This is a genomic window from Photobacterium damselae (assembly GCF_003026815.1).
Taxonomy (GTDB): Bacteria; Pseudomonadota; Gammaproteobacteria; order Enterobacterales; family Vibrionaceae; genus Photobacterium; species Photobacterium damselae.
The window spans coordinates 115344-170122 of record NZ_PYOG01000008.1 but is presented as its reverse complement, the minus strand read 5'-3'; the positions used below and the strand labels follow the sequence as shown (position 1 = coordinate 170122).

At 42.9% G+C, this 54779-nt stretch carries 54 protein-coding genes (1 of these 54 only partly in view); 33 read left to right on the top strand and 21 right to left on the bottom strand.

The features are described 5' to 3' along the window. Positions 1–304: 304 nt before the first annotated feature. From potE to CTN07_RS10200, 4 genes are all read right to left on the bottom strand, one after another. On the bottom strand, positions 305–1630 hold the full coding sequence (gene potE / locus CTN07_RS10215) for a putrescine-ornithine antiporter (RefSeq protein ID WP_036764653.1): 1326 nt from the start codon (positions 1628–1630) through the stop codon (positions 305–307). 659 nt (positions 1631–2289) lie between these two features. Beyond that, complete coding sequence (locus tag CTN07_RS10210) at positions 2290–3750, bottom strand: coniferyl aldehyde dehydrogenase (protein ID WP_005302404.1); 1461 nt, start codon at positions 3748–3750, stop codon at positions 2290–2292. 112 nt (positions 3751–3862) lie between these two features. Next, the gene (locus tag CTN07_RS10205) at positions 3863–4444 is read right to left on the bottom strand and encodes a tRNA-uridine aminocarboxypropyltransferase (RefSeq protein WP_005302409.1); all 582 of its coding nucleotides are present in this window, start codon (positions 4442–4444) and stop codon (positions 3863–3865) included. Between the two features lie 59 nt (positions 4445–4503). Then, entirely contained in the window at positions 4504–4950 is a 447-nt protein-coding gene (locus tag CTN07_RS10200; protein ID WP_050787779.1) for a COG3650 family protein, read from the bottom strand. 75 nt (positions 4951–5025) lie between these two features. On the opposite strand from CTN07_RS10200, the gene CTN07_RS10195 reads away from it, so the two are divergent. Further along, entirely contained in the window at positions 5026–5484 is a 459-nt protein-coding gene (locus CTN07_RS10195; RefSeq protein WP_036764655.1) for an EVE domain-containing protein, read from the top strand. Positions 5485–5551: 67 nt separating this feature from the next. On the opposite strand, the gene CTN07_RS10190 is transcribed toward CTN07_RS10195, so the two are convergent. Then, complete coding sequence (locus tag CTN07_RS10190; protein ID WP_036764658.1) at positions 5552–6349, bottom strand: Cof-type HAD-IIB family hydrolase; 798 nt, start codon at positions 6347–6349, stop codon at positions 5552–5554. Positions 6350–6500: 151 nt separating this feature from the next. Further along, complete coding sequence (locus tag CTN07_RS10185) at positions 6501–7493, bottom strand: alpha/beta fold hydrolase (protein ID WP_005302414.1); 993 nt, start codon at positions 7491–7493, stop codon at positions 6501–6503. Positions 7494–7652: 159 nt separating this feature from the next. Between CTN07_RS10185 and rhtB the strand changes: the two genes are divergently transcribed. Continuing rightward, positions 7653–8270, top strand: coding sequence for a homoserine/homoserine lactone efflux protein (gene rhtB / locus CTN07_RS10180; RefSeq protein ID WP_005302417.1), 618 nt, complete (start codon positions 7653–7655; stop codon positions 8268–8270). A 252-nt stretch (positions 8271–8522) separates the two neighbouring features. Here rhtB and CTN07_RS10175 read toward each other — a convergent pair whose 3' ends face one another. The 4 genes from CTN07_RS10175 to CTN07_RS10160 form a co-directional block, all read right to left on the bottom strand. Beyond that, positions 8523–8999, bottom strand: coding sequence for a Dps family protein (locus CTN07_RS10175; RefSeq protein WP_005302421.1), 477 nt, complete (start codon positions 8997–8999; stop codon positions 8523–8525). A 136-nt stretch (positions 9000–9135) separates the two neighbouring features. Then, the gene (locus CTN07_RS10170) at positions 9136–10029 is read right to left on the bottom strand and encodes a patatin-like phospholipase family protein (protein ID WP_036764660.1); all 894 of its coding nucleotides are present in this window, start codon (positions 10027–10029) and stop codon (positions 9136–9138) included. A 95-nt stretch (positions 10030–10124) separates the two neighbouring features. Then, positions 10125–10973 carry a LysR family transcriptional regulator gene (locus CTN07_RS10165; protein ID WP_005302427.1) on the bottom strand — a complete coding sequence of 283 codons (849 nt, stop codon included), beginning with the start codon at positions 10971–10973 and terminating at the stop codon, positions 10125–10127. A 112-nt stretch (positions 10974–11085) separates the two neighbouring features. Next, positions 11086–12687: an AbgT family transporter gene (locus CTN07_RS10160; RefSeq protein WP_005302430.1), complete on the bottom strand. Its 1602-nt coding sequence runs from the start codon at positions 12685–12687 to the stop codon at positions 11086–11088. 473 nt (positions 12688–13160) lie between these two features. Here CTN07_RS10160 and CTN07_RS10155 point away from each other — a divergent pair, with 473 nt between their 5' ends. Next, complete coding sequence (locus CTN07_RS10155) at positions 13161–13883, top strand: SDR family oxidoreductase (RefSeq protein ID WP_005302433.1); 723 nt, start codon at positions 13161–13163, stop codon at positions 13881–13883. A gap of 99 nt (positions 13884–13982) precedes the next feature. Then, the gene (locus tag CTN07_RS10150; RefSeq protein ID WP_005302436.1) at positions 13983–14996 is read left to right on the top strand and encodes an acyltransferase; all 1014 of its coding nucleotides are present in this window, start codon (positions 13983–13985) and stop codon (positions 14994–14996) included. 9 nt (positions 14997–15005) lie between these two features. On the opposite strand, the gene CTN07_RS10145 is transcribed toward CTN07_RS10150, so the two are convergent. After that, positions 15006–15338, bottom strand: coding sequence for a DUF2500 domain-containing protein (locus CTN07_RS10145; RefSeq protein ID WP_036764663.1), 333 nt, complete (start codon positions 15336–15338; stop codon positions 15006–15008). 334 nt (positions 15339–15672) lie between these two features. Here CTN07_RS10145 and CTN07_RS10140 point away from each other — a divergent pair, with 334 nt between their 5' ends. Together CTN07_RS10140 and CTN07_RS10130 are read left to right on the top strand one after the other, a co-directional pair. Next, positions 15673–16038, top strand: a complete 366-nt coding sequence (locus tag CTN07_RS10140; protein WP_036764665.1) for a hypothetical protein — start codon at positions 15673–15675, stop codon at positions 16036–16038. 973 nt (positions 16039–17011) lie between these two features. Next, positions 17012–17254 carry a YecH family metal-binding protein gene (locus tag CTN07_RS10130; RefSeq protein WP_036764666.1) on the top strand — a complete coding sequence of 81 codons (243 nt, stop codon included), beginning with the start codon at positions 17012–17014 and terminating at the stop codon, positions 17252–17254. Between the two features lie 72 nt (positions 17255–17326). On the opposite strand, the gene CTN07_RS10125 is transcribed toward CTN07_RS10130, so the two are convergent. Beyond that, positions 17327–17593, bottom strand: coding sequence for a DUF1145 domain-containing protein (locus CTN07_RS10125; protein WP_036764667.1), 267 nt, complete (start codon positions 17591–17593; stop codon positions 17327–17329). Beyond that, positions 17590–18198, bottom strand: a complete 609-nt coding sequence (gene rsmD / locus CTN07_RS10120; protein ID WP_005302441.1) for a 16S rRNA (guanine(966)-N(2))-methyltransferase RsmD — start codon at positions 18196–18198, stop codon at positions 17590–17592. The genes CTN07_RS10125 and rsmD overlap by 4 nt, the downstream gene beginning before the upstream one ends. Before the next feature lie 84 nt (positions 18199–18282). Between rsmD and ftsY the strand changes: the two genes are divergently transcribed. From ftsY to glpD, 9 genes are all read left to right on the top strand, one after another. Further along, on the top strand, positions 18283–19671 hold the full coding sequence (gene ftsY, locus CTN07_RS10115) for a signal recognition particle-docking protein FtsY (RefSeq protein ID WP_005302443.1): 1389 nt from the start codon (positions 18283–18285) through the stop codon (positions 19669–19671). Positions 19672–19674: 3 nt separating this feature from the next. Beyond that, positions 19675–20346, top strand: a complete 672-nt coding sequence (gene ftsE / locus CTN07_RS10110) for a cell division ATP-binding protein FtsE (RefSeq protein ID WP_005302446.1) — start codon at positions 19675–19677, stop codon at positions 20344–20346. Then, entirely contained in the window at positions 20333–21259 is a 927-nt protein-coding gene (gene ftsX / locus CTN07_RS10105) for a permease-like cell division protein FtsX (protein ID WP_036764668.1), read from the top strand. Before ftsE ends, ftsX begins: the two co-directional genes overlap by 14 nt. A 145-nt stretch (positions 21260–21404) precedes the next feature. Beyond that, entirely contained in the window at positions 21405–22268 is an 864-nt protein-coding gene (gene rpoH, locus CTN07_RS10100; protein ID WP_005302451.1) for an RNA polymerase sigma factor RpoH, read from the top strand. 573 nt (positions 22269–22841) lie between these two features. Next, entirely contained in the window at positions 22842–23171 is a 330-nt protein-coding gene (gene glpE / locus CTN07_RS10095) for a thiosulfate sulfurtransferase GlpE (RefSeq protein WP_036764669.1), read from the top strand. A gap of 31 nt (positions 23172–23202) precedes the next feature. Then, complete coding sequence (glpG, locus tag CTN07_RS10090; protein ID WP_005302457.1) at positions 23203–24048, top strand: rhomboid family intramembrane serine protease GlpG; 846 nt, start codon at positions 23203–23205, stop codon at positions 24046–24048. A gap of 328 nt (positions 24049–24376) precedes the next feature. Next, positions 24377–25741 (top strand): glycerol-3-phosphate transporter, encoded by a 1365-nt coding sequence (gene glpT / locus CTN07_RS10085; protein WP_036764670.1) that lies wholly within the window; start codon positions 24377–24379, stop codon positions 25739–25741. A gap of 136 nt (positions 25742–25877) precedes the next feature. After that, on the top strand, positions 25878–26639 hold the full coding sequence (locus tag CTN07_RS10080) for a DeoR/GlpR family transcriptional regulator (protein ID WP_036764671.1): 762 nt from the start codon (positions 25878–25880) through the stop codon (positions 26637–26639). A 216-nt stretch (positions 26640–26855) separates the two neighbouring features. Continuing rightward, positions 26856–28373, top strand: coding sequence for a glycerol-3-phosphate dehydrogenase (glpD, locus tag CTN07_RS10075; protein WP_036765217.1), 1518 nt, complete (start codon positions 26856–26858; stop codon positions 28371–28373). A gap of 77 nt (positions 28374–28450) precedes the next feature. On the opposite strand, the gene CTN07_RS10070 is transcribed toward glpD, so the two are convergent. Continuing rightward, entirely contained in the window at positions 28451–28873 is a 423-nt protein-coding gene (locus tag CTN07_RS10070; protein ID WP_036764672.1) for a flagellar basal body-associated protein FliL, read from the bottom strand. Between the two features lie 168 nt (positions 28874–29041). On the opposite strand from CTN07_RS10070, the gene CTN07_RS10065 reads away from it, so the two are divergent. Both CTN07_RS10065 and ubiA read left to right on the top strand, forming a co-directional pair. Continuing rightward, positions 29042–29584: a chorismate--pyruvate lyase family protein gene (locus tag CTN07_RS10065; protein WP_005302467.1), complete on the top strand. Its 543-nt coding sequence runs from the start codon at positions 29042–29044 to the stop codon at positions 29582–29584. Beyond that, on the top strand, positions 29578–30441 hold the full coding sequence (gene ubiA / locus CTN07_RS10060) for a 4-hydroxybenzoate octaprenyltransferase (RefSeq protein ID WP_005302470.1): 864 nt from the start codon (positions 29578–29580) through the stop codon (positions 30439–30441). The genes CTN07_RS10065 and ubiA overlap by 7 nt, the downstream gene beginning before the upstream one ends. Before the next feature lie 92 nt (positions 30442–30533). Here the strand turns inward: ubiA and plsB are convergent, their stop codons facing one another. Beyond that, complete coding sequence (plsB, locus tag CTN07_RS10055; RefSeq protein ID WP_005302472.1) at positions 30534–32984, bottom strand: glycerol-3-phosphate 1-O-acyltransferase PlsB; 2451 nt, start codon at positions 32982–32984, stop codon at positions 30534–30536. Between the two features lie 368 nt (positions 32985–33352). On the opposite strand from plsB, the gene lexA reads away from it, so the two are divergent. From lexA to CTN07_RS10025, 6 genes are all read left to right on the top strand, one after another. Then, entirely contained in the window at positions 33353–33979 is a 627-nt protein-coding gene (lexA, locus tag CTN07_RS10050; RefSeq protein ID WP_005302475.1) for a transcriptional repressor LexA, read from the top strand. A 150-nt stretch (positions 33980–34129) separates the two neighbouring features. Further along, positions 34130–34927, top strand: coding sequence for a class I SAM-dependent methyltransferase (locus CTN07_RS10045; protein ID WP_005302478.1), 798 nt, complete (start codon positions 34130–34132; stop codon positions 34925–34927). A 242-nt stretch (positions 34928–35169) separates the two neighbouring features. Further along, on the top strand, positions 35170–36315 hold the full coding sequence (gene coxB, locus CTN07_RS10040) for a cytochrome c oxidase subunit II (protein WP_005302480.1): 1146 nt from the start codon (positions 35170–35172) through the stop codon (positions 36313–36315). 10 nt (positions 36316–36325) lie between these two features. Next, positions 36326–37942, top strand: coding sequence for a cytochrome c oxidase subunit I (gene ctaD, locus CTN07_RS10035; protein ID WP_005302481.1), 1617 nt, complete (start codon positions 36326–36328; stop codon positions 37940–37942). Between the two features lie 9 nt (positions 37943–37951). After that, the gene (locus CTN07_RS10030; RefSeq protein WP_005302483.1) at positions 37952–38548 is read left to right on the top strand and encodes a cytochrome c oxidase assembly protein; all 597 of its coding nucleotides are present in this window, start codon (positions 37952–37954) and stop codon (positions 38546–38548) included. A 9-nt stretch (positions 38549–38557) separates the two neighbouring features. Continuing rightward, on the top strand, positions 38558–39433 hold the full coding sequence (locus tag CTN07_RS10025) for a cytochrome c oxidase subunit 3 (RefSeq protein WP_005302486.1): 876 nt from the start codon (positions 38558–38560) through the stop codon (positions 39431–39433). A 3-nt stretch (positions 39434–39436) separates the two neighbouring features. Here the strand turns inward: CTN07_RS10025 and CTN07_RS10020 are convergent, their stop codons facing one another. Beyond that, positions 39437–39643: a DUF2909 domain-containing protein gene (locus CTN07_RS10020; RefSeq protein ID WP_036764675.1), complete on the bottom strand. Its 207-nt coding sequence runs from the start codon at positions 39641–39643 to the stop codon at positions 39437–39439. 66 nt (positions 39644–39709) lie between these two features. Here CTN07_RS10020 and CTN07_RS10015 point away from each other — a divergent pair, with 66 nt between their 5' ends. The 6 genes from CTN07_RS10015 (at position 39710) to CTN07_RS09990 (ending at position 44921) form a co-directional block, all read left to right on the top strand. Continuing rightward, positions 39710–40432 (top strand): SURF1 family protein, encoded by a 723-nt coding sequence (locus CTN07_RS10015; protein ID WP_005302488.1) that lies wholly within the window; start codon positions 39710–39712, stop codon positions 40430–40432. Continuing rightward, positions 40416–41006, top strand: coding sequence for a redox-active disulfide-containing membrane protein (locus CTN07_RS10010; RefSeq protein ID WP_005302489.1), 591 nt, complete (start codon positions 40416–40418; stop codon positions 41004–41006). Before CTN07_RS10015 ends, CTN07_RS10010 begins: the two co-directional genes overlap by 17 nt. Positions 41007–41015: 9 nt before the next feature. Continuing rightward, a complete protein-coding gene (locus CTN07_RS10005) occupies positions 41016–42065 on the top strand; it encodes a COX15/CtaA family protein (RefSeq protein WP_005302491.1) in 1050 nt (349 codons plus the stop codon). Beyond that, positions 42058–42963 (top strand): heme o synthase, encoded by a 906-nt coding sequence (gene cyoE / locus CTN07_RS10000; protein ID WP_005302493.1) that lies wholly within the window; start codon positions 42058–42060, stop codon positions 42961–42963. The genes CTN07_RS10005 and cyoE overlap by 8 nt, the downstream gene beginning before the upstream one ends. Before the next feature lie 120 nt (positions 42964–43083). Next, positions 43084–44421, top strand: a complete 1338-nt coding sequence (dinF, locus tag CTN07_RS09995; protein WP_036765223.1) for an MATE family efflux transporter DinF — start codon at positions 43084–43086, stop codon at positions 44419–44421. Positions 44422–44537: 116 nt separating this feature from the next. Further along, positions 44538–44921, top strand: coding sequence for a 3D domain-containing protein (locus CTN07_RS09990; protein WP_036765226.1), 384 nt, complete (start codon positions 44538–44540; stop codon positions 44919–44921). An 85-nt stretch (positions 44922–45006) separates the two neighbouring features. On the opposite strand, the gene nfuA is transcribed toward CTN07_RS09990, so the two are convergent. Both nfuA and CTN07_RS09980 read right to left on the bottom strand, forming a co-directional pair. Further along, positions 45007–45585: a Fe-S biogenesis protein NfuA gene (gene nfuA / locus CTN07_RS09985; RefSeq protein ID WP_005302497.1), complete on the bottom strand. Its 579-nt coding sequence runs from the start codon at positions 45583–45585 to the stop codon at positions 45007–45009. A gap of 86 nt (positions 45586–45671) precedes the next feature. Continuing rightward, positions 45672–46421, bottom strand: coding sequence for a ComF family protein (locus tag CTN07_RS09980; protein WP_068945345.1), 750 nt, complete (start codon positions 46419–46421; stop codon positions 45672–45674). Positions 46422–46454: 33 nt separating this feature from the next. On the opposite strand from CTN07_RS09980, the gene bioH reads away from it, so the two are divergent. After that, a complete protein-coding gene (gene bioH / locus CTN07_RS09975; RefSeq protein ID WP_005302500.1) occupies positions 46455–47225 on the top strand; it encodes a pimeloyl-ACP methyl ester esterase BioH in 771 nt (256 codons plus the stop codon). Positions 47226–47424: 199 nt separating this feature from the next. After that, complete coding sequence (locus tag CTN07_RS09970) at positions 47425–47790, top strand: ATP-dependent Lon protease (protein WP_229519503.1); 366 nt, start codon at positions 47425–47427, stop codon at positions 47788–47790. 148 nt (positions 47791–47938) lie between these two features. On the opposite strand, the gene CTN07_RS09965 is transcribed toward CTN07_RS09970, so the two are convergent. Together CTN07_RS09965 and greB are read right to left on the bottom strand one after the other, a co-directional pair. After that, a complete protein-coding gene (locus CTN07_RS09965) occupies positions 47939–50269 on the bottom strand; it encodes a Tex family protein (RefSeq protein ID WP_005302502.1) in 2331 nt (776 codons plus the stop codon). 169 nt (positions 50270–50438) lie between these two features. Then, positions 50439–50915: a transcription elongation factor GreB gene (gene greB, locus CTN07_RS09960; RefSeq protein WP_036764679.1), complete on the bottom strand. Its 477-nt coding sequence runs from the start codon at positions 50913–50915 to the stop codon at positions 50439–50441. Between the two features lie 422 nt (positions 50916–51337). Here greB and ompR point away from each other — a divergent pair, with 422 nt between their 5' ends. Then, the gene (gene ompR, locus CTN07_RS09955) at positions 51338–52057 is read left to right on the top strand and encodes an osmolarity response regulator transcription factor OmpR (RefSeq protein ID WP_005302504.1); all 720 of its coding nucleotides are present in this window, start codon (positions 51338–51340) and stop codon (positions 52055–52057) included. Between the two features lie 2 nt (positions 52058–52059). Next, on the top strand, positions 52060–53412 hold the full coding sequence (envZ, locus tag CTN07_RS09950; RefSeq protein WP_005302506.1) for a two-component system sensor histidine kinase EnvZ: 1353 nt from the start codon (positions 52060–52062) through the stop codon (positions 53410–53412). A gap of 121 nt (positions 53413–53533) precedes the next feature. On the opposite strand, the gene CTN07_RS09945 is transcribed toward envZ, so the two are convergent. After that, positions 53534–54779: the 3' portion of a uracil-xanthine permease family protein gene (locus CTN07_RS09945; protein WP_005302508.1), read on the bottom strand. The gene runs 161 nt beyond the window's last position; 1246 of the gene's 1407 nt are visible here — the last part of the coding sequence; its start codon lies beyond the right edge, outside the window; the stop codon is at positions 53534–53536.

Genomic DNA, 54779 nt, shown 5'->3' with positions numbered 1-54779 from the left:
TGAGCGATCTTTTAATTCTTGAGCTAGAGACTGAGTAGTACGGTCTGCGTAGCTGTTCGCTTCAATATTTTGGTGCTCTACGATAAGAGCGCGCATTACATTTATATTGCTCATAAATATATACCTGATTTTTTCGCGCTTCGATAAACCCAAATTAAATAGATGTGAAAAGGTATTTAAATTGGATTTAACTTAAATATTGTTTATTTAAATAGGAGAGTAAGGAAATAAATAACCATGGTTTGAAATTGAATAATTAAGTTTTTAATTAATTTAATTTCGATTATTTATTTCCTTCGCTTAATTAGTTTGCTTTAACACCTGGGTTAACATCACGAGCTGCAATGAAGCCGTAGAAGATGTAACCGAATAGAGTCAAGATAGTACCGCCGAATACTGCTTCCATACCACAAGCATATACGCCGTAGATACTGTAGATAACTGCTAGAGTACCCACTACCGCACCAAGACGGTATTGCTTTGGAGAAACCATGTTCTTGCGTAGCATTACTTCCAGACCTGTCATAGATAGGATGTAAGGTACCATGTTGATAAATACTGCTAGGTTTAGTAGCGAGTTGAACTGGTTAATCAAGTCAGGAGAAATAGTCATTACCGCTAGGATTAACTCGCCAGCTAACATGATTAGCATACCTGCGATAGGTGCACCTGCGCTGTTAGTTTTAGCGAAGATTTTAGGGAATAGACCTTCATCTGCCGCTGCTTTTGATACTTGAGCGTTAGTGAACTGCCAACCTAGTAGAGAACCGATACATGCGATTACAGCTGCTAGAGTTACGATGTTACCAACCATTGGGTTGAACATGTGGCTGAATACTAGACCAAATGGTGCTGTTGACGCTGCAAGCTCTGCGTTAGGAATAATACCTTGGATAACACCAGTAGATAGAATGTAAACGATAGCGGCAAAGCTGGTACCAAATAGTACTGCTAGCGGTACGTTACGCTCTGGGTTTTCAACTGCGTCAGAGTTAGCACCTGCAGATTCAATACCTAGGAATGCCCATAGAGTTAGCGCGATACCTGAAGATACTGAGTGCATTGTTGTGTCGTGGTGTGGGTTCCATGCATTCATGAAAGTTTGTGGATCGAACCACCACCAACCGATAATTGATAGGCCAAATACTGGAATGATGATACCCCATACTGTGAAAGATGAGATTTGACCAGTAATTTTAGCGCCACCGAAGTTGGCCACCATAGTTAGGATAAGCACCGCACACACACCAAAGAAGGTATGTACTGGAGTATCTAACCAAGGCATAAACGGTTTGATGTAACCAACTGCTGATACGGCAATTGCTACACAGCTAATTACCAAACACACATAGTATGTATAAGAAGAGATAAAGAAAGAGGATTTACCGTGTGCTTCTTCAGAATAAGCTGACATACCGCCAGAACGCTTACATAGAGCACCACATTTAGCGAAAGTGTATGCAATACACATTGCACCTAGTGCAGTAACAACCCAAGAAAGCATTGAGATTGCACCGACTTGTGCCAAACTCGCTGGCAACATAATAATACCAGAGCCCATCATATTAACAGCCACAAGAACTGTTAATCCAACGACCCCCATTTTTTTATTACTTGATTCAGTCGACATAATTTTGCCTATTAGTAATGATGAGGAAATTAATATTTAACTCAACCCAATCCTTGGGGAATAATTAACTAATTCACTTTTTCATTATCTGATTAATTAATTACTTTTCGGCATTGAAGTGTTTATTACAATTTACAATGTCGTTAATCCGTAGATTAATTTCGGATTAACGGGGTAATTAATATGCTTGGCATAAATTATCCCGCCTCTGAAGTTGTGACTATTGTCACGCTAAAACTGATAAAGAAAAACCCCAAAAATGGAATGAGTTTTTGCAATTTCAGCCACAAAGTAAGAAAAAGTAATTTATATTCTGTTTTGCATAAATCGCGTTAAAATTTCTCAAATAGGGTTTTAAAGTATGATGAACTTTAAAAACTTATTAGTTTTTTAATAACTTATGTGGGGTTTGTCACACAAAATCACCTTGGCAAAACATAATTTGTAAGACAAAAACGATTTTGGATGAATATAGTTATGCATAAATAAAGCAAGATAAAGCAGAAACTTTTTTTCATTATTGGTCAGAACTTTTTATAACGTTTCTGTTATTCGCTCAAATTGATCGGAAATTAACTAATGAGCTGATTGTTTTATCATCAGTGATGTGTGATGGGAATATTGCCAGCGCGGTGAAAGAGTCGTCACTGGCAACAAAATTAACGCAAAAAGATGCTTAAAATAAGTCGTTGTAACCATCGACCGTAAGGCGGGAAGATGAATTTTCCGCTACTAAATTTGCCTTTGGTGAGCACGGTTTTGGCTTTAGAGAAAGTTAAGAACCCTTCATGACCGTGATAATGTCCCATTCCTGAAGGACCGATTCCGCCAAAAGGTGCGTCATCTGCCGCCACATGGAACACGGTATCGTTAATGGCAATACCGCCTGAATGGGTGTGATAAATAAAGGTTTGTTGCCAAGAAGGATCGAAACTCATCACGTATAAAGCTAATGGACGAGGTCTTTGATTTATAAACTCAATGGCTTGCTGTTGGCTCTGGTAAGGAATAAGCGGTAGCAGTGGGCCAAAGATTTCCTGCTCCATCACAGCCATTTGATCAGAAACATTGGTAATTAAATGAGGCGCTAAACGACGGCCTTCAAAATCGATAGCTGGCTCATGGCATGGATGGATCCTTGCTCCTTGTGCCTCTGCATCTTGAAGTAAATGGTATAAGCGATCAAATTGGCGCTGATTAATAATTGATGCAAAGTCTTGTCCGGTTATGCCATGTGGATAAAGGGTGCGATATTTCTGTTTAAATAGGGAAATAAATTCCTCTATTTTCTCTTGTGGTAGCAAAACATAATCAGGCGCGACACAGATTTGCCCTGCATTTAGACACTTACCAAAAATAAGTCTTTCAACGGCTAATTCTAGTGGAACATCTGGTGCGATAACCACAGGCGATTTACCCCCAAGTTCCAATGTTACTGGGGTTAAATTATCAGCAGCAGCATGCATCACATGATGGCCAACGGCGGTCGAACCGGTAAAGAGTATATGATGGAAAGGCAGTTGACTGAAGGCTTGAGCAATATCGGCTTCTCCTTCGACAACGGCAACATAATCTGGGGTAAAGACTTTAGCTAGTAACTCTCGTAAAACTTGATTGGTCTGTGGTGTAAATTCGCTCAATTTGAGCATAGCCCGATTACCTGCTGCAATTGCGGCGATTAAAGGACCAATACTTAGCATTACGGGAAAGTTCCACGGCACAATAATGCCGACAACACCAAGAGGTTGATAGTGTACTTGCAGTTTGGCTGGCATCAGCAGTAGCCCTGCATGGCGTTTACTTGGCTTGAGCCAACGCTTGAGATGCTTGATGGTGTAGTTGATGTTTTGTACGCAAGGTAAAATATCAGAGAGTAACGTATCGTACTGGCTGCGATTGCCATAATCTTGGTGCAATGCTTGGCACAATGGCTTTTTATAAGCAAGGAGTTGGTGTTTTAACTGCTTTAATAAAGCCAAGCGTTGAGTTAATTCTAGATACGGTTCACTGGCATAGGCTTGCTGTTGGGCCGTAAATAGTTGGTTTAGATCCAATCGCTCATCGTTTTCTTTGGTCTTTTGAGTGGGATCTGAGGTTTGGGTAGATTGTACCGCGGTCATAACAGCCTCCTTGGTTATGACGAACAAACTGAGTCTATGTTCATTATGACAGCGGAAATCGGGATTTGCTTACAATTTCATTCTCAAACAGTTGAGATGGTGATTGAAGTGGTTATTGAGAAATATGATGGCCACTTCTATCGGCATGGAATACATCAATAAAGCCAGTAAAGTACTGTTGAAGTTGCTGGGCTTGCTCAGGGTTCTGTAACAGTTTGAGTAGCTCAATGCCCGCTTCACAGGTACATAAATTTCCCGGCTGTTGATTGCGGCGTAGCTGATAGTGAGATGGGTGCTCTGTATTAAGTTGTAAGCGGGGCAATGACTGTAAATATGGGCTTTTACGTACCATCTTGCGGGCTTCTTGCCAGGTTGCATCTAAAATAATAAATAGTGGGGTTTTACTCATATCCGGTTGCCAATGTGTTGCTGGAGTTTGCTCATCGGCAGGGAATAGCAGCCAAGGTTGATACTGATCTGAGTTTAACTGTGCTATTAGCGTTGTGTCCGGCTCGGTACGATGCCAAGCGATTAATTGGCAGTGAGGCAGAGTGCGTGTCATTAACACCCCGGTATTGGTCTCTTTATTAAGTTCTTTTGGATGAGTCAGTAGCACAAAATGGGCAGAGCAAGACAATGTCGGTTCAAGATGACAAATGCAATTGTGAACAAATCCACACCGTGGGCAAGCCATAACACTCTCTAATTTATTGGAATAAAAAAGAGAGTGTGACACAGATGCTGTTGCAGATGTTACTGCTTACTCAGTACCAGTCCATTCTCTCCTAAGCTATAACTCTGACCATTAACCGTCTCTTGGGTTGCAATTAGCTGGTTGGTTTTAGGATCGAATTGATAAATACGTTGGCTATCAAGCGGATGGCCTTGATGAGTGGTCATCGTAACTTCCAGTTGCTGGCTATTAAGTACACGCCAGTGACCTGTTTCGATCAGATCAGGATCGCCATTAGTATAGGAGTAGATAGTCTTGGCACTATTATCTTGGTTTAGCTCCAAGGTGGTGATCAGCCCCATTTGCTCTTGGCTTTGATAAGTGCCCTGCCAAGTTGATTGGTCTGTTTCACTGGATGTCCAGCTATCGGGTAATAACTGACTTGGTTGCCAACTTGCACAACCAGAAAGGGATAGCGTGATAAGAGCAAGTAAGGTGGCGCTACGGTGGTGATGAGCAATTTTCATGGTCATGTCTCTATAGTCGGTTAGGGATATGTTAGGCTAAGAGTTGGCTCAACATAGTATGATTCGAGATCACAAATGGCAAAATGGTTATTTAAAACTGAACCCGATACCTTTTCGATAGACACATTAAAACAGCAAAAAGTTTCTTGTTGGGAAGGGGTTCGTAACTATCAAGCACGTAATATGATGCGCGATGAGATCAAATTAGGGGATGAGGTTTTCATCTACCACTCATCTTGTAAAGATGTTGGGGTGGTGGGTATTGCAACCGTCGTTAAAGAGGCTTATCCCGACCATTTTCAATTTGACTCAAGCAGCCCTTATTTTGATCCTAAGTCTGATCCGGAAAACCCACGTTGGATTATGGTCGATATTGCTTACCAACGACATTTACGCTTGGTGAGTTTAAAAAGATTAAAAGCCAATCCAGCTCTTACTGATATGGCATTGGTTAAGAAAGGTAGTCGTTTGAGCATTATGCCAGTTACCGATGCGCAATGGGATGAAATTCTACAGATGACAGGACAGTTCTAGTTTGATGTAAACCTTGCCCTTAATATCGAATAAATGCTGTATTAAGGGCGAGGATTTAAGTCAAAGGTTATAGCAGATTATCGATCAGATAATGTGCTACGGCTTCATCGGCACAAGAGCCAATGACTTCATTATTCGGTAGCGCTTGTTTCACTTTCTCATGCGCGGTTCCCATGATCAGTCCTTTACCTGCCATTGCCAGCATTTCTGCATCATTCATACCATCACCAAAGGCAATACAGTCAGCTAAAGTTAGCCCTTGCTGTTTTGCTACGGCCTCTAATGCATGGCCTTTTGATACACCTGCTGCCATTACTTCTAAGCACCATGGGGTTGAAAAGGCAATATTAGCTTTATCACCAAAGGCTTGGTTTAGGCGCTCTTCCCACACCATCATTTTTTCGTGGCTGTGATCGTTACGGGTAAAGAATACTTTAGCAACGTGCTCTGTTGGTGGGTTGTTAACATCAAATACGATGTAGCTAAAGCTCTCATGGAATTCACGTAGCGTGTCATCTTCACAGTTAAGGAGCCAGTCATTACCACGATACATGTGGATCAGCACTTCTGGATCGTCTTTAACAATATCGATAACGCCTTTAATTACTTCAGGGCTTAAGTCTTGGCTAAAGATCTCTTCACCATCACCATTATGAACTCGCGCACCATTTGACGTAATCATGTATGCCGGAATACCTATTTTCTCTCGCATTTCTGCCACATCAATATGATGGCGGCCAGTTGCAAAGACAAAGGTTTTTCCTTGTTGATGGAGGCGTTTTAGCGTTTCTTGAGTGAATGGAGCCAATTTATGGTCGGGGGTCAGTAACGTACCGTCTAGATCAGATGCAACAATTTTATACATGAATATTCTCGGTCTGTGGTGCCAGAGCCACTCACGAGGAATAGCTCAACTTGATAGAAATTCTATCTTAGATTTAAACAGAAAAAGGAGGCTAATATTAGGGCCTACTTTTTCCGCTTTTAGGCTAAATTGACTAAGAATGCCAGAGTTTCTATTGAGATACTGTGCTCTGGTTAGCGAAATGGGATAGAATGGCATTAAGTGATTGATTACGATAGATATCGCTTTCAAATAATAACTCGTGGTTTGCCCCGTCTATCGTTATTAATTGACCTTTACCTGACTGCATTGCGGCAAGAAATTGTTGCTGTTTGTCATTATCAACAATGCGATCATTCCCAGCTTGGATAATCAATAATGGTGCTTGAATATTAGTGGCTTGTTCGATGCAGTGCTGGCTTGCTCGCATACCTTGCCATACCCAGCGTGAACTTGGCCCTCCGATTTGGAGCTCTGGTTTGTGTTGGTATAGATCGCGGAACCATTGATAACGCACTTCGCTGTGTGTGTATGGGTTATCAATAAACGGCTTTGCCACATAGCCTTTTTGAGTAAAAGTATATTGTGGTTGAGTTTGTAGGCTATCAATAAGACGCAGTAATGGGTAAGAGATTTTCTTCATTACAGGGTTATCAAGATAGATACCATGCATTGGAGCTGTCATTGCTGCGCGATCGATAATATTTGGAAAACGCGAGAGAAATAGAGAACTGATGGTGCCGCCCATGGAATGACCCAGCATAAAATGTTGCTGGTAACCGCGAGGGGTGATGATCTGATCAAATAAGGTCTTTAGATCGGTAACATAATCATCAAATTCTGCGATATGCCCTAAGTCATGGATAGTAGTGAGGCGATCGGATACGCCTTGACCGCGATGATCAAGAGAGAAAACATCATAGCCTTGTTGAAATAGGTCATAGATGGTTTCTTGGTATTTCCAATAGCTTTCAATGCGACCATTAACCACCACAATCACTTTGTCATTTTTCGTATGAGTCATGGCCATCCAACCAATACGTAGCCCATCCACGCCATGGAAAATACCTTCTTGGCGATGTTGCCACAGTTCTGCCACAGGACCTTGCATAGTTTGGCTAAATTGCGCTTCCTGTGAGAGTGGATAAGACGAAGTGTCGGTCATGAGTCGGCTCGATTGTTAATGGTTAAATGAAGTACAGCGTTTTATTAAGTATATCTTAATTTTGTTAACAACATCATAAGTTGCTGATTGCTTTATCGGCAGTTGTTACGGTATATAAGCGCATATTCTGGTCTATCTCACATTAATGGCGATAAAAATATGAGTATTGAAGTTTGGCTCGCGTATTTAGCCACCGCAATTGTCTTTAGTTTTGCTCCAGGCTCGGGCACGGTGAACTCTATCAGCAATGGTATGGTCCATGGTTTTCGTAAATCATTAGCGTCCATTGCGGGTCTGCAACTGGGGATGAGCGTGCATATTTTATTGGTTGGAGTTGGTCTTGGTGCGATCGTTGCCCAATCCGCTGCCTTATTTACCGCTATTAAATGGGTCGGTGCGGCATATTTAGTATGGCTTGGTATTCAAAAGTGGCGTGAACATTCAGCAATAGATATTTCTACCAGTAATAAAGCAGTGAGTGCTCAAACGTTATTTCGCCAAGCCGTACTGGTAAATTTAACTAATCCTAAAACGATTGTTTTTTTAGTGGCACTGTTTCCTCAATTTTTATCACCTACTGAGCCTCAACTGCCACAAATAGCGATCTTAGGTATCACTACTTTAGTCGTTGATGGCTGTGTGATGTTGTTTTACGTGACGCTAGCAGCAAAGCTCAGTCGCTATATTCGTTCTGCGCGAGTAATGAATCGTTTGAATCGGGTATTTGGCTCAATGTTTATCGGCTGCGGTGCTTTGCTTGCATCAGCTCAGGCTTAACCGATAAAAAAAAGGGGGTATAGCAGTACCCCCAAACAAAGAACCATAAGTGTTTTGCAATTTGCAGTCAGAGAGATAGAGATCCCTTGCGGGACATCAGATCTTAAATGTAGGGACATAACATCTAAGATTTAGCCAACTTTAAACGACTAACTTTAAAGCTGGTATCAGACCTAAATAAGTAGCACGAATCCTAGTGTTAATCATTTAGGCTTGGTGATGAGAGACTTAACTCATCACCTCTGATTCTTATTATTGAAGGTATGCGTTTAACATCCACATCAATTTTTCTTGCTCGCGGATATAATCACTCATTAGTGCAGTTGTACCTTCATCATCGGCATCACCTGCTTGAGCTAAAATTTCACGCTCTTTTACCAGTAGTTTGCTAAAGCCTTCAACTAAGCCTTTCACACACTCTTTACCGTTTGTAATATCGCGGTATTCTTTTATTCCGCTTTGCTCTAAGTAACGGCTAAAGCTGTGATCAGGGGTAAAACCAAGAGTTAGAATTCGTTCTGCAAGCTCATCAATCTTGGTTTGAAGATCGGTATAAATCTCTTCAAATTTAAGGTGTAATTCAAAGAATTCTTGGCCCTTTACATTCCAGTGATAACCACGAGTATTCATGTAAAGAACTTGATAATGAGCCAGTAGCTGGTTGAGGTGTACAGCCAGTGCTTTTGCCTTGTCACTATCAAGACCGATCAAGTTAATTTGTTGGGTCATGGTACTTCTCCTCAGTATAAATTGGGTGAAACGCCTCTCTCGTTTCGATGTAGTTATACTAAGAAAAATACGTTCATAGGTATAATCGTTGCTTTTTATTGATTCAATCGCCTATACCTATGATAAGGGTAGGGATTTAAGCCGCTCGCTCTAGTCGTTCTGATTGATAGCAATTGTCGCCATAACATGGAATTAAGCCACATAAACGGTAACCCGCTTCTCGACCCATTTGATAGCCTTGCTCAAGCTTCTCTAAATTGCGAGTTAAACGACCGACTTGGAAACTCTCTTTCGGTGCAATAACGGTTAACTTGCAGTCTGCTGGTGGATTGGCAATAAAATCTAAGGCAGCGTTATAGCGTTCTGCTCGGGAAAGTACCGCTTCAGCAAACTTAGGGTGATCATGAAACATAGATTTAATCAGCCAAGGTAGTTTAGTTTCGCTTTTATGAAAACCTAAAGGCTTAGATAAGATAACGGTTATTTCTCGGGCGCCACGGTTATACGCTTCAATCACTGGAATAGAGTCGGCAATTCCACCATCACTCATCGCTACACCACTTACCGTTGGATTATGACGATAAGCAACCGGTAAAGCGCAGGTTGCTTCCATGGCTTCGGTAATATTTTCACGGCTTACAGCAATGTATTCCGCTTGACCTGTTTCTAAATTAGTTGTTGTTGCATAGAGTGGAATATTGCGCTGCTCGTATTTGAACAGATTCAGAGGCAAATTACGTGTCGTGGTACGCCATAGCCAGTCAATATCTGTTAAATGGCCACCTTGGGTAAAGCGAGCAAAATTAATAAAGTCATGGCGGCGAGAGTAGTCGGTAATAATAGTATGGCTACGACCGTGTTGTCCACAAAGGTAGCCGATCAGATTGGTTGAACCTGCCGATACTCCAATCGCAAAATCAAAAGGCATATAATTATTTTCTAAGAAGGCATCGAGTACGCCACTGGCAAAAATACCGCGCATAGCACCGCCTTCAACAATAAGGGCTCTTGATGAGTTGCGAGAGTTCATAACCGACCGTTTTAGCAAAGATGACAAGATACGAACTAGAATAAATCTTGCTTATATGAATCGACAGTCGATTTTTCTTATTGCTGTGATAGGTATTATTTAACCTTATGTTGGTTGTATTGACTCAATACTTTGACTGCAGCAGAAAGGGCTGGATTTAAGGTTTTATTGGCCGGATAACACAAGCCTAAACGGCGAAACATCCGCGGACCATCAAGTGGAACGGTTACAAGTTGTTTTGCTGTTTCTAATACTCCTGTCGGTAAAAAAGAGATCCCTAATCCAGCTTGAACTAAATGCATAACTTGGGTTTTGTGTTCTGCCTTGGCCACTAGGTTAACGGCCAGGCCATCGCATGCTAATAGGCCAATGGTTTGCTGGTGCGCTTCACAGGGTGGACATTCAATAAAATCGTGTAGATGTAACTCTGCTGGGGTGACTTTTTCTAATTGTGCTAATGGATGATCCGGTAGCATACATAGCACATAGTCTTCATCCCACAGAGGAAGAAATATTTCATCTTCAGCCTTGAACATATCTAATGTTAGGCGCGCATCGGCAGGAGCATTATGATCAACCAACTCTAATAATAAGTTAGGGATCTGTTGATTGAGCAGAGCAAAGCAATTGGCTAATTCGGTTTGGCTCAAATCGGGAAAGTTTGCCAAGGTGAGGGGTAAACATTCGGTGCGTTGCTGAAACAGTTGGGGCAAGCGATTAACATCATTGAGCAGGCGAATGGCTAATGGATATAAGTAATGTGCCTCATCTGTTAGGTTGACTCCTTTTTTATGGCGAATAAAGAGGGTGGTTTCTAACTCCTGTTCCAGCTGTTTAATGGCACTAGAGATGGACGGTTGGGATACAAAGCAGCGCTCTGCAGCTAAAGTAATATTTTTCTCTTCATATACCGCAGTAAAGAAGCGCAGTAGTCGTAAATCCATCCAAATTCTCTTGGTTTAGTGAGCCATAACGTAAACTTATCATAACAAAAAAAGCCGAATCGGGTGGATTCGGCTTTGATCTAAGTTGTTTGATAAGAGTTAAAGGACAGAATTAACCGGCAACATTGTAGTAGGTTGCAGCACCTGGACCGACAGGAATACCGAGTACAAAGACCCACACATAGAACATGATGCTCCAGCCAATAACAAATACGATAGAGTATGGCAGCATGGTTGAGATTAATGTACCTAGACCTAAGTTCTTCTGGTAGCGGGTCGCAACAGCTAAAATCATGCCAAAGTAGCTCATCATTGGCGTAATGATATTAGTCACTGAGTCACCAATTCGGTATGCCGCCTGAATGGTTTCTGGTGCATAACCGACCAACATCAACATTGGAATAAAGATCGGTGCGGTAACAGCCCATTGTGCAGAAGCCGAACCAATCATTAAGTTAATAAAGCCACACATTAAAATGAAAGCAAAGAACAGCGCAGGGCCTGTTAAACCAATGGACTGAAGGAAATCTGCTCCACCAACTGCGAATACTTGACCGAAGTTAGTCCACTTAAAGAAAGCGACAAACTGAGCGGCGAAAAAGACCAGAACAATGTACATACCCATTGAAGACATGGACTTAGCCATCGCATTAATCACATCACGATCATTGTTCATCGTGCCGACTACTTTGCCGTAAACAAAGCCAGGAATGGCAAAGAAGACAAAGATGAAGGCCACAATACCTTTGAGAAACGGTGATCCAGCAACTAAACCTGTGGTTGGATTTCGTAACACACCATCACTTGGCACTATGGTTAATGCCAGCAACGCCGCCACAACTAGCGCAGCAAGACCCGCCATTTTTAGACCTTTTTTCTCAATATCGGTCAGCTTGCCCATTTTATCGTGGCTAAGATCTTCACTTGCTTCTTCATCATGATATTTGCCCAGCTTTGGCTCAACGATTTTCTCGGTAACAAAGGCACCCATAATGGTAATGGCGAAGGTAGATGCAAACATAAAGTACCAGTTCACTTCTGGACCAACGAGATAGTTCGGATCGATCATTTGGGCTGCGGTTTGAGTGATACCTGATAATAGAGGGTCAACAGTACCCAACAGTAGGTTTGCACTATAACCACCTGAAACCCCGGCAAAAGCTGCGGCAAGACCTGCAAGAGGGTGGCGACCTAATGAGTGGAATAGCATGGCTGCAAGAGGGATCAGAACCACATAACCAAGCTCTGATGCGGTGTTAGAAATGATACCAGCAAACACAACTACTAGAGTAACCATGCGGCGAGAGGCTCCCATAACCAAACCGCGCATAGCCGAAGAAAGTAGGCCTGAGTGTTCAGCAATAGCAACACCTAACATGGCAACCAATACCGTACCTAGAGGCGCAAATCCGGTAAAGTTTTTCACTAAGTTAGCCACAATCAGCTGTAAGCCTTCGGCATTAAGTAGGCTGACAACATGAATCATTCCATCTGCAGCTCGTCCAGGCGCACCTTCTGGACGGGGGTCAATCACAGACAAACCAAAGTAGCCAGCAATGCCCGAAGCGAGCAGGATAGCAACACAGAAAATAGCAAATAGGGTTATCGGGTGAGGCAGTAAATTACCTAACCACTCAACGGTATCTAAAAAGCGGGTAAAGAGATTTTTTTTACTCGGTTGAGGTGATTGTTGTTGCGAAGTCGATGGATACATCCTTCCTCCATTATCGATTACTTCCCGTCACTGGGAGCTTCAAAACTGGTGCAAGGTTACGATATTGTTAAATGTAAATGCAAGGTTAAAATGTGTCTAAATGTTTCTTTGGTTGGTTTTTTGTATTTTTAATGTTGCTTTTTATGGTGGTAAATCAAGTGGGAAAGGCTTTTTCCCTTCTATATATTCTGTATTAAATGCAATTTGTTGATTGTGATTCGGGGTTAAGTTATTGATTGAAGATCGAGACAGGCCTGTTTTGTGATTATGTTAGCAATCTGTAGTCTGACATATGGCGGTAACTAAGAATGGCTTCGAGGATAAGAGTGATGGCTATCCATAGTTTTTTTTTATGATAAACAGAGGAAATCGGTATTTTTCAGCCGAGATAGCGCTTTGTATAGTAGTAACCAAGGTCGCAGCGTGAGTATGCGCCATACTTAAATTATTCTAACAAAGAAAAGGTCTCCATTATGTCTAAACCTCTTATCGTCATTACAGGTGCAAGTTCTGGTATTGGTGAAGCAACGGCGCGTAAATTAGCTGGTGAAGGTTATCCCTTACTGCTTCTTGCTCGTCGTTTGGATCGCTTAGAGGCACTTGCCCTACCTAATACTCTATGTCGTCAAGTTGATGTGACCGATCTTCAAGCGCTACAAAATGCTATTGCTGAAGCTGAAGAGAAGTTCGGCCCTGTTGATTGTCTTATCAATAATGCTGGTATGATGCTGTTAGGCCTTGCTGATGAGCAGGATCCACAAGAGTGGAAAACCATGTTTGATGTTAATGTGATGGGGATGCTAAACGGTATTCATCTTGTTCTTAAAGGGATGAAAGCGCGCAAGCACGGCACAGTTATCAACGTTAGCTCTATTGCAGGTCGTAAAACATTCCCAAATCATGCCGCTTACTGTGGTACTAAATTTGCGGTTCATGCCATTACTGAAAATATTCGTGAAGAAGTTGCCGATGATAATGTTCGTTTCATTACTATTGCCCCTGGCGCAGTTGAAACGGAACTACTAAGCCATACCACGAGTGATGCAATTAAATCTGGCTACGAAGAGTGGAAAGAAGGTATGGGCGGTGTTATTGCACCAAGTGATATTGCTAACGCTATCAGTTATGCCTACAACCAGCCACAAAATCTGTGTATCCGTGAGATTGTGCTAGCGGCGACTCGCCAACAACCATAATTACCACTGACCATCATTTTCCTTTTGGTCAGGTTTAAGAAAGGTGCCATCATTGATTATGTCAATGATGGCATTTTTATTGGGTAAAAAGGTGAATGTATGGCAGCCAAAAAAATTTGGTTCTTTGATTTATTGCGTTGTGTTGCTGCCATTGCTGTTGTGATTATTCATGTACTTGGGCCTTATCGAGAGCAATTAGGGCAGATACCGCAGTTTGATTGGATTACCGCCATCACTTTTAATAGTTTTAGTCGCTGGGCAGTTCCTGTTTTTATCTTAATCTCTGGAGCGCTATTACTTAGTAACCCTAAACCGATTGAAGCCAACTATTTTATTACTCGGCGAGTGAGCAAGGTATTAATTCCGTTTGTGGCTTGGTCTCTATTCTATGCTGGACTTGCCGGAGTTTCGTTATCGGGTTTTGATGGGGCTGTGAGTATCAATCTGTTAAAACACGCATTTACTCATGAAACGTATTACCATTTAGGTTTCTTTTATTACTTTATTCCTCTTTATTTACTCGTTCCTCTATTTCATTTCTTTGTTCATCGTGCAGAACCGAGTCAAGTTCGAGCGGTTATCGGCGTGTGGCTTATTTTTACCTTGTTATTCTTATTAAGAGTCGATGGGCCATGGAGTAATCAGTATGTTTTATATAGTGGGTACTTACTTCTTGGCTATGGGCTTTACCAATATCAACGGCCAAAACTGGTTTGGCTACTGCCATTGGGTGTAGTGGCACTGCTATTAACGGATTGGATGGTAGTACATTTAAGTCTGGTTGTGGGTGAGTATACGGTAGGTCGTTGGCTCTCTTATAAAACATTAAATACCGTACTCATTGCCAGTTTGGTGTTTGTTGGTTGTCGCTGGTGGGCTGAGCACTGTGAGTGGTCCGTAACGGCTAAACAGGGGATCAGTTTTATTAGTCGTTATAGTTTAGGGGTGTATTTATTACATCCACTATTTTTATGGCCGGTAATTCATCTTAATTGGTATTTTGCTCCGCCGCTGATCACCATTCCATTTTGGACTCTGGTGTGCGGCGGATTGGCTCTATTGAGCAGTTGGCTATTGAGCAAAAGTCGCTACAGTGCTTGGCTTGTTCCTTAGCGTAACGAGCTAGCTGCGATTAAGAGCAAAATGCATAAATTGGCGGCCTTTATAGGTCATCATGCCGCTATCACCCGGATTTAGAGCGTGATAGTAGTGAATACCGACCATAAATTCACGCTTTGGGCCGCCTTTTACTGGTTGAACATAGATCCAATATTCTTCGTCATCTTCTCCCGGTTGAGCTCCAAAAATAGGATTGCTCTGTTTATCGAGAATCATGACTTCAATGTGTTTCTCTGGAGCATGAGTTCCAAGAGTATGACGACGATAGGTGTAGATAAAATAGCTAATGGCAACGACAAGTAGTGTTACTAAAGCCAATAGTAGCATGGTTGGCATGGTAAAAATCCTGTTATTGTTCTATCCGATTATATCCATTGATACCCAATTATTACGGTATAAGTGACTTGGGCTCAGTCGTTTAAGTTCGAGACTAAAGTCATTGGTTTCATATTATTCATGACTTTATTCTTGGCTCTAGCATTACGCGATAAAATCGTGATCTGACGGAATCTTTTTCGCTTAACTCGAAGTTTGACTATGATTTAATGGAGTATGTGCGTGCGGTTTAGACAAGATTCATCCCTTCGCAAAATAGAGGGATAGTTCTTGCTTTCTAGTGACGGGTTAGTAAGGTAAGAAAAGAACATAGGATGTTGAAGAGAAAGTGATTATGTCTAATATTGCGAGCGTCATTAAACGCACCCGTCGTATCGAGTATTTACTGCGTTCTCATTATCACGCACAGGGTAGTAATTTGACGGAACTGATTGAGTTCTGTGATGAGCGTTTGCCGCAAAACTTAATTGAAGAGTTACAACATATCGCTCAAATTCGAGAGCAGTCTATTCAACAAGATCATTTTCGCTTAACAAATGAGGATGAGTTTATTGCCATGTGTAAGCGCTGCGAGAAAGGGCTTACACCACGTAGTAATCGAGTGGTATGGGGTGTAGCTCTATTGTTGGTCTTTGGTTTTACCGCGCTAGCTATTTGGTTTTACTCTCTTCATTGGCATCGTATCTCTCTTCTTCCCTAATGGTTATACGATAGGGTTTTTATCCTATTACCCACCACAATATTGTTCAAAAACGAAAAAAGGCGCTATAAGCGCCTTTTTTGATATTTGTTCGTTATCTTAGTAGATAACAGGTAGTGTCATTAGACCTAGGATAACCGCAATCATCATAAGTCCTTGTTTTTGAGATGTTGTAAACATGATTTGGCTCTCCTATAACCGTTATCTTTAACTTGATAAAAAGAATAGCATGATTTTTGATCGCTTATCAAGCTAGATCTTAGTTTAGTGGCTTATTTTGCAAAAATATGACGTGTTTAAGTGGTTTTTTATCTAAGTAAACAGTGTTTTTCTCTCTGTTTGGTTTTTGAGCTCATTGTTTTCTATAAAAGTGGTGTTGTTTTAACTTGATGATTTTATTGGTGTGTTTTGATTTTTTGTTGTCGTTGTTATTGTTAATGGAATATGTAGTTTGCAAAAATGGAAGTAACTTCTTTCTGCTGTATTATATGCCAAGTAATTTTAATTTATCTTTTATTGCTACCACAAAAAATTTTAATGAGATCACAGTAAGTGAATGTAACCGTTTGGTTTTTAATCTATTTTTTATTTTTCAATTCACTTAACTTTCTCATGATTTAAGAATTGTGATTTGGACTTATAGATGAATGTTTCTCTATTTTTTTTACAGGATGAGATAATAAATCAAAAGGTTAGTTTAGATGGAGATATTGTTTTTGAACATGATTAGCAGATAAATGCTTACCTTTAATAATAAGAAATAGCGTGTTTAGATAAAAAAACGAAGGTAAACGATTGGCTGAAAGATTATCTTAAAAGATTTAAACATATATTCAATATGCAATATAATTGAGTTAGGTCAACGCGGTAATCAACGTAGTGATCTATTGTTATATCTCCAAGTCATTCTCACTGAACCGTGCATCTTGAAATAACTTGGGTATATATGTTTTAGATTGGAAGAGAGAGAACAATGACAGAATCTGTTCATGGTCATGAAGTGCTTCATAAATTATTAGATGAAAATAAGCACTACACACCTGCAAGTTTAACGGCAGAAATTGAAGCTGAGTATGGAGCGGATGTTCGTTTTCATACTTGCAGCCAACAAGATTTGACCTTACAACAACTTCTCGATTTCTTACTTGCGAAGGGTAAGATTATGCTGGTGGGTGAAGAGCTAACGGCCAACCCGGCTCGTATGTGTCACCACTAAGAGTTATAAAACTCAGAGATATAAAAAAGCGAGCCAAATATCGGACTCGCTTTTTTATTGGAATTGAGAGTGTTACATCATGTGTTTACGGCGAATATCAAGCAAGGCGAAAATACCAAAAATAAGAATCGACCATTTCTCCCAACCAGACATCGTAATCTTATCGCCAAAAGCACCAATAAAGATCAACATTTGTAGGCCATGCATCATAAATAAAAATGCAGTCATGATGTAAAGCGCCATTGCCGCCGCCCCTGGAAATGGGTGGACAATATTAACTAACAACACCAACCAGACAAACGCAATCGCGGCCTTAGCTAATAAGATTAAGGTTTTCATTCTTCTTCCTCTCGAATAAATAAACGATAGCACACCTGTCCTGCGGTTTTTTCGCGATATAGATGCCAACTTGGCGGTACATCAATGCTACCGAGCTCTTTTTCTGCTTCAATATAAATCAACGCATTAGGACTTAACCAATGATTAGCTTCAAGCGCAGCAATAACTTGTTGAATAAGGTCCTTACGAAATGGTGGATCAATAAAGACCAAATCGTGAGGAGTACCTGCTTGATTGAGGAAATTTACACTATTGGTGTTGTGTAAGGTTGCGTTAGTAGCCCCAATTGCGGTTAAATTTTGTTTTAGTTGCGCGGCAGCTTTTTGGTCCAGTTCAATCATGGTCAGACTTTCTGCACCACGGGATAAGGCCTCAAAGCTCAGGCTACCACTACCGGCGAAGAGATCTAAGCATTTTGCTTGATAAATATCTTGCGCTAACCAGTTGAAAAGTGTTTCTTTTACACGGTCAGTGGTAGGTCGAAGTCCTTCGACGTCATGGACGGGCAGTTTGCGACCACGCCATTGTCCGCTGATGATTCTGACGAACCCGCTCTGGCGATTATTTTGTGGTTTTTTACCTGTTTGTTGTCTACGTTTCGTCATAGATTTTTTTGACCGCTTAGAAAATGTTAGTATACATCAGTTTTTAGGCTGCAAATTGTACCAATCAATCTCTAGGATTTGCCAATGGCAGAAAAGAAGAAACGCGGATTATTCTCGTGGCTGGGTTTTGGCTCAGAAGAAAAGAGCGAACACAGCGAACAAACTACCGAAATTAACTCGGTAATCGAGGGGCAGGATGAAAGCCCTAAATCACAAACCTCTGACGCCAAGGATGCTGAAATTGCGCATAATGATGATGCAAAAAATGATGCAGCCGACAGTGCTAAGGATACCGTAACCGAGCCAGTTGCTAAAGCAGAACCCGAGGCAGAGGCTTCGATTTCTCAGTTAGAAGCGGTTGAGGAACAAGTTGAGCTAGCGAGTATCAATGCTGATGCTGCTAGTGATGATGCTCAGATTGAAGCTGAAATTGTGAGTGAGCAATTACAAGCAAAAGAGAGCGCTGAACATCTTCGTAATGAAGAGACAGAAAATAACGCCGAGCTTGAGTCTCCAGTTATTGCGATTGCAGAGCAGGAAAAACCAAAATCAGAAGGTTTCTTTGCCCGTCTAATGCGTGGTTTACGTAAGACTAAGGAGAATTTCGGTTCGAGCTTCTTCAGTCTATTTAAAGGCAAAAAAATTGATGATGAGCTGTTTGAAGAGCTTGAAGAGCAATTACTGATTGCTGATGTGGGAATGGATACTACGGTTAAGATCATTGAAAACTTAACCGAGAAAGCCTCTCGCAAGGAACTTAAAGATGGTGAAGCACTCTACGGTTTATTGAAAGATGAATTGGCAGAGATGCTCGCAAAAGTCGAACAGCCATTTGAGATCGATACCAGCAAAAAGCCATATGTTATTTTGATGGTGGGTGTTAATGGCGTAGGTAAAACTACGACTATTGGTAAGCTGGCGAAGAAATTCCAAAGTGAAGGAAAATCTGTGATGTTGGCGGCTGGTGATACATTCCGTGCCGCTGCTGTTGAACAGCTTCAAGTTTGGGGTGAACGTAACCAAGTTCCTGTTATTGCCCAACATACGGGTGCAGACAGTGCTTCTGTTATCTTCGATGCGATTGAATCGGCAAAAGCAAAAAATATTGATGTGATCATTGCAGATACTGCGGGTCGCTTACAAAACAAAGCTAACTTAATGGAAGAGTTACGTAAGATTGTGCGTGTGATGAAGAAAATTGATCCTGATGCGCCGCATGAAATTATGTTGACTCTCGATGCAGGTACCGGCCAAAACGCAATTAGCCAAGCAAAGCTATTTAGTGAGGTTGCTCCAGTATCAGGTATTACGCTAACGAAACTTGATGGTACAGCAAAAGGCGGGGTGATCTTTGCGATTGCCGATCAGTTCCATATCCCAATCCGTTATATTGGTATTGGTGAAGGCATTGATGATTTGCGTCCATTTGCTGCCGACGAGTTTATCGAAGCGCTATTTACAGACGAGGAATAAACAGTGATTCAGTTTCAGCAGGTAAGTAAAGCCTATCGAGGAGGTAGGCAAGCACTTCAGCGAGTAAACTTCCATCTTGGTCGTGGTGAAATGTCTTTTCTGACTGGCCACTCAGGAGCAGGTAAAAGTACCCTGCTGAAACTGATTTGTGCCATTGAACGCCCAAGTGACGGCAAAATTTTGTTCAATGACCATGATATTAGCCGTATTCCTAATAAGCAGATCCCGTTTTTACGTCGTAATATCGGGATCATCTTCCAAGACCATAAGCTGTTGATGGATCGTAGCGTGTATGAAAACGTTGCTTTGCCATTACGAGTGGAATTGGCATCAGAGCATGAAATTAAACGTCGAGTATCTGCCGCGTTAGATAAAGTGGGTTTACTGGATAAAGCAAAGTGTACGCCGATTCAGTTATCGGGCGGTGAACAGCAGCGCGTGGGTATTGCTCGTGCCGTGGTGAATAAACCTATGTTGTTACTAGCCGATGAACCGACTGGTAACCTAGATGCCGATTTATCTCAGCAAGTGATGCGTTTATTTGAAGAATTTAATCGAGTAGGCGTGAGTGTGTTAATGGCAACTCACGATACTTCACTGTTAGCCAGTCACGATTATCGTCGATTGGATCTTCTACAGGGACATTTAAGGGAGATCGTTCGTGGCGCAGAATAAACAAGGCTTCTTTGCCATTCATAAACAACAAGGTGGCGGGGCATTGAAAGATATGTTTCGTCGCCCATTAGGCAATATTTTAACACTGTTGGTACTTGCGTTTGCCTTAACTCTACCAGCAACCTTCTACCTGCTGGCAAAAAACGTCACAATCGTTGCTCAATCATGGCAGAACCCAACTCAGCTAACGTTGTATTTGCAAAATTCGGTTCCTGAAGCGCAAGCAAAAACCTTTGCTGATGAGCTTAAAGGATGGCCAGAGGTTGAAACCGTTGAGTTCATCTCACCACAACAAGGTTTAGAAGAGTTTCGTCAAAATGCAGGATTTGCAAAAGCTATTGCACTGTTAGATTCTAACCCGTTGCCTTCTGTGGTGATTATTAAACCTAAGCCTCAGTGGCAAAGTAACGAACAAGCACAAGTGTTAGCGACAAAGTTACGAGACCAGCAACAAGTTAGTGAAGTGCGTCTAGATAGCGATTGGTTACAACGCCTAGCTGCCATTAAAGATTTGGCTGTGACTCTGGCCTTGGTCATGTCGGGCTTGATGCTGTTTGCGGTATTCTTGATTGTAGGTAACACCTTACGTTTGCAAGTGCTTAGCCATAAAGATGAAATCCAAGTAATGAAAATGGTTGGCGCAACCAATAGCTATATCCTTCGACCTTATCTGTATGTTGGGGTTTGGTATGGCCTAATCGCCTCTTTGATTGCTATTGGGTTAACTTTTGCAATTACCTTATTACTTGATCAAGCCGTGGCTACCTTAGCCAATCTGTATGCTAGCCATTATCGTTTAATTGGTCTTGGCTGGGATGAAATGCTGATTCTTATTATGTCAGCAGCTTTCCTTGGTTTATTGGCAGCTCGCTTATCTGCTGGACGCCATTTACGCGAAATTGAGCCAGTATAATTTTATTTTTTCGATCTAATCTGGGGTTGATTTGCAGACTTACTTGCAATCAACCCCTTTTTATTGGCATTATTGCGGGTTCACGTAATAAGAACACGGGTTTAAATTACGTTACTTTTGAATAAAAAACACACGAGGTTTTTGCATGTCCACTGAGATGCCTTCAATGGCTCTGGTTGCGGCCGACAGTTTAGATAGTTATATCCAAGCCGTTAACCGTTACCCAATGCTTACTGCTGAGCAAGAAAAAGAGTTGGCTGAACGTCTGCATTTTGATGGTGATATTGATGCCGCGAAAGCGCTTGTCATGTCTCACCTTCGCTTTGTGGTGCATATTGCTCGTGGCTATTCTGGTTACGGTTTACCTATGGCCGATCTGATCCAAGAGGGGAATATTGGCTTAATGAAGGCTGTTAAGCGTTTTAACCCAGAAGTTGGGGTTCGCTTGGTCTCATTTGCTGTCCACTGGATCAAAGCAGAGATCCATGAGTTTGTTTTACGAAATTGGCGTATCGTTAAAGTTGCAACCACCAAAGCCCAACGTAAACTCTTCTTTAATCTTCGTAAGTCGAAAAAGCGTTTAGGTTGGTTTAATAATGAAGAAATCAATATGGTTGCGGATCAACTGGGGGTAGAGCCGAGTGAAGTGCGAGAAATGGAATCGCGTTTAGCAGCTCAAGATGCCACTTTTGAAATGTCGAATGACGATGATGATCGCGATTTTACACCGACAGCTCCAGCTTACTATTTAGAAGATAAAAGTTCAGATGTTGCACGCAGTTACGAAGAGAGTAACTGGGAAACTCACGCAACGAATCGTTTGTCTCAAGCATTAGCGGGTTTGGATGAGCGTAGTCAATTTATTGTACGTTCGCGTTGGCTTGATGAAGATAAATCGACTCTGCAAGATCTTGCAGACCGCTTTGGTGTATCAGCGGAGCGAATTCGTCAGTTAGAAAAAAATGCGATGAAAAAACTAAAAGAAGCTGTTGGTGACGATATCTACTGATTGTTTTCTCGCTTTCCTTTGTCAAAAACCGGCCTGAAGTGCCGGTTTTTTTGTCTCTGTAATTTGGAATGATTAAAGCAATGGGGATGATAAAGATCAGTTATTTGGATCTTAATAAATGGATCCTAGTACAAATTGCAAAAAGTTGTTCAAGATGCAAAAACAGCAAATATTAATGTTAATTCAGTCACATTTTCGCACTAGGTAAGAAGTTAAAAACAGATTTATCCACAGTTTTTGATCGGATCCGATCTACATATAGTGGATCCAAAATAACAAAAACACATTATCAACGCTATTCACAGGCTTTTCCACAGATGGTTAAAATATAAACATCGGTTTGCGTAATACGATCGGAACCCCTTGTCAGATCTGGTAAGCCGAAACAAGGAGCGGAGAAACGATTGTGGATAACCTAAAAAAGAGAGTCGAGTAGAGATCGCAAAGTAAGGTAAAATAGATCGAAATGTATAAACATAAGTGCTTGAGTTCAACATGATCCTGACATGCTCAGAGGGATCGGATCTTGCGCTTAATAATGATAATGACCTTCAGCTTAGAGAAAGGAAAAGTATGGAACAGTTTACGCCTATCAGTGCCGAAAATGCCTATCAGTTATTACAACAAAATGATTCTGATGCGGTCTTAGTAGATATTCGTGATATTCAGTCTTTTAGTCAGGCTCATCCTGAACAGGCATTTCATTTAACTAATGACACTATGGTGTCGTTTATGGATGAAGTCGATTTTGAACAACCTGTGATTGTGATGTGTTATCACGGCATCAGTAGCCAAGGTGCAGCTCAATATTTACTTCACCAAGGTTTCGAGCAGGTATATAGCCTTGAAGGTGGTTTTGAGGCATGGCGTCGTGCGCAATTACCTATGGCACTTGGAGATTAAGACGTCGGAAAATTAAATAGAGGTAGTTTTAATGCATCGACTTATCGGGCTTAGTAACCCAAGATTGGCACAAGCTTTCATTGATTATATGGCATCGCGCAAGATTGAAATTGTGATGTCTCCTGAGTCTGAAGGCTTATTTGCCCTGTGGCTCAAAGATGAGCAGCACCTAGTGGAAGCAGAAGCGGAGTTACAAGCCTTTTTGCATGATCCAACGGCAGATAAGTATCAAGCTGCATCTTGGGATATGGCAGAGAGTCGAACTGCTAAGTTCCATTATGCTAACCCTAGCTTGATTAATATGATTAGAGCGCAAGCCGGCCCTTTTACTTTATTTGTGATGGTGGCCGTTATTACGATTTATATCCTATGGTTGATTGGGTTTGAGCAACCTCTGTTTACTGCCCTGCATTTTCCTTTTTTTGCCGATGGTGATCAGTGGCAGCTCTGGCGCTATTTTTCTCACGCTTTGCTGCATTTCTCTGCCTTACATATTATTTTTAACTGCCTATGGTGGTGGTTATTAGGCGGAAAGATAGAGCAACACAGCGGTAGCAGTAAGTTAGTGCAGATCTTTTTGCTGTCATCACTGTTATCCGGTTTTGCTCAAGCGTGGTTTGTCGGCCCCAATTTCGGTGGGCTTTCTGGTGTTGTCTATGCGCTGATGGGCTATCTATGGTGGATGGGGTGGTTAGCGCCTAAACGTGGACTTACCATACCTCGTTCTTATGTTGTCTTTATGTTGGTATGGTTAATTCTAGGATTTACCGATATTTTAGGATTTTCTGTGGCAAACATGGCGCATTTATTTGGTCTTGCAAGTGGCTGTTTAATCGCTTTGTATGATGCAAAAAAACCTCTTAAGCATCATTCATAACCGCTTTGTTGAATAAATACTTGCTATCAGAATATATCGATAGCAGGTATTTACTAATTCTGTTGATTAGTATACCTATCTCTAATTCTGCAATAATTGTCCATTTCTGCACGCTTATTTGCGATAAATAACTTCGCGATTTTGATTGTTTTCACATTTTTTCATAATCGAATGCGCAATAATTCGTAACAATTGAGCGAAAGAAAACTAATTTGCTCAACCCTACATTTGCGTTCGAGCAAAAAACGACTCTTTTCTATCTAAATGATCGACATGATGTGATCTTAAGAAAAGACATAATAACGACAAAAATCTAAAGGAACCTCTTATGTTTGGCTTGTTTACACCAGCTGCACACAAAGAACGATTACCTGATGGGCAAATCGACCCGATATATAAACGCATGCGTTGGCAGTTATTTATCGGTATTTTCTTCGGTTATGCCGGCTACTACTTGGTCCGTAAAAACTTCAGTTTGGCGATGCCTTATTTGATTGAAGAGTACGGTTATAGTCGTGGCGATCTTGGGGTTGCATTGGCGGCGGTATCTATCGCTTATGGTCTGTCTAAATTTTTAATGGGTAACGTCTCCGACCGTTCTAACCCGCGCTACTTTTTGGCGGCAGGCTTATCAATGTCAGCAATTGTGATGCTGTGTTTTGGTTTTATGCCATGGGCAACAGGCAGTATTGCAACCATGTTTATTTTGCTGTTCTTAAATGGATGGTTCCAGGGTATGGGTTGGCCAGCCTGTGGTCGTACTATGGTTCACTGGTGGTCACATAAAGAGCGCGGCGGTATTGTTTCAGTGTGGAACGTAGCGCATAACGTAGGTGGTGGTCTAATTGGTCCTTTATTCTTATTGGGTTTATGGCTATTTCACGATGATTGGCGCAGTGCGTTTTATGTACCAGCATTTGGTGCCTTAATTGTCGCTGCTTTTGTTTTGATCGTGATGCGTGATACTCCACAATCATGCGGTTTGCCGTCAATTGAAGAGTATAAAAACGATTACCCAGACTCATATGATGCGTCGTTTGAAAAAGAGATGACGGCAAAAGAGATCTTCTTTAAGTACGTATTCAATAACAAATTGTTGTGGTACATCGCTATTGCTAACGCCTTTGTTTATCTTATTCGTTATGGGGTATTGGATTGGGCTCCGGTGTATTTAAGTGAAGCAAAAGACTTTACGGTAGATAAATCTTCTTGGGCTTACTTCCTATATGAGTGGGCAGGTATTCCAGGTACGCTATTGTGTGGTTGGATGTCAGATAAGTTCTTTAAAGGACGTCGTGCACCTGCTGGTATTCTATTTATGGTGTTGGTGACTTTGGCCGTATTAGTGTACTGGTTTAACCCAGCTGGTAACCCAACGATTGATATGATGGCGTTGGTTGCTATTGGTTTCTTAATCTACGGTCCTGTTATGCTGATTGGTCTTTATGCACTTGAGCTTGCTCCGAAAAAAGCAGCAGGTACAGCAGCAGGTCTTACTGGTCTATTTGGTTATCTTGGTGGTGCCGTTGCGGCAAACGCTGTACTTGGCTATACCGTTGACCACTTTGGCTGGGATGGTGGTTTCTTAGTTCTAACAGTATCTTGTGGTTTATCTATCATCTTCTTTATTTTGGCGATGATGGGTGAGTCTAAGATCCACAAAGAAAAGCTGCTGAAACAACAAAACGCATAATTATGATCGCCAACATTGGCATCTTGATTAGGCTATAGGTAATATGACAAGGCTCCGCAATTGTGGAGCCTTGTTGTAGATAATGCCTAGAAGTGCATACTTTGAGGTGTTGCGTTAGATAGGAGCCCCTCGCGCAGTGAAGCAGAGTAAACGTCATCAAGAAATTATTGATATTGTAAAAACGCAGGGCTATGTCAGCACTGAAGATTTAGTCGAGCGATTTAATGTAAGTCCTCAAACAATTCGTCGAGATCTGAATGAACTCGCTGATGCCAATCAGATCCGCCGTCATCACGGTGGTGCCACTATTCCATCAAGCTCTGTCAACACGTCATACAACACCCGAAAAGTGATGCAGTTAGCTGAGAAAGATCGCATTGCTCAAGCTATGGTTGCGCATATTCCTGATGGTGCCACGCTGTTTATTGATATTGGTACTACGCCAGAAGCGGTTGCTCGTGCGCTACTTAACCACAACGATTTACGTATTGTTACTAACAACCTTAATGTTGCCGGCACTCTTATGGCAAAAGAAGACTTTCGTGTCATCTTAGCCGGCGGTGAAGTACGTAACCGAGATGGAGGTATTGTTGGTGAAGCGACCTTGGATTTTGTTTCTCAATTTCGGTTAGATTTCGGTATCCTAGGTATCAGTGGTATTGAGTTAGATGGCTCATTACTGGATTTTGATTATCATGAAGTGCGAGTAAAGCAGGCGATCATTGAGAACAGCCGTTGCGTTATGCTTGGGGTTGATCACACTAAGTTTGGTCGTAATGCGATGGTTAATCTTGGCGATATTAGCCAAATTGATATGCTGTTTACCGATCAAGAGCCACCTGCAGAGCTAATGCAGCGCTTGCAAGAGTGTGAGTTAACGATGGAAATTATTAATTAATTTATCGAGCTCAAAAAATAGAACATCCTGAAAATGGGCCAGATGAGAATCTGGCCCATTTTTTTACGCAAAAAGGTGCGATAAAGATCATACTAAAGAGAAAAACTGGTCACTTTTTAGATGATCTTGATCAATTTGTCCGCTATTATGCTCTTGTAAATGTTCGAACGCTCATTTTTATGTTCGTTTTATAATAATGGTGAAACAGGTGATGATATGGCTCAAGATAACTCAATTCTCGATATAATCGTCGTGGGCGGCGGCATTAACGGGGCTGGTATTGCTACAGATGCGGCGGGTCGTGGGCTACGAGTTGGCTTATATGAAGCGTCTGACTTTGCATCTGCTACCTCGTCTGCAAGCTCTAAATTGATTCACGGTGGTTTGCGTTATCTTGAACATTACGAATTTCGCTTGGTAGGCGAAGCGCTGGCTGAGCGTGAAGTCTTGCTAAAAAAACTGCCTCATATCGCCCATCCAATGCGTTTTCGTCTACCGCATCAACCTCATTTGCGTCCAGCGTGGATGATTCGTGCTGGCCTGTTTCTTTACGATCATTTAGGCAAGCGCACTACGTTACCAGCCAGTTGTGGTTTGCGTTTTGGTGCCGATTCGGTATTAGTGCCTGAAATTACCAAAGGATTTGAATACTCTGATTGCTGGGTCGATGATGCGCGTTTGGTTATTTTAAATGCGATGAGTGTAGCTCAAGCTGGTGGAGAGGTACGTAACCGTTGCCGAGTTGAACGAGCGGTTCGGGTGGGTGATATTTGGCAAGTGACTATTCGTGATTTATTAACCGATCACACGTTTGAGCGACAAGCTCATGCCTTAGTGAATGCGGCTGGGCCTTGGGTAAAAACTTTCTTTGACCAAAGCACCGATCTCACATCTCCGCGTAATATTCGCTTGATCAAAGGCTCCCATATTGTTGTGCCTCGGGTTCATGAGCAAACTCAAGCCTACATCTTGCAAAATGAAGATAATCGTATTGTCTTTGTAATCCCATATCTTGATCGTTTCTCTATTATTGGTACTACGGATGTTGAGTATCAAGGCAATCCGCGTGATGTGGCGATTGATGAGCAAGAGATTGGCTACTTGCTGGATGTGTATAACCGCCATTTTAAAAAGCAATTAGAGCGTCAAGATGTCGTGTGGACCTACAGTGGCGTTCGACCATTATGCGATGATGAGTCTGACTCCCCGCAAGCCATTACCCGAGACTACACATTAGAATTAGAGCAAGAAGGAACTCAAGCGCCGCTGCTTTCTATTTTTGGTGGGAAGCTCACGACGTATCGTAAATTAGCAGAGGCTGCAATGGTAAAACTGGCGCCATTCTTCCCTCAGATGGGGCCAAGTTGGACTGCTGATAGTTATTTACCTGGCGGTGCTGATGGTTTTACTCGTGAGACTTTTGCTCGTGAATTAAAACAGCGCTATCCATGGCTGACTGAGTTTACTTGCCTACGATTGGCGACCAACTACGGTGTTTGCGCCAATACCATGCTGGCCCTGGTGCAATGCGAAGCCGATATGGGAACAGACTTTGGTGAGCAGTTTTATCAGGTAGAATTAGAGTATTTGAGACAGCATGAATTTGTACAAACTGTAGAAGATGCGCTGTGGCGTCGCAGTAAAATGGGGTTGTACTTAACGAAGGATCAACAACAGCGGGTCGCAGAATATCTTATAGCAGGGCAAGCAGCTGCTTCTGAGAGTGCGGCCTAACCGCGATGGTGTTTATTTTAACGCTCAGCCCAAACGGCTGAGCGTTGCTGTTTCTATTCGTCTCTGTATTAAGAGCTCTATTGATAGAGATATTTGGTAAAGAGCAATTCTGTTACCAACTTATTTCCCGCCTCTGCCACAAGCAAATCATTCACTTTATGCAGGCACTGCTTGCGAATTTCCTCTCGTCCTGCCAAGGATTTCACTTTTATTTCCGGCTGCTGACCAATAATTTGAATAATGGCATCTCGAATTAAAGGTTCGTGATGTTTAACTAATTCTAGCTGGGAAGGGGTAGCTACCATGAGGTCGACTTGAACTCGAAGGTATCCCAGTTGCTTGCCTAAGGTGACGTAGTTAGTTGTGATATCTGGGTTTAAAGTGTAGTAAACAAAAGCAGGTTCTACAGTTGTAGTGTTGTCATCTGCCGCATATGCCCAATTGCTTATCAGTCCGTTGGTTAGCACAATAGAGATCGCTAATAGCAAAGATTTCATCATAACAGTCGTTCAGTTGGTTGGTGATTTGAAAAAGAGTTGTGATCTTTCGATCGTAACGATATTCGTAGCTAGAACACCTTGCTACAATAGCCAGTTAACATGGTAATAAAATAACCGGATTCAACCAAGAGTTAATCATTTCTTTTGCTTGTTTCTGATAGAAGAAAGATGTCGGATTTCAAACAGTTGTACAATCCCTTACTTGAGAAGGCCCAGTGGCAGGTGCCGGAATTGGCACAGCTGATTGGCTCTCAATTAGCACCCTGGTTGCTTGAAACTGAGTCGCTATCACAACGTTTAGCTCAATGTTGTCAGCATTTTACCGTCACAGTCCTTGAACAAGTGATGGTAGAAAAGCAGCAGCTCAGTATTGAAGAAAAAGAATTAGTTGGCGATATCGATTGCTTATCGCGTAAAGTTATTTTAAATGGAGATGGGGTTCCTTGGGTCTTTGCTCGTACCTTAATTCCGCTTTCTACCCTAACTGGAGATGAACAAGATCTTGCTCAATTGGGGGAGAAGCCGTTAGGTTATCGAGTTTTTACCGCAGATAATGCACGACGAGATGCACTTGTTATTGCTAACATCCGGGGTGAAACATCACCGTTATGGGCTCGTCGCTCGCGGTTATGGCTCAATGATAAACCGCTATTGGTGGCTGAACTGTTTTTAGAGTCAGCTCCGATTTATGCAAAGGATAGTGAATGTTAGAGGTGACAAAAGCTCGAGCTTATTGGCAATTGGCTCGCTTTGACCGTCCTATTGGTAGTTTATTGCTGTTATGGCCAACCTTATGGGCGTTATTTCTGGCTGCCGATGGCTGGCCGAGTCCACATGTTCTCGTGGTTTTTGTTCTGGGCGTAATTTTTATGCGTGCGGCAGGATGTGTGATCAATGATTTTGCCGATCGTAATTTTGATGGCCATGTAAAACGTACTTGTCAGCGACCAATGCCATCTGGAAAAGTCTCGGAGCGAGAAGCGCTTGGGCTATTTGGCTTACTGGTGCTGATTTCGTTTTTGCTGGTTCTGACCATGAATACCCTGACCATCAGTTTGTCGGTGATTGGTTTGGCGTTAGCGGCAGCTTACCCATTTATGAAACGCTATACCCATTTGCCTCAGTTGGTGTTGGGGGTAGCATTTGGTTGGTCGATTCCAATGGCTTATGCGGCGCAGTCTGGGCAATTACCGCTTGCTGCATGGCTATTATTTGCTGCTAATATTTTGTGGACCATTGCCTATGACACTCAATATGCCATGGTTGATCGTGATGATGATTTAAAAATAGGTATCAAATCGACCGCCATTTTATTTGGTCGTTTTGATAAGATGATCATTGGTATGTTACAGCTAGGTACCTTGCTTCTACTGACCGCGGTTGGTGGCGTATTGGGTTTATCGCAGATTTTCTACTGGTTCCTATTACTAGCAGCAATGCTGTTTGTATACCAACAGATGTTGATTAAACAACGCCAACGTGAAGACTGTTTTCGCGCTTTCTTAAATAACAATTATGTTGGCATGGTCATTTGTATTGGTTTAGCGGTAAGTGTGTTGTTAAATTAATTATCTAGCTATTCGAACGATATAAAAAAGGCCTAGCCAGTTTAGTACTGCTAGGCCTTTTTGTTTTTCTTTACAAGTCACTGGTGGTTAATTCAGTCCACTTGCTCTTCTTGTTCTGGTGCTGGTGTGTGGTTCATTACCGCAGAGATAGTTAGTTTCACTTCAGGAGAAACCAGAGCGGTCAATGTTTCAGTTAAGTTTTCAACTGGGCGTGTTAGTGCATGACACTCATCGTTGAGATAACCTTCAGCACGTAGCGTTTTAACCAGAGTTGAGAACACACCTTTATCGAAGAATTCAGGAGCGTTAATACCGTGAATTCGACTTAAACGTTGCGCCAGCATTTGGCTTTGCTGCTCTAAATCACTCTTGATCACTTCTGGTTCTGCGCGCAGCAGTGTCAGAGTAATAGCATAGCGTTGCAGTGTCTCTTTTATGGTGCGAGCAAGCAGTTGTAGTGGACCGATGCGCGCCTCATTCATTGAGATATTTAAACCATCGTTTAGCAACAGACCTTGGCGAACCAGCTCTGCGATGATGTTATCAATCGCAGGATCCAACTCTTCTTTGTTGTAACGTAAGAACAGTTCCGCTTTTAAGAATGGGTAGAGCAGTTCAACTTGTTCATGAATCTCATCATTGGTTAAGCTCTGATGTGATACCACAATATGAGCAATCAGTGATGGCAGCGCGAACAGGTGGATGATGTTATTTCGATAATAAGTCATCAAAATCGATTGCTTACGATCCAGGGAAATAATGTCACCTAATGTATCGCGATCAACAATAAATTTACCCATTTCTAGCGTATGGTCGACTAACTCTTTTGCCGACTCTTTTGGCATAGTGCATTGGCTTGAGTAAGGTACATTACGTAGCAGTTCAAGATAACAATCGATCTGTTCTTCTAGCTCTTCACGACTTAATGCGCGTTGATAAGAAGAGAGCAACGCCAAAGCACATAAGGTTAGGGCGTTAGTTGCTGCGGCATCGTTAATATGAGTCATCATCTTAATTGCCAAATCATTCACCACGGGATTTAACCATTGTGGTTTACTTGGCTCAATTGGATCGATGTCTTGATGCCAGTTTGGTACGTTATCGTTTAAGTACTGATTTAGCGGAATTGGCTCACCGAAGTTTACATAGCCTTGTCCTAAATTTTGTAGCTTACGAATGGTACGGATAACTTGACCGACGTTTTCTTTTTCTTTGCGTTTACCTTGCAGCTCTTTGGCGTAGGTACCCACTTCCATAACGTGTTCATAACCGATGTAAACCGGAACCAAAGTCACTGGACGTTTTAGGCCGCGTAACATGGCTTGAATGGTCATCGATAGCATGCCCGTTTTAGCTGGAAGCAAGCGACCGGTACGAGAACGGCCCCCTTCACTGAAGTATTCAACCGAATAACCTTTGGCAAACAGTTCTGCTAGATACTCACGAAATACGGTTGAGTACAGGCGATCTCCACGGAAACTGCGGCGAATAAAGAAGGCGCCACCACGACGGAAAATAGGACCTGCTGGGAAGAAGTTTAAGTTGATACCAGCGGCAATATGCGGTGGCACCAACCCTTCGTTATATAGGACATAAGAAAGTAGCAAGTAGTCCATATGGCTACGGTGACAAGGTACATAAACAATCTCATGACCGTCTTGTGCCAAACGACGTACACGCTGAGCGTTATGGATATTTAAACCTTGGTACAGTTTATTCCATAGCCAACCTAAGAAGCTGTCGCCATGTTTAATCAGCGAGTAAGAGAAGTTAGCGGCAATCTCTTCCATCATTTCGATGGCTTCTTTACGCACTTTCTCAACTGGCACATCGCGTGATTTGGCTTCTTCAGTAACCACTTTTTCAATGGCTTTTGACGCTAATAAACGTTTAAACAATTCATGGCGATCGGGTAGGCGAGGGCCCGATGCTGCAATTTGCTGACGTGAGAAATGGATTTTAGCCACTCGTGCCAATTTGTGCGCAATGGCATCATCGGTACCGTGGTTATCTGCCATGTATCGCAGTGATACTGGAGTGCTTAGACGAACTAAACAGTCACGACCTTGCGCTAAGATCGCGAGGAATTTTTTAGGACCATTTAAAGGACGTAGAATTGGTCCGGTCTCTTTTTCTTTACCAGGCTTTCGGCCCCAAAGTACAGAAGCAGGCACAAGCTGAATGTTAAGCTCAGGGTTTTGTTTATGTAGCTCAAGCAATTCAGTAAATAACTCTACTGACTCAGCAGGCAAATCACTGCTTGAACCAAAAATACTCGGGCCTTTAGCGACAAACACATAGCGCGCAAGTTGTTTATCACCAATCTCTAGTGGTGATAGGGGATCGGGTAGTCCCAACTCTTGGGTACTACTGCGCAATGTCATCAGATCCGTGGTAGAACGAAATGGCAGGATATAGACGATAGGGCGCTCTAAATCCAACTCTAAATCAGTTACCGGATCAGAGGGAATGGAATTGGTTTTTACCAATAATGACAATGGCAATCTAAGTAATTGTCGAGAAATTTTTTGCCACGTTGACATAATCTATTACGAACCTCGAATTCTTAATGCGCCGCAAGGATAGCAGAAAAAGGCCTCCGCTATAGAGCTAAAATCATTGAGATCATACGTAATTTTAGTTTTTTTAACTTAATTTATGTACTTTGATTGATGATTAGACTTGTTGAAAAATCAATCTGGCACGACCAGTTAATGCAAGGTTATTGATTCTTATGATTTTATTTTAACTGTCTCTTTTGTCGTAGAAATCCAGTGATGACTCTCTGGTCTTGATTGAAAAATGCAAAAAAGAAAAATGACAAATTGCTGGTTTCGTAAACAATTGCCTTTTAATATGGCTAAACACTGGATATACTCACAGTGAACTGTATAAAAAGACAGGGTAACTCATGAAACCATTAACACCGCGCCAACAAGAAGTCTTTGATCTTATCAAAGCAAAAATTGAAGATTCAGGAATGCCACCAACGCGAGCAGAAATTGCCCGTGAACTCGGCTTCCGTTCAGCAAATGCCGCTGAAGAACATTTAAAAGCGCTGGCTCGTAAAGGCGTATTAGAGATTGTTCCAGGAGCATCTCGTGGTATTCGCCTTTTGGTTGGTGCTAACGATAGCGATGTGGAAGAGTCTGGCTTACCTTTGATTGGTCAAGTCGCAGCTGGTGAGCCGATTTTGGCTCAAGAGCATGTCGAATGTCATTATGATGTCGATCCGACGTTGTTTAAACCTCGTGCCGATTTTTTACTGCGTGTGAACGGTATGAGTATGAAAAATATCGGTATTATGGATGGCGATCTTCTTGCTGTGCATAAAACTCAAGATGTGCGTAATGGCCAAGTTGTCGTCGCCCGTGTGGATGATGACGTTACGGTGAAGCGTCTTGATAAACAAGGGCGCAAAGTACTGCTGCATGCTGAAAACGAAGAATTCGATCCAATCGTAGTTGATTTAGAACATCAACAATTGGCGATTGAAGGTATTGCGGTTGGTGTAATTCGTAACGCGGATTGGATGTAATGTAATCCCATCATCGAGTGACCTGTATGATAAGCGTAGAGTTTTGGCTCTGCGCTTTTTTTGTTTTTATCAATTCTCTGCATAATTTGCTTTACAAAAGATAATGAGAGTTATTATCATCTTTGTCTGTCTACTGGGAGATAGGTCAAGATGGTAAAGTCTACCCGCTATAAAATTCCAGCCGATTTATTGCAACCTCTATGGCTGAGAAGTTTGGAGAGCTTAGCTGATGATGGGCTCATTTACGATCCTGTTGCTGCGCAAGCTTGCCGACAATGTCAGTTAGTTCCCGACTGTGTCAATCAACATATTCCTGCTCGTCAGTTACTGCACGCAACGCTAACTGCGCAGTGTGATCGTCTAGTACAAGATTTTTTACGTCGTCATCCAAGTGGATTAGTTGTGAATGTTGGGGCAGGGCTTGATACGCGCTTTTATCGCTTAGATAACGGTCGGTGTCGTTGGTTTGAGCTTGATACTGATGAAAACCTATTGTGGCGTGAAAAGCTGTTTCATCGTAGTGAACGCTATACTTTACAACAAGGCTCGGTAGTTGAACTCAGCTGGTTAAAGGCGCTTCCTCTTAAACAGGGAACACCAACTTTATTACTCTGTGATCAAGCTTTATTGCAATGCAGTGAACAACAAGTCGCGCAGTTTATTCAGCATGTGGCGTGTCGATTAGGCCATATTGAAGCTTGTTTGGTGGTTGCTGGGGATCAGACTACAACCAATGTGGCGCAAAAGTTGGGAACGGTTACCTATCAACACGGTTTGCGAGAGCCAGCACAACAGGTTATTAATTGGTTACCGTGGGCAGAATTGTTAGGCTGTTATAGTCCTCTCGATTACGGTTGTGCTCGTTGGCGTTATTGGCAGCGCTGGGTCGCAAAATGTACTCAGCTTAAGTATCGCCTCACTCCGGTTCTTATTCACTTACGAACCTAACTATATGCCATTTCTTAATATTAATTTTTTTCTATTGGATAAAGCCTATGTCTCTATTTCATTAGGCTTTTTGTCATATATTCAATAAATTCCATATCTTAAATATGGTTATTATTTGCCTTCTATCCTTTGCGTAATGTCACATTTCTGCCTAAGTTAAATGTAAAAGAAGTGTTAATTTAATATAAAAACAGATGCACTTCCCTTGTTTGTAGTCAGGATGACCAAGGAGGATCAGGAGGATGATAAAGCCACTGATCATTGCGCTATTCGCCGGATTATTCTCGCTCACTAGTCGGGCTGAGACACCGATGCCGCTCAATATGACGCAAGGGGTGACCCAAATAAGCCAAGAAGTTTATCACTTACATATGACGATATTTTACATCTGTGTTGTGATTGGGGTGATTGTTTTTGGTGTGATGTTTTGGGCGATTTTGCACCATCGTAAATCAAAAGGTGCGGTGGCTGCTAAGTTTCATGAAAGCACCAAGGTCGAGATTATTTGGACCTTGATTCCCTTCCTAATTTTAATCGGTATGGCCATTCCAGCCACGAAAACCCTGTTAGCCATGGAAGATACCACCAAGCCTGATCTCACTATTCAAGTAACGGGGTCGCAGTGGAAATGGCACTACCGCTATTTTGACCACGATGTTGAATTCTTCTCTCTGCTCGCGACGTCAAATCAGCAAATTTATGATCAAAGACCTAAGCGCAACAATTATCTGCTGGAAGTGGATCGTCCCTTAGTTCTTCCTGTGGGGCAGAAAGTGCGTTTTTTGATCACTTCGCAAGATGTGATCCATTCTTGGTGGGTTCCCGCTTTTGCAGTAAAAAAAGATGCTAATCCTGGGTTTATTAATGAAGCTTGGACGCTGATCGATAAGCCCGGCATCTACCGAGGTCAATGTGCTGAACTGTGTGGTAAGGACCATGGTTTTATGCCGATTGTAGTGATTGCGAAAGAGCCGCAAGAATATCAAACATGGCTTGAACAGACCCAGATCGCGCAAAAACAAGCGTATGAAGAAGAGCAAAAATTATTGGCGATGGAGATGCCTCTAGATGAGCTGATGGCTTTGGGTGAAAAAACCTATTTAAGTCGCTGCGCTATGTGTCATCATCCCGATGGCAAAGGCATTGATGGGGTTTTTCCTGCGCTCGCTGGAGAAGGGATCTCCATCGATAGCAGCAAGCGACTTGAGCATATAGAAATTGTGGTTCACGGTCGTAAAGGTACAGCGATGCAAGCGTTTGGTGAGCAGTTGACGCTTCAAGAGCTCGCAGCAGTTGTGACCTATGAGCGAAACGCTTGGGGTAATGATACCAAAGAAACGGTACAAGCTGCGGATGTGCAAGCGGTGAAAAGTGCACAAGACTTATAGGGATTGAGTTATGTCTGAGATTGTAAAACCGACCCAGCAAGAGCAAAACGAAACAGCGATTGAACTGAGTGCAGACCATCACCATGCTCCCGCAAAAGGATTAAAGCGGTGGTTACTGACAACTAATCACAAAGACATTGGCACCTTATATTTGCTGTTTAGCTTAACCATGTTTTTTGTGGGTGGTGCCATGGCGATGGTTATTCGAGCCGAATTATTTCAGCCTGGTTTGCAACTGGTCGAGCCCAACTTCTTTAATCAGATGACCACTGTTCATGGTTTAATTATGGTGTTTGGTGCGGTAATGCCAGCTTTTACTGGGTTAGCAAATTGGATGGTGCCTTTGATGATAGGGGCACCAGATATGGCTCTACCTCGGATGAATAACTGGAGCTTTTGGATCTTACCGTTTGCCTTTTCGTTACTGTTATTTTCACTTTTTATGGAGGGCGGCGGGCCTAACTTTGGTTGGACGTTTTACGCGCCACTTTCGACAACTTACAGCCCTCCGAGCACTGGGTTATTCGTCTTTGCCATTCACATAATGGGGATCAGCTCCATCATGGGAGCCATTAATGTGATTGTTACCATTATGAATATGCGCGCCCCTGGTATGACGTATATGAAAATGCCCTTATTCGTGTGGACTTGGTTGATTACTGCGTTTTTACTGATTGCGGTAATGCCCGTACTTGCTGGGGCTGTGACCATGGTGTTGACGGATAAATACTTTGGCACCAGCTTTTTTGATGCCGCAGGTGGTGGTGATCCAGTGATGTTTCAGCATATCTTTTGGTTTTTTGGTCACCCAGAAGTCTACATCATGATTTTACCAAGCTTTGGGATTATCTCAGCCATTGTGCCCGCCTTTTCTCGTAAACCTTTGTTCGGTTATAGCTCCATGGTGTATGCCACAGCTTCCATTGCAGGTCTGAGCTTTTTGGTGTGGGCTCACCATATGTTTACCACGGGAATGCCTGTGGCCGCTGAATTGTTCTTTATGTATTGCACCATGTTGATATCGGTCCCAACTGGAGTCAAAGTTTTCAACTGGGTAGCAACCATGTGGCGAGGCTCGATTACTTTTGAAGTACCAATGCTTTTTGCTATTGCTTTTATTGTGCTGTTTACCATTGGTGGCTTCTCAGGTTTGATGCTCGCCATAACACCTGCTGATTTTCAATATCATGATACTTATTTTGTGGTGGCGCATTTCCACTATGTTCTTGTCTCTGGTGCCATCTTTTCCATTATGGCAGCCGCTTATTATTGGCTCCCTAAATGGACCGGACATATGTTCGATGAACGATTGGCCAAATGGCATTTTTGGTGCTCACTGATTTCGGTCAATATCCTCTTTTTCCCGATGCATTTTTTAGGCTTGGCAGGTATGCCGCGTCGTATTCCCGATTACGCTTTGCAGTTTGCTGATATCAATGCCGTAGTCAGTATCGGAGGTTTCTTATTTGGTTTATCACAATTGCTGTTTGTGGCGGTGGTGATCAAATGTATACGTGGCGGCGAACCAGCAGGAGCCAAACCATGGGAAGGGGCGACAGGGTTAGAATGGACTGTACCTTCGCCAGCCCCGCACCATACTTTTAGTACGCCACCCAAAATTGATTAAGGTGAGCTTATGGCCAAACAACATTTGCGAACATCACTCAAATTGGGGCTTGCCGCTTGTGCCATGTTTGGCTTTGCCTTTGCTTTAGTACCGTTATATGACGTGTTTTGCGATATCACAGGAATTAATGGCAAAACATCGGGAGAACAAGCCCAGCAAAGCCTGCAGATAGATACCAGCCGTGAAGTTACCGTTGAATTTGTTGCTTATATTTCGCCAGGTTTGCAGTGGGAATTTGTGCCAGAGGTCAATCAGATCACCGTCCACCCTGGAGCGAATACGTTAGTGAAGTATCGAGCAAGAAATCTCAACACTCAACAGGTTGTAGGACAAGCTATTCCTTCCGTTTCCCCCGGATTGGCCGCGCAATATCTCAATAAGGTGGAATGTTTCTGTTTCAATCGTCAGCCCTTAGCGGGGGGAGAAAGTGCAGAATTACCTTTGCTATTTTATGTTGATCCTAAGCTACCCGATTCTATTTCGACGCTCACCTTAGCCTATACCTTGTTTGAGATGAAAGGTGAGGAAAACACTAAGACTGCACCATCTAAAAACGCTACTACTCAAGTCGTTTCGTTACCTTTGACTATCGCCCGTAATCAATGAGGTTTACTTATGGATAAGTCACCACAGCAACCATCTTATTATGTTCCCGATTCGAGTATCTGGCCTATTGTTGGTGCCGTTGCTCTGTTTTTGATCGCGCTTGGTGCGGGGACTACGGTTGGAAATCTCTTGGCTGGTAATGGACCGTGGATACTGCTTACTGGGCTGGGTATTTTGCTGATCATGCTGTTTGGTTGGTTTCGTGATGTGATTATTGAGTCGATGCAAGGGCTTTATAGTTCGCAATTAGATCGCTCATTTCGCCAAGGTATGAGCTGGTTTATCTTCTCTGAAGTGATGTTTTTCGTGGCCTTTTTTGGGGCTCTTTTCTATGCCCGTATGATAGCTGTTCCTTGGTTAGGGGGAGCCAGTAACAATGCGATGACTCATGCTGTATTGTGGCCAGACTTTGTTGCGATATGGCCGCTAGAAACCACACCAGATGGCCGTACAACTCAAGCCATGGGACCTCTGGGTTTGCCACTTTATAACACGCTTATTCTTCTGACTTCCTCGGTCACTATTCATATTGCTCATATGGCAATGGAACAAAACAGACGCCCCCGAGTGATCCTATTTTTGTTGCTTACTGTTTTACTTGGTGCTCTGTTTGTTTATTTACAAGGGGTGGAATATCTTCATGCTTATCAAGAGATGGGGTTAACTCTTGATGCGGGAATTTATGGTAATACCTTCTTTATGCTAACTGGTTTTCATGGGTTGCATGTCACGCTAGGTGCCGTATTGCTGTTTATTGTCTGGTGTCGCGTCATGATGGGGCATTTTAGTGCGCATAAGCATTTTGCTTTCCAAGCTGGAGTTTGGTACTGGCATTTTGTTGATGTGGTTTGGCTTTGTCTTTTTGTGTTTGTTTATATTTTATAGCGTTTAGTAAGGACGCGGATTTGGGGTAATCCAACCAAATACAAGCGCAAGGATAATACCAACCAGAAGTAATACAGATAAAGCGACACGCCATCCTAACGTTTTACTCATAGCTGGTTGTGATTGAGGATTAAGAAGTCGTGGTAAAGCACGAAACAGATTGAACACAGTAAATAGTAACAGTGCAATAAGAACAATCTTAATGATCATTATTGTCCTCTCTATTGAGATGGGGTGATGACTTTAAGCCTAGACGCTTGCATAGGAGGGAACAAGATGAAGCGAATAAGCTTTTTGCTGTTTACCTTATTGATGGTAGCGCTCTGTTTGCGTTTAAGCTGGTGGCAAGTCGAACGAGCACAAGAAAAATCACAACGACAAGTGATGCTGGAGCGTCGTAGCGAACAAACCTATCACCATATTGATAGTTTGCCCAATGATCCGCGTTGGTATCAATTAAATGTGATGGGACAATTTGATCAGCGACATGCAATCTTATTAGATAATCAGATCCATCAAGGGCGAGTGGGCTATCAAGTTCTACTGCCTTTTGTCAGCCAACAGCGTCTTTTCCTGATTAATTTAGGTTGGCTTGCCGCTCCCCGTTACCGGGAACAATTGCCGTCTATCCCTCATTATTATTTGCCTATTCGGTTAACTGGATTGATTGATATTCCTCAGTCGTTATTACAACTGGGCGAGCAAGTCGATGAGCTAGAAGAGCTGATTCAAGAGCCCAATTCTCTGCAGCAACAAGTATTGCGAGTACAAAATCTAAATCTTGAGCAGCTGGCACAAAAACTGCAAAAACCGTTAGAGCCGTGGATTTTGCAATTAGACCCAAATCATAAACTGGCCTTACAACAACATTGGCAGGCCGTCGTGATTGGGCCTCAGAAACATTACGCTTATGCGCTGCAGTGGGGGTTAATTGCCGTGGCAATATTACTGTTAAGTCTATGGTGGCAAAGGAGAGTCAAACATGGCCAAACAGCGTAAATCTTACCTTTCTATCTTTGGACTCATTATGGCTTTTCTGCTGCCTATTGCGTTGGCAAAAGTCATGCTAGAAAAAAAATGGTATCAAGGCGGAGTCACCAACAAGGGCTCTTTAGTTGCCCAGCCGATAACCATTCCTCAATTACAACAAGATGCCCGTTGGCAACTGATCTATTTATTACCCAATGAGTGTCAGCTAGCGTGTTTAGGAGCTTTGTTTACGTTGCAGCAAGTTCCACAAGCGATAGGGCCTGAGCGTGATCGGGTGATCAGCAAAGTCTATGTTTCACGTGAAACATCATTAGCTGACATTAACCAGAAGATTAAACTCAGCGAATTATTTCAAATTCAAAGTTTGCAGAACTATCAGTTTTCTGTGTTACCGAGTTTCCCCAAATTAGAACAGGCATTGAGCCAATTGCAGTTTGCTGGCATTGGCCTGTATCTGATAGATCCGCTCGGTAACATTATGATGGCGTATCCGCTGGCCTCGGAGAAAACAGCGATTTTGGCGCAAGGAAAAGACGTATTGCGAGATTTAAAACGACTGCTTAAGGTGTCGAAAATTGGCTAAGGAGGGCTGATGACTGGTTCTCATGTCCATCAGATATGGTTATCTCGTTTCATTGTTGCGACCTTTATTTTTTCCATTGTTGTGGTGGGGCTTGGTGCATTTACTCGCCTTACTGAATCAGGGTTAGGTTGTCCTGATTGGCCGGGTTGTTATGGTTTTCTTGCGGTACCTAGTAACAGTGATGAGTTGCGACAAGCACAACAACTGTATCCAGAGCAACCCGTTGAAGCGAGTAAAGCCTGGTATGAAATGGTCCATCGTTATGTCGCAGGCACCTTGGGTGTTTTGATTTTATTACTCAATATTCTTGCTTGGCGTTGGCAGGAAAAAGAGCCGTTATTACCAAAACTGTTACTGCTTCTGGTGTTGTTTCAAAGTGCGCTTGGGATGTGGACTGTCACCCTAAATTTGATGCCGATAGTGGTTATGGGGCATCTGTTAGGGGGCTTTACTTTGGTTTCTCTGCTCTGGCTTTGGTATCAGAAACGCCATACTGAGGTGGTTCAAACCTTGCCCGCTGACAAGACTCGATTATTACAAGGTTATTTAGGTTTATTGCTGGTGATTGTGATTGGGCAAATTGCATTAGGTGGTTGGACTGCCGCCAATTACGCCGCATTAGTTTGTACCTCTTTGCCGATTTGCCAAGTGAACTGGGTTGGTCAATTTCAACTGTCAGCCTTTGATCCCATTCCACACTCAGCTAGCAGTTATCAATATGGCATTTTGGATTATGGGCAGCGCGTTTCGATTCATGTTGCACATCGGATAGGGGCAATAGTAACAGCAATTGTAACTATCGGGGCGGTGATTTGGCTCTGGCAATGGCGTCATCTGCGTTTACTCAGTTATGGCTTAAGTACTGTGTTGTTACTGCAAGTAGGGTTAGGGATCACCAATGTTGTTGCTTCTTTACCCTTAAGTGTTGCAGTGGCGCACAATGTAATGGGATTGACTCTACTGCTTGTGGTTATCAAAGCAAATTATCAAGTTTGGCTCTGTCGTCGGGCAGACTCTTATCAAACGCTCCACTCCATGGAAGGAGGCATCAATGGCTAAATTACTGACTGTTGCAACAACCACATCTCGTCCTCGAGTTGCTGTGTGGCAAGACTATTTGACCATGACTAAACCGAAAGTGGTTGCCATGTTAGTGCTCACCGCATTAGTGGGAATGTGTCTTGCCGTACCCGGTTTACCACCATGGAAAAACCTAGTGCTTGGTCTGCTGGGTATTGGTTTACAATCTTCAGCTGCTGCTGCATTTAACCATATTTTAGATCGCCACTTTGATGCCAAAATGGCGCGGACCTATCACCGCCCTCTGGCAAAAGGGCGCATTGAGACTTGGAAGGCGGTGCTATTTGCCACAACGCTAATGGTTAGTGGCTTTTACTGTCTCTGGCTACTTAACGCCTTAACTGCTTGGCTGACTTTTGCCAGTTTAGTGGGCTACGCTTTGGTCTATACCGTTTGGCTTAAACACGCAACGCCACAAAATATTGTTATTGGTGGCATTGCAGGTGCTGCGCCACCACTGCTAGGTTGGACGGCGATTACGGGCTCTGTTGACCCGCATGCTTTGCTGTTGGTGATGTTAATTTTCACTTGGACACCACCGCATTTTTGGGCTTTGGCCATTCACCGCCGAGATGATTATGCTAAAGCCAAGATCCCTATGTTGCCAGTGACTCATGGTATAGAGTTTACCAAGACCATGGTGTTGCTCTATACCGTTATTTTGTTTGCCGTTGGTTTATTACCTTGGCTAACGGGCATGTGTGGTTGGGTGTATCTGTTGGCCAGTAGCGTGCTCAATCTTGGCTTTGTCGGATATGCGTTAAAGCTTAAATTTGCTGACAGTGAAGGTCATGCATGGGCAACATTTAAGTATTCAATTTGGCATTTATTAGCCCTTTTTGTGGTGTTACTGCTGGATCATTGGCTAAGTGTGTAGTCGTTTCACGCAAAGCGTAAGTTATCTTCTTTTGTTCTGTTAGGCCTCTAGGTACACTGGCTTTCTTTTCTGATCTCAATTGATAAAAGAATGGCGAGTTTGCCAACTAAAGAGGTGTGTGTGCTTGCGGCATTAAAAGATAAATCTCTCCACTACCAAGTGTTTGCTTTAGCACTGCCAATGGTGCTTTCTAATATTACGGTACCGCTGCTGGGCCTTGTTGATGCGGCGGTTATTGGACATCTAGAACATGCTTGGTATTTAGGCGGGGTTGCCGTAGGTGGCACCATGATCAATGTGACGTTCTGGTTGTTAGGTTTTTTACGTATGGCAACCACAGGGATTAATGCGCAAGCTGTTGGTCGCCAAGATAGATCAGGTCAAGCGACCATCTTTGTTCAGGGGATTGGGTTAGCTTGGTTATTGGCTTTACTCTTAATTGTGTTCCATCAGCCCGTTAGCCAACTTATTTTTCATTTCAGTGATGCTAGTGCGCAAGTTAAAGAGTATGCCGGGCAATATTTTTCTATTCGTATTTGGGGCGCGCCTGCAGCATTAGCCAATTTGGTGATCATGGGATGGCTGTTGGGAGCTCAAAATGCTCGTGCACCGATGTGGTTATTGATTGTTACCAACCTTGTTAATATTGTCCTCGATGTGTTCTTTGTCTTAGGGCTGCATTGGAAGGTGCAAGGTGCAGCAAGTGCTTCTGTCATTGCCGATTATAGTGGCATGTTATTGGGGTTCTATTTTGTTGCTCGCCATTGGCAACAGCAGCAATTACCACCGTTAAAAGAAAAACTCAGCGCATTACGTTATGGCATGGGGCGTTTGCTCAAACTCAATCGAGATATCTTTTTACGTAGCTTATGTTTACAAGCCGCTTTTACTTTTATGACCTTTCAAGGGGCAACGCTGGGCGATAATGTAGTGGCAGCCAATGCGGTACTGATGAGCTTTTTAATGTTGGTCTCTTATGCGATGGATGGTTTTGCTTATGCCATGGAAGCGTTAGTCGGTAAGGCTGTGGGAGCCAAGGATAAACAAGAGCTTGGTCGTTATTTAACGGGAACCACATTTTGGAGCTTGATGATCTCACTGTTACTGACTTTGGCTTTTGTCTGTTTTGGGTCATCGATTATTAATCTGATCTCCAGCATTCCTCAGGTTCAACAACAGGCTGCTATTTATCTTCCTTGGCTTACTGCTGTGCCGCTGGTTTCGATGTGGTGTTTTCTATTGGATGGCATCTTTGTTGGAGCGACACGAGGTCGTGAAATGCGCAATAGTATGTTTGTCGCTATTTGCACATTTTTTGTGGTGTGGTGGGCGCTATCTAGCTACGGAAATCATGCACTTTGGGCTGCGATGTTAGCCTTTATGGCGATGCGAGGTCTGACTCTTGCCGTGGTTTTTGCTTATCAATGGCGGAAAAATATCTTTCTATCACTGTCCTGAATAAACAATGAGTTATAGATAGATCGCATAAATTTACAACAAAAAGAGCAAAAAACACTATCTATCTGAAGGGCGTTTTGGTTAAAATGCGCTCAAGTTTTGCACAGGTGGAAGAGATGAGAAAAGCGTTTTTATTACTTTTTGTCCTCTTAATGAGTGTCAGTTTTACCTCGACAGCGTATGCGAGTAAAGCCCGTAAAATGACAGTGACGGCGACAGCCTATAACTCAGTACGAGCACAAACTAACTCAAATCCCAGCATTGCAGCATGGGGCGATAGATTAAAGCCAGGCATGAAAGCCATTGCTGTATCACGAGATTTATTAGGGAAAGGACTAAAACGAGGAACGAAAGTCAAAATCTCTGGGTTACCCGGTGAATATGTGGTGCTAGATAAAATGCATCACCGCTGGCGCAATAAAATCGATATTTATATGGGAAAAGATATTCGGGCTGCTAAGCAGTGGGGACGACGAAAAGTCACCTTAACCGTTCTGTAGATATCGACAGTAAATAATCACGATAAAAAAACCGCAATCTCATCAGATATTGCGGTTTTTTTTATGATAGTCATTCTTAACTGAATTAGTAGTAAGAGTGATCACCACGAGCGTGTTCGGTTACATCACGAACGGCGTTTAGCTCACCTTCAAATTGAGCTAATAGTTCTTTTTCAATGCCTTCTTTTAGCGTGACATCAACCATAGAACAACCGTTACAACCGCCACCAAATTGAATGACAGCGATGCCATCTTCAGTGATCTCAATCAGAGAGATGTGACCGCCATGGCCTGCAAGTTGAGGGTTTACTTGGGTTTGGATTACGTAATCTACGCGTTCCATAAGTGGAGCATCATCAGCTACTTTACGCACTTTAGCATTTGGTGCTTTAAGTGTTAGCTGAGAACCCATTTTATCGGTAACAAAATCGATCTGTGCATCTGTTAGGAATGGCAAGCTTAGCTCGTCAACAAAAGCGGAGAACAAATCGAACTTAATTTCAGTATCGTTAGCTTCTACTGCTTCTGGTGGGCAGTAAGAAACACCACATTCCGCATTAGGCGTACCTGGGTTAACTACGAATACTCGAATATTGGTGCCCTCAGGTTGTTGAGCTAGCAGTTTGCCAAAGTGCTCCTGAGCGCTGGCAGAAATAGTGATCATTGACACGACGTAATACCCGACTTATTTAGTAAGATTTAGCTATTGTACTATTGAATCGCTTTTCTATCACCATCTAATAGTATCATCTATGATTTAACCCCAGTTTTGTCCGATTTGCGAGGAGAAACTTGAAATTGTGTTACTGGGGTATAACTCAAAGCGTACACATCGATCCGTTCTATATGAGATGGTAATAAGCTGATGAGCTCTTTCAAGGTACTTCCTGTGGTAACAACATCATCGACCAGTGCAATATGGGGTGGCAGTTGCTTTGCCTGTAATTGAAATGCCCCTTTTAAATTTTGCTGTCGTTCAGAGCGTTTAAGCTTCTTTTGTGGTGGTGTATGACGAGTACGGATGAAACCATGAGATAGACATTCGCTATTTAGAGCTTTAGCTAAAGACCAAGCCAGTAGCGTACTTTGATTAAACCCTCGTTGCCAAAGTCGATAACGGTGTAGTGGTACTGGTAGTAACACAGGTGCTGGTTGCTCAATTTGTTGTGCCAGCCATTGGGCTAAAGGTGCTGCAAGATAAAATTGGCGTTGGAATTTAAATTGGTGCACGACTTGCTTGAGGGGAAATTGATGAAGACCAAGGCGATAAAAATGGTGCCAAGGCGGTGGTGACACTAAGCATCGGCCACAAGTCAATGTCGATGCCGATTGGGTTAAGGTGGCCCCACAACGCTGGCAATAATGCAATTGCTCGATATGACGGCGACAGTTATCACACCATAACTGTTGTCCAGAACTTAACGGTAAGCGACATAATCGGCAGTGCCACGCTAAAATTGATTCTGGGTTGAGCTTAGATAGAATGGAGTGCCACATCATCGATTACCGTTTATAAATAAGGAACCAGCTTACATGGCAGCAGAGTTATTTTGGCACACTCAAGGGCAAGGACCAGATTTGGTTCTCATTCATGGCTGGGGAATGAACAGTGCGGTATGGCAACCTGTGATGCCGCTCCTAACTTCGCATTTTACGGTGCATTGTTGCGACCTTCCCGGTTACGGAGAGAGTGCATTGCCTTCTGCATCCAGCCTTACTGAGATTGCCAAACAGGTGTATCTGTCAGCTCCAGTTGAGCAAGCCGCTTGGCTCGGTTGGTCATTAGGTGGATTGGTTGCCACCGAAATTGCCTTGAGAGCTCCGGAGCGAGTGAGTCATCTTATTACGGTTGCCAGTTCTCCTTGTTTTGCCGCTTCTGAAAATTGGAAAGGAATTAAGCCTGCGGTGTTACAAGCGTTTATGGCGCAATTAGAACTTGATTTTCAGCCTACCATAGAACGTTTTATGGCATTACAGACGATGGGCAGCCCGAGTGCACGACAAGATATTAAACAAGTAAAACAAGCGGTACTGGCTAAGCCTCAACCGCAATTAGCCGCGTTACAGATTGGATTACAGTTATTAGCTGAGCAGGATTTACGACCACAACTGGGGGCTATTTGCCAACCTTGGTTGCGTTTGTATGGTCGCTTAGACGGTTTGGTTCCAGTGAAAACGTGTACTGAAATGGAGCGACTGGCACCACAATCTCAAGCGGTTGTGTTTGAGCAAGCTTCTCACGCCCCTTTTATTTCTCATCCCGAGCAGTTTATCGATCCGTTATTGGCATTTTGCCATCCATAATTAATCGCTAATAAATGTAATTTAAAGCTCAATTTTTGTTCAGTCTTGCCGATAATATCGTTAGCCATCGTTCACTTTTTCTCTTTTCTCTAGGTTGGCATAGACTGAACATATGATTATTTCTCCTATTCAAGCTGGCACGCCGATCAGTTCGCCTTCGGTGAATCCTCCGACAGAACAAGCTGCGCGGGAAAATCGGGTGCGAGAAAAAATTGTGGCGACCACCGAGCCCACAGCTAACTTGCAAGAGCGGGGTGTTCAAGGTGATGAGCGGGCTTATCGTTCGATAGCAGAAGAGGAGCGTCCGCCGATTGAGCAACAAAAGCAGTGGGCTAAGCATCGGGGTTATCAACAACGGTTAGAAACCTTAGTCGCGGCACTGTCTGCCGATAGCTATTTAGCTGAGAGTGATCATGGCTATTCGATGCACATTAAGTTGCCACGAGAGTTATTGGAAAAGTTGGCGCAAATTAGTGAGGTGGAGCGAACGAAAGGGGTGATTAGCCATCATTATGCGCTTGCAACTGTGCCCAATCCGCCTAATGCCATGTTGGTAAAAATCTAGCCTTGGTTAATATCTAAAGAGCGTTACGGTAAGAAGAGTTAGAACAATAGTATCGGTACTTGGAGCCATTAGTGTTATTTAGTTGGATGCATGAATCGAAAAATGCCCAACGATAAACGCTGGGCATGATAGTTCAACTTGCTAGTGATTACTTTTTCTTGGCGTTAGCAAACGCAGCCGCAAAAGCACCACCAAAAGCACTGTCGGTATTGTTTTGATTGCGATCTGAGTGATTGCTACGAGGGCGATTCTCTTGACGGCGATCAGCTTGTGGACGTGATTGGCGAGTTGGCTTTTCTGCGCCAGGTTCGTCATTTAAACGCATCGACATACCAATACGTTTACGCTGTAGATCCACTTCCATCACTTTTACTTTTACGATATCGCCCGCTTTAACCACTTCACGAGGGTCAGAAACAAACTTATCGGATAGGGCAGAAATATGAATCAAACCATCTTGGTGTACGCCAACATCAACAAAGGCACCGAAGTTCGTTACGTTGGTGATAACCCCTTCTAAAATCATACCTGGAATCAGATCTTTAACTTCATTAACGCCTTCCGCAAAGGTTGCAGTTTTAAACTCAGGGCGAGGGTCTCGGCCTGGCTTATCAAGTTCACTAATGATGTCCGTTACCGTTGGTAGACCAAAATGCTGATCGGTGTAGTCAACCGCTTTTAAGGTGCGCAGAAACTCGCTGTTACCAATGATAGCGTCCAACGATTTGTCGTTTGCACTGGCGATGCGTTTTACAACTTCATAAGATTCCGGGTGAACAGCAGAGCCATCGAGTGGGTTTTTACCGTTCATGATTCGTAAGAAACCTGCACACTGCTCAAATGCTTTCGGCCCTAATCGCGCCACTTTTTTCAGCGTAGTACGTGCTTCAAAACGGCCCTTTTCATCACGATAATTAACAATGTTTTGCGCGATAGTAGCATTAAGACCTGCCACGCGAGTGAGTAATGGTGCTGATGCCGTATTAACATCGACACCCACGGCGTTTACACAGTCTTCAACGACAGCATCAAGACGTTTTGCCAGCATGCTCTGACTAACATCATGTTGGTATTGACCCACACCAATGGATTTTGGATCAATTTTCACTAATTCAGCGAGGGGATCTTGTAGGCGACGACCGATAGAGACTGCACCACGAATAGACACATCAAGATTTGGGAACTCGTTAGCCGCGAGCTCTGATGCTGAGTAAACGGAAGCACCTGCTTCACTAACCATGATACTTTGGACCTTTAAGCCGTTATCTTTAATCAGCTGAGCCACAAAGCTGTCGGTTTCACGCGAAGCTGTACCATTACCAATAGCAATCAGATTTACTTGATATTTAGCAATGAAAGCCAGTACTACTTTACCCGCTTCAGCAATTTTGTTGTGAGGGGCGTGAGGGTAGATTGTTGCCGTATCTAATAACTTACCGGTTTCATCAACTACGGCAATTTTTGAGCCTGTACGTAGACCCGGGTCGATAGCAAGCGTGACACGAGGACCGGCAGGCGCTGCCATTAATAGGTCTTTAAGGTTATCGGCAAACACTTGCATTGCACCGTCTTCTGCGCGTTCGCGTAGGGCTGCCATTAACTCAGTTTCCATGTGCATTAGAATTTTAATGCGCCATGCCCAACTGATCACTTGTTTACGCCATGCATCACTTGGCTTAGTGCCTAACTGAACTTTGTAGTGATCGGCAATAATCACTTCGCAATATGAGCCACGTACGGATTCATCTTGGTTTGGGTCGGCATTAAGAGATAGCTGTAAAAAGCCTTCATTACGACCACGAAATAGCGCTAGAGCACGGTGAGATGGGATCTGTTTAACTTTCTCACTGTATTCAAAATAGTCTTTGAATTTCGCGCCTTCGTGTTCTTTTCCATCAACAACACGTGACGTTAACTCAGCTTGTTCGGTGAGATGACGGCGGATCTTCTCAAGTAGAGCCGCATCTTCAGCAAAACGCTCCATCAAGATAGCTCGTGCGCCATCTAGAACCGCTTTGGTATCTGCAAATCCTTTATCGGCATCAATATGATTGTGCGCTGCTATTTCAGGATCTGTGTCTGGATGTTGCCACAATAGGTCTGCAAGAGGCTCAATACCTGCTTCAATCGCAATTTGCCCTTTTGTACGACGTTTTGGTTTATAAGGTAGGTAAAGGTCTTCAAGACGAGTTTTGCTGTCGGCCTGGTTTATTTCTGCTTCTAGTTGAGGCGTTAGCTTATTTTGCTCACTGATAGATTTTAAAATCACTTTACGGCGATCATCGAGCTCACGTAGATAACCAAGACGAGATTCAAGGTTACGCAGTTGAGTATCGTCTAAACCGCCAGTCACTTCCTTACGATAACGGGCAACAAAAGGCACCGTATTACCATCATCTAGCAGGCTTACTGCCGCATTGATCTGCTCTAGGCGAACATTCAATTCGGAGGCAATAAGCTGGTTGATAGAGTTATTCATCCGTTATTTCTCTTACTTTGTCGATAACTGCAGTCATTCTACGGGGGAATTGAGGGGAGGCAAGTTAGAACTGTGTTATATGCGGAGCTTGTTTAGACGCAGATCAGTAAGCTTACAGCAAAAAAATATGCGATAGCCTAAAGAGGGTCTATCGCACGGTGTAAAATTATTAAGATGCTTGATAGCGAATTGCATTAATAAACCACAACTTTTGACCCAGAGGGGTTTGCACCACAGCCTCATCATCCACTTCTTTTTTCAGTAGGGCTCTGGCCATTGGTGAGTCGATTGAGATGTAATCTTTGCGGCCATAAATCTCATCAGGGCCAACAATACGTAGGGTGAGTGTTTCACCTTCTTCGTTCTCAATTTCGACCCAAGCACCAAAAAAGACTTTGCCATCTTGCTGTGGTGAATAATCAATAACCTGCATTATCTCAAGACGTTTTCGTAAATAACGTACTCGACGATCAATCTCACGCAGACGTTTTTTATTATATTGATAGTCAGCATTTTCGCTGCGATCACCAAGGCTTGCGGCCCAAGTTACCTTTTTGGTCACTTCAGGACGCTCTTCTCGCCAGAGATAATCAAGTTCAGCTTTTAGCTTGTTATAACCTTCACGGGTCACCAAATTGGTTTTCATTTAAGCCTCTAACGTTCATTCTGCTTAGTTGCAGAGCCAAAATAGTGACGATGAAATGGGGCGCGGTCAACAGAAAAAGAACAACCAATTGACTAATGGTAGATTTCGATTTATGTATGCCTTTAAGTGATAATAAATTAGATATTATAGTAACAAATCATAAGTGGTTGTTTGGTTCTAGCTATATCGACAAGAAAATAAATCTATCTTATCTTGTCGTTTTGTAAGTGCTATAACATGAGTAGATGATTTTGGATGTCGCAGTATGGAACTCATCTTCGTAGTTGATGACCAAAGCTCGGCAATAAGCGACATAATCTGTAACAATTTAGTGAACGTTTTAATGACGAAATTCAGCATGAGTTGGCGTCTGTCACGTACACTAGGTTTCGTGTTAAAGGCACGATCAATGAAGGTGATATATGCAGGAAAATTTTAAGATTCTGGTTGTTGATGATGATATGCGTCTACGTGCTTTGCTTGAGCGCTATTTATCAGAACAAGGCTTTCAAGTACGCAGCGTGGCAAATGGTGAACAGATGGATCGCTTATTGGCGCGTGAAAACTTTCATTTGATGGTGCTTGACTTAATGTTGCCGGGTGAAGATGGCTTATCAATTTGCCGTCGTCTGCGTAACGCCAATAATATGCTACCGATTTTGATGCTAACGGCAAAAGGCGACGAAGTTGATCGCATTGTGGGTTTAGAAGTTGGCGCGGATGATTATCTGCCAAAACCGTTTAACCCGCGTGAGTTGTTAGCTCGTATTCGCGCCGTATTACGACGTCAGACGATTGAAGCTCCAGGAGCACCAAGCATTGATAGCAAAGTGATTGAGTTTGGTGACTTTCGTTTAAATCTCGGTACCCGTGAAATGTTCCGTGGCGATGAACCAATGCCATTAACCTCGGGCGAATTTGCTGTACTGAAAGCGCTTGTGACCAATGCTCGTGAGCCGATGTCGCGTGATAAGTTGATGAACATGGCTCGTGGTCGAGAGTATTCGGCGATGGAGCGTTCAATTGATGTTCAGATCTCTCGCTTACGTCGAATGGTAGAAGAGGATCCAAGTCGTCCACGTTACATTCAGACTGTATGGGGTCTTGGTTACGTGTTTGTACCGGATGGACAAGAGGCGTAATCATGCGTCTTTCGCCTCATAGTACGCTTGCTCGTACCATCATTTTGCTAGCTGGCTTGCTGATCGCAAGCCAGATTTTTTCCTATCTTACTGTGGTTAATTACGCGCTATTACCAAGTATTCAGCAATTTAATCGAATCTTAGCTTATGAGGTTCGTTTGATGATGAAAGAAGACTTGGATATGGCCGATGGGGAAAAATTCCACCTTGACCGTCCTGTTAGACGCCAGTTACTTGAGCAACTTGGGGTAACCGTGGTTGCGGTAAACAGCCTAGAAGCTAAAGAGTTTGAGCAAGCAACACACATTGATTATCTCAGTGAAGAGATGAGTCATGAGCTTAAATCTCCCACCGATGTCAGATTATTATTAGGCGCCGACAGTTATGAGCTGTGGATGCACTGTGAGGCCATGCCTAATTATTTGCTTCGGGTACCACTATCAGCTCTGCAAGAAGATGATTTTTCTCCATTAATTATCTATAGCTTGGTTATTGCGGTCATGGTGATTGTTGGCGGTTGGATGTTTATTCGGATCCAAAATAGGCCGTTAATGGCGCTAGAACAAGCCGCGATGCAGGTAGCAAAAGGTGATATTCCACCACCATTACCGGTCCAAGGCGCATCTGAAATTCGAGCGGTCACGAAGGCTTTCAATAAGATGGCTGAAGGGATTAAGCAGCTTGAAGATGATCGCGCTCTATTATTGGCCGGGGTTAGCCATGACCTACGTACACCTTTGACTCGAATTCGTCTTGCTACCGAAATGATGTCGCCTGAAGATGGGTATCTGGCTGAGAGTATGATCAAAGATACTGAAGAGTGTAACGAGATCATCAGTCAGTTTATGGATTACCTAAAATCGACTAAAAAGCAGGAAGAAGAGGATGTTGAGTTAAACACCTTATTGCAAGAAGTTGCCGAAGCTGAAGGTGGGTATGAGCGACATATCGAACAAGAGCTAGGACAAGTCCCTGGCGTTGTTCGAGCCAATACCGTAGCCCTGAAACGTTGTGTGTCTAACTTGGTTGTTAATGCGATTCGTTATGGTGACGGTTGGATTAAGATAAGCAGTGGAGCTTCTGCCGATCGACAAACTGCATGGTTCTGTGTTGAAGATAATGGTCCGGGTATTGCCCCTGATGAAGTGACTCGTATGTTTCAACCTTTAACCCGAGGCGATTCTGCCCGCGGCAGTGATGCTGAAGGTACAGGATTGGGCTTAGCAATTGTAAAGCGCATTATCGATCAGCATGAAGGCACCATCAATGTGACCAACCGCAGTGAGGGTGGATTGCGAGTACAGATTAATCTGCCACTTGCAAACGGAAAAGGCAGCAAGTTAACCTTACTGTAATCGTATAGCTGGCAATGCTTACTCTTGATAATGTATCGAGCTAAATAATAAAGCCCACAGTTTGTTATGAACTGTGGGCTTTTTGTTGGTACGTTTTTTCCCTTAGAGGGAGATGAGGCGTTTAGTTTGGCGCAACTTGTTGTTCTAGTTCTTGCTCTGTTTCTGCCTGAGTTTGCGTGTGCTCTTCTGGCAAAATCAGGTTAAGCAAGATAGCGGTAATACCACCTGCTGCCATGCCAGAAGAGAGGATACTTTTGACGATGTCAGGCATAAATTGCAAGATTTCAGGTTTTTGAGCGATACCCAGACCCATAGAAAAAGAGAGTGCCATAATCAAAATTGCGCGGCGATCGAGATGACAACGGGAGATGATACGAACACCTGATGCGGCAATGGTACCAAACATCACAATGGTGGCTCCGCCCAGTACTGGCTCAGGGATTAGCTGAACCAAATTTGCAACGCCAGGAAACAGACCTAGCAGCACCAGCATGGCAGAAACAAAGTAGCCAATGTATCGACTTGCCACACCCGTTAATTGAATGATGCCGTTGTTTTGACTGAACGTTGAGTTAGGGAAACTGTTTAACGCGGCAGCAAGTGCTGAGTTAATACCATCGGCAAGAACTCCGCCTTTGATTCGTTTTAGATAGACCGGACCTGCAACAGGCTGCTCTGAGGTTTCGGAGGTTGCGGTAATATCACCAATGGCTTCTAGAGAGGTAATGGCAAAAACGATCATAAGAGGAATAAGCAGTCCCCAGTCAAAGCCTAGCCCGTATTGCATCGGCATTGGAATGGCAATCAGATCGGTTTGTGCCATTTTAGAACTATCTACCATGCCCATAAACCACGCCAATAGGGTACCCATCGCCATTGCAATCACGATAGAAGAGACGCGTAAATAAGGGTTACGTACTCGGTTAAGTAACACTATAAAGCCCAGTACAGTACCAGCAAGCAGAAGGTTATTTAAGCTGCCGAAGGTGCCACTTTCAATTGCACTATAACCACCACCGATAGAAGTTAGTCCGATCTGAATCAGAGTTAGACCAATTAGGGTAACCACAATGCCAGAGACTAAAGGAGTAATAACGCGTTGAGCATGTTGCAAAATACGTGAAATCACCACTTCGGTTAAAGAGGCAAATAAGATTGTACCGAAAATAGCGGCCATCATGGTTGGGATATCAGCACCACCTGCTTTTAATGCTAGCCCTGCACCAATGATAGGACCTAAAAAGTTAAAGCTGGTGCCTTGAATTGAAAGCAGTCCTGAGCCAACCGGGCCAAAGGTACGAATTTGAATAAACGAGGCAATACCAGAGGCAAACAACGACATACTGACGATGGTATTGGTATCGCTG

Excerpts from the sequence above, each read along its gene's own strand:
- CTN07_RS10125 (WP_036764667.1), bottom strand. The coding sequence starts at position 17,593 with ATGAAAACCTTAATCTTATTAGCTAAGGCCGCGATTGCGTTTGTCTGG.
- CTN07_RS10015 (WP_005302488.1), top strand. The coding sequence starts at position 39,710 with ATGAAGCGAATAAGCTTTTTGCTGTTTACCTTATTGATGGTAGCGCTC.
- CTN07_RS10130 (WP_036764666.1), top strand. The coding sequence starts at position 17,012 with ATGACAGAATCTGTTCATGGTCATGAAGTGCTTCATAAATTATTAGAT.
- bioH (WP_005302500.1), top strand. The coding sequence starts at position 46,455 with ATGGCAGCAGAGTTATTTTGGCACACTCAAGGGCAAGGACCAGATTTG.
- rsmD (WP_005302441.1), bottom strand. The coding sequence starts at position 18,198 with ATGACGAAACGTAGACAACAAACAGGTAAAAAACCACAAAATAATCGC.
- CTN07_RS10185 (WP_005302414.1), bottom strand. The coding sequence starts at position 7,493 with ATGACCGACACTTCGTCTTATCCACTCTCACAGGAAGCGCAATTTAGC.
- CTN07_RS10200 (WP_050787779.1), bottom strand. The coding sequence starts at position 4,950 with ATGAAAATTGCTCATCACCACCGTAGCGCCACCTTACTTGCTCTTATC.
- CTN07_RS10205 (WP_005302409.1), bottom strand. The coding sequence starts at position 4,444 with ATGGCTTGCCCACGGTGTGGATTTGTTCACAATTGCATTTGTCATCTT.
- CTN07_RS09990 (WP_036765226.1), top strand. The coding sequence starts at position 44,538 with ATGAGAAAAGCGTTTTTATTACTTTTTGTCCTCTTAATGAGTGTCAGT.
- glpE (WP_036764669.1), top strand. The coding sequence starts at position 22,842 with ATGGAACAGTTTACGCCTATCAGTGCCGAAAATGCCTATCAGTTATTA.
- CTN07_RS10070 (WP_036764672.1), bottom strand. The coding sequence starts at position 28,873 with ATGATGAAATCTTTGCTATTAGCGATCTCTATTGTGCTAACCAACGGA.
- CTN07_RS10195 (WP_036764655.1), top strand. The coding sequence starts at position 5,026 with ATGGCAAAATGGTTATTTAAAACTGAACCCGATACCTTTTCGATAGAC.
- CTN07_RS10150 (WP_005302436.1), top strand. The coding sequence starts at position 13,983 with ATGGCAGCCAAAAAAATTTGGTTCTTTGATTTATTGCGTTGTGTTGCT.
- CTN07_RS10005 (WP_005302491.1), top strand. The coding sequence starts at position 41,016 with ATGACTGGTTCTCATGTCCATCAGATATGGTTATCTCGTTTCATTGTT.
- CTN07_RS10160 (WP_005302430.1), bottom strand. The coding sequence starts at position 12,687 with ATGTATCCATCGACTTCGCAACAACAATCACCTCAACCGAGTAAAAAA.
- CTN07_RS10175 (WP_005302421.1), bottom strand. The coding sequence starts at position 8,999 with ATGACCCAACAAATTAACTTGATCGGTCTTGATAGTGACAAGGCAAAA.
- rpoH (WP_005302451.1), top strand. The coding sequence starts at position 21,405 with ATGTCCACTGAGATGCCTTCAATGGCTCTGGTTGCGGCCGACAGTTTA.
- glpD (WP_036765217.1), top strand. The coding sequence starts at position 26,856 with ATGGCTCAAGATAACTCAATTCTCGATATAATCGTCGTGGGCGGCGGC.
- glpG (WP_005302457.1), top strand. The coding sequence starts at position 23,203 with ATGCATCGACTTATCGGGCTTAGTAACCCAAGATTGGCACAAGCTTTC.
- glpT (WP_036764670.1), top strand. The coding sequence starts at position 24,377 with ATGTTTGGCTTGTTTACACCAGCTGCACACAAAGAACGATTACCTGAT.
- coxB (WP_005302480.1), top strand. The coding sequence starts at position 35,170 with ATGATAAAGCCACTGATCATTGCGCTATTCGCCGGATTATTCTCGCTC.
- CTN07_RS10140 (WP_036764665.1), top strand. The coding sequence starts at position 15,673 with ATGTCTAATATTGCGAGCGTCATTAAACGCACCCGTCGTATCGAGTAT.
- CTN07_RS09965 (WP_005302502.1), bottom strand. The coding sequence starts at position 50,269 with ATGAATAACTCTATCAACCAGCTTATTGCCTCCGAATTGAATGTTCGC.
- potE (WP_036764653.1), bottom strand. The coding sequence starts at position 1,630 with ATGTCGACTGAATCAAGTAATAAAAAAATGGGGGTCGTTGGATTAACA.
- nfuA (WP_005302497.1), bottom strand. The coding sequence starts at position 45,585 with ATGATCACTATTTCTGCCAGCGCTCAGGAGCACTTTGGCAAACTGCTA.
- greB (WP_036764679.1), bottom strand. The coding sequence starts at position 50,915 with ATGAAAACCAATTTGGTGACCCGTGAAGGTTATAACAAGCTAAAAGCT.
- CTN07_RS10190 (WP_036764658.1), bottom strand. The coding sequence starts at position 6,349 with ATGTATAAAATTGTTGCATCTGATCTAGACGGTACGTTACTGACCCCC.
- CTN07_RS10065 (WP_005302467.1), top strand. The coding sequence starts at position 29,042 with ATGTCGGATTTCAAACAGTTGTACAATCCCTTACTTGAGAAGGCCCAG.
- ubiA (WP_005302470.1), top strand. The coding sequence starts at position 29,578 with ATGTTAGAGGTGACAAAAGCTCGAGCTTATTGGCAATTGGCTCGCTTT.
- CTN07_RS10030 (WP_005302483.1), top strand. The coding sequence starts at position 37,952 with ATGGCCAAACAACATTTGCGAACATCACTCAAATTGGGGCTTGCCGCT.
- CTN07_RS10010 (WP_005302489.1), top strand. The coding sequence starts at position 40,416 with ATGGCCAAACAGCGTAAATCTTACCTTTCTATCTTTGGACTCATTATG.
- CTN07_RS09980 (WP_068945345.1), bottom strand. The coding sequence starts at position 46,421 with ATGATGTGGCACTCCATTCTATCTAAGCTCAACCCAGAATCAATTTTA.
- cyoE (WP_005302493.1), top strand. The coding sequence starts at position 42,058 with ATGGCTAAATTACTGACTGTTGCAACAACCACATCTCGTCCTCGAGTT.
- ftsY (WP_005302443.1), top strand. The coding sequence starts at position 18,283 with ATGGCAGAAAAGAAGAAACGCGGATTATTCTCGTGGCTGGGTTTTGGC.
- CTN07_RS10170 (WP_036764660.1), bottom strand. The coding sequence starts at position 10,029 with ATGAACTCTCGCAACTCATCAAGAGCCCTTATTGTTGAAGGCGGTGCT.
- ompR (WP_005302504.1), top strand. The coding sequence starts at position 51,338 with ATGCAGGAAAATTTTAAGATTCTGGTTGTTGATGATGATATGCGTCTA.
- CTN07_RS10025 (WP_005302486.1), top strand. The coding sequence starts at position 38,558 with ATGGATAAGTCACCACAGCAACCATCTTATTATGTTCCCGATTCGAGT.
- CTN07_RS10165 (WP_005302427.1), bottom strand. The coding sequence starts at position 10,973 with ATGGATTTACGACTACTGCGCTTCTTTACTGCGGTATATGAAGAGAAA.
- CTN07_RS10045 (WP_005302478.1), top strand. The coding sequence starts at position 34,130 with ATGGTAAAGTCTACCCGCTATAAAATTCCAGCCGATTTATTGCAACCT.
- CTN07_RS10210 (WP_005302404.1), bottom strand. The coding sequence starts at position 3,750 with ATGACCGCGGTACAATCTACCCAAACCTCAGATCCCACTCAAAAGACC.
- CTN07_RS10020 (WP_036764675.1), bottom strand. The coding sequence starts at position 39,643 with ATGATCATTAAGATTGTTCTTATTGCACTGTTACTATTTACTGTGTTC.
- lexA (WP_005302475.1), top strand. The coding sequence starts at position 33,353 with ATGAAACCATTAACACCGCGCCAACAAGAAGTCTTTGATCTTATCAAA.
- envZ (WP_005302506.1), top strand. The coding sequence starts at position 52,060 with ATGCGTCTTTCGCCTCATAGTACGCTTGCTCGTACCATCATTTTGCTA.
- rhtB (WP_005302417.1), top strand. The coding sequence starts at position 7,653 with ATGAGTATTGAAGTTTGGCTCGCGTATTTAGCCACCGCAATTGTCTTT.
- plsB (WP_005302472.1), bottom strand. The coding sequence starts at position 32,984 with ATGTCAACGTGGCAAAAAATTTCTCGACAATTACTTAGATTGCCATTG.
- CTN07_RS10155 (WP_005302433.1), top strand. The coding sequence starts at position 13,161 with ATGTCTAAACCTCTTATCGTCATTACAGGTGCAAGTTCTGGTATTGGT.
- ctaD (WP_005302481.1), top strand. The coding sequence starts at position 36,326 with ATGTCTGAGATTGTAAAACCGACCCAGCAAGAGCAAAACGAAACAGCG.
- CTN07_RS10145 (WP_036764663.1), bottom strand. The coding sequence starts at position 15,338 with ATGCCAACCATGCTACTATTGGCTTTAGTAACACTACTTGTCGTTGCC.